Origin of the sequence: Algoriphagus sp. (assembly GCF_046296635.1) — a bacterium.
Taxonomy (GTDB): domain Bacteria; phylum Bacteroidota; class Bacteroidia; order Cytophagales; family Cyclobacteriaceae; genus Algoriphagus.
In genome coordinates, this window is sequence record NZ_JBKBKZ010000012.1 from 1 (window position 1) to 57,671 (window position 57,671).

At 41.2% G+C, this 57,671-nt stretch carries 50 protein-coding genes and 1 pseudogene (1 of these 51 running past the window's edge); 16 read left to right on the forward strand and 35 right to left on the reverse strand.

Annotation, left to right across the window (positions count from 1 at the left end):
• Nucleotides 1–141 precede the first annotated feature (141 nt).
• The 6 genes from ACK4HU_RS10460 to ACK4HU_RS10485 form a co-directional block, all read right to left on the reverse strand.
• A complete protein-coding gene (locus ACK4HU_RS10460; RefSeq protein ID WP_409806530.1) occupies nt 142–738 on the reverse strand; it encodes a DUF1080 domain-containing protein in 597 nt (198 codons plus the stop codon).
• Nucleotides 735–1,496, reverse strand: a complete 762-nt coding sequence (locus ACK4HU_RS10465; RefSeq protein WP_409806532.1) for a DUF1080 domain-containing protein — start codon at nt 1,494–1,496, stop codon at nt 735–737. The genes ACK4HU_RS10460 and ACK4HU_RS10465 overlap by 4 nt, the downstream gene beginning before the upstream one ends.
• A 5-nt stretch (nt 1,497–1,501) precedes the next feature.
• On the reverse strand, nt 1,502–2,854 hold the full coding sequence (locus ACK4HU_RS10470; protein WP_409806534.1) for a Gfo/Idh/MocA family protein: 1,353 nt from the start codon (nt 2,852–2,854) through the stop codon (nt 1,502–1,504).
• A gap of 115 nt (nt 2,855–2,969) precedes the next feature.
• Entirely contained in the window at nt 2,970–3,728 is a 759-nt protein-coding gene (locus ACK4HU_RS10475) for an ABC transporter substrate-binding protein (RefSeq protein WP_409806535.1), read from the reverse strand.
• Nucleotides 3,729–3,809: 81 nt separating this feature from the next.
• A complete protein-coding gene (locus tag ACK4HU_RS10480; RefSeq protein WP_409806536.1) occupies nt 3,810–4,886 on the reverse strand; it encodes a M42 family metallopeptidase in 1,077 nt (358 codons plus the stop codon).
• 181 nt (nt 4,887–5,067) lie between these two features.
• Nucleotides 5,068–6,651: an acyl-CoA carboxylase subunit beta gene (locus ACK4HU_RS10485; protein ID WP_409806538.1), complete on the reverse strand. Its 1,584-nt coding sequence runs from the start codon at nt 6,649–6,651 to the stop codon at nt 5,068–5,070.
• Nucleotides 6,652–6,816: 165 nt separating this feature from the next.
• Between ACK4HU_RS10485 and ACK4HU_RS10490 the strand changes: the two genes are divergently transcribed.
• The 9 genes from ACK4HU_RS10490 to ACK4HU_RS10530 all read left to right on the forward strand — a co-directional run bounded on the left by ACK4HU_RS10490 (nt 6,817) and on the right by ACK4HU_RS10530 (nt 14,377).
• Nucleotides 6,817–7,758, forward strand: a complete 942-nt coding sequence (locus tag ACK4HU_RS10490) for an exopolyphosphatase (protein ID WP_409806540.1) — start codon at nt 6,817–6,819, stop codon at nt 7,756–7,758.
• A 179-nt stretch (nt 7,759–7,937) separates the two neighbouring features.
• The gene (locus tag ACK4HU_RS10495; RefSeq protein WP_409806542.1) at nt 7,938–9,011 is read left to right on the forward strand and encodes an Ldh family oxidoreductase; all 1,074 of its coding nucleotides are present in this window, start codon (nt 7,938–7,940) and stop codon (nt 9,009–9,011) included.
• Between the two features lie 113 nt (nt 9,012–9,124).
• Entirely contained in the window at nt 9,125–9,367 is a 243-nt protein-coding gene (locus ACK4HU_RS10500; RefSeq protein ID WP_409806544.1) for a DUF433 domain-containing protein, read from the forward strand.
• Nucleotides 9,364–9,714: a DUF5615 family PIN-like protein gene (locus ACK4HU_RS10505; protein ID WP_409806545.1), complete on the forward strand. Its 351-nt coding sequence runs from the start codon at nt 9,364–9,366 to the stop codon at nt 9,712–9,714. Before ACK4HU_RS10500 ends, ACK4HU_RS10505 begins: the two co-directional genes overlap by 4 nt.
• A 105-nt stretch (nt 9,715–9,819) precedes the next feature.
• Nucleotides 9,820–10,035: a hypothetical protein gene (locus ACK4HU_RS10510; RefSeq protein WP_409806547.1), complete on the forward strand. Its 216-nt coding sequence runs from the start codon at nt 9,820–9,822 to the stop codon at nt 10,033–10,035.
• Nucleotides 10,035–10,493 carry a hypothetical protein gene (locus ACK4HU_RS10515; RefSeq protein ID WP_409806549.1) on the forward strand — a complete coding sequence of 153 codons (459 nt, stop codon included), beginning with the start codon at nt 10,035–10,037 and terminating at the stop codon, nt 10,491–10,493. Before ACK4HU_RS10510 ends, ACK4HU_RS10515 begins: the two co-directional genes overlap by 1 nt.
• Nucleotides 10,494–10,656: 163 nt before the next feature.
• The gene (locus tag ACK4HU_RS10520) at nt 10,657–12,024 is read left to right on the forward strand and encodes a Gfo/Idh/MocA family protein (RefSeq protein WP_409806551.1); all 1,368 of its coding nucleotides are present in this window, start codon (nt 10,657–10,659) and stop codon (nt 12,022–12,024) included.
• Nucleotides 12,025–12,434: 410 nt separating this feature from the next.
• The gene (locus ACK4HU_RS10525) at nt 12,435–13,592 is read left to right on the forward strand and encodes an ATP-binding protein (protein WP_409806553.1); all 1,158 of its coding nucleotides are present in this window, start codon (nt 12,435–12,437) and stop codon (nt 13,590–13,592) included.
• A gap of 86 nt (nt 13,593–13,678) precedes the next feature.
• A complete protein-coding gene (locus ACK4HU_RS10530) occupies nt 13,679–14,377 on the forward strand; it encodes a hypothetical protein (protein ID WP_409806554.1) in 699 nt (232 codons plus the stop codon).
• A gap of 275 nt (nt 14,378–14,652) precedes the next feature.
• On the opposite strand, the gene ACK4HU_RS10535 is transcribed toward ACK4HU_RS10530, so the two are convergent.
• The 12 genes from ACK4HU_RS10535 to ACK4HU_RS10590 all read right to left on the reverse strand — a co-directional run bounded on the left by ACK4HU_RS10535 (nt 14,653) and on the right by ACK4HU_RS10590 (nt 29,124).
• Nucleotides 14,653–15,816 carry a hypothetical protein gene (locus ACK4HU_RS10535; RefSeq protein WP_409806556.1) on the reverse strand — a complete coding sequence of 388 codons (1,164 nt, stop codon included), beginning with the start codon at nt 15,814–15,816 and terminating at the stop codon, nt 14,653–14,655.
• 75 nt (nt 15,817–15,891) lie between these two features.
• Entirely contained in the window at nt 15,892–17,040 is a 1,149-nt protein-coding gene (locus ACK4HU_RS10540; RefSeq protein ID WP_409806557.1) for a glycoside hydrolase family 5 protein, read from the reverse strand.
• Nucleotides 17,041–17,111: 71 nt separating this feature from the next.
• A complete protein-coding gene (locus ACK4HU_RS10545; RefSeq protein ID WP_409806559.1) occupies nt 17,112–20,249 on the reverse strand; it encodes an efflux RND transporter permease subunit in 3,138 nt (1,045 codons plus the stop codon).
• Entirely contained in the window at nt 20,246–23,290 is a 3,045-nt protein-coding gene (locus ACK4HU_RS10550) for an efflux RND transporter permease subunit (RefSeq protein WP_409806560.1), read from the reverse strand. The genes ACK4HU_RS10545 and ACK4HU_RS10550 overlap by 4 nt, the downstream gene beginning before the upstream one ends.
• A 3-nt stretch (nt 23,291–23,293) precedes the next feature.
• A complete protein-coding gene (locus tag ACK4HU_RS10555) occupies nt 23,294–24,367 on the reverse strand; it encodes an efflux RND transporter periplasmic adaptor subunit (protein ID WP_409806562.1) in 1,074 nt (357 codons plus the stop codon).
• A 172-nt stretch (nt 24,368–24,539) separates the two neighbouring features.
• Nucleotides 24,540–24,965, reverse strand: a complete 426-nt coding sequence (locus ACK4HU_RS10560; RefSeq protein ID WP_409806564.1) for a hypothetical protein — start codon at nt 24,963–24,965, stop codon at nt 24,540–24,542.
• Nucleotides 24,907–26,103 carry a 6-bladed beta-propeller gene (locus ACK4HU_RS10565; protein WP_409806565.1) on the reverse strand — a complete coding sequence of 399 codons (1,197 nt, stop codon included), beginning with the start codon at nt 26,101–26,103 and terminating at the stop codon, nt 24,907–24,909. Before ACK4HU_RS10565 ends, ACK4HU_RS10560 begins: the two co-directional genes overlap by 59 nt.
• Entirely contained in the window at nt 26,103–26,366 is a 264-nt protein-coding gene (locus ACK4HU_RS10570; RefSeq protein WP_409806567.1) for a hypothetical protein, read from the reverse strand. Before ACK4HU_RS10570 ends, ACK4HU_RS10565 begins: the two co-directional genes overlap by 1 nt.
• 149 nt (nt 26,367–26,515) lie before the next feature.
• Complete coding sequence (locus tag ACK4HU_RS10575) at nt 26,516–26,866, reverse strand: RlpA-like double-psi beta-barrel domain-containing protein (protein WP_409806569.1); 351 nt, start codon at nt 26,864–26,866, stop codon at nt 26,516–26,518.
• 67 nt (nt 26,867–26,933) lie between these two features.
• Nucleotides 26,934–27,623 (reverse strand): hypothetical protein, encoded by a 690-nt coding sequence (locus tag ACK4HU_RS10580; RefSeq protein ID WP_409806571.1) that lies wholly within the window; start codon nt 27,621–27,623, stop codon nt 26,934–26,936.
• A gap of 69 nt (nt 27,624–27,692) precedes the next feature.
• Complete coding sequence (locus ACK4HU_RS10585; protein WP_409806573.1) at nt 27,693–28,202, reverse strand: 6-bladed beta-propeller; 510 nt, start codon at nt 28,200–28,202, stop codon at nt 27,693–27,695.
• A 364-nt stretch (nt 28,203–28,566) separates the two neighbouring features.
• Nucleotides 28,567–29,124: a septal ring lytic transglycosylase RlpA family protein gene (locus ACK4HU_RS10590; protein ID WP_409806575.1), complete on the reverse strand. Its 558-nt coding sequence runs from the start codon at nt 29,122–29,124 to the stop codon at nt 28,567–28,569.
• 188 nt (nt 29,125–29,312) lie between these two features.
• Between ACK4HU_RS10590 and ACK4HU_RS10595 the strand changes: the two genes are divergently transcribed.
• Together ACK4HU_RS10595 and ACK4HU_RS10600 are read left to right on the forward strand one after the other, a co-directional pair.
• Nucleotides 29,313–30,548, forward strand: a complete 1,236-nt coding sequence (locus ACK4HU_RS10595; RefSeq protein WP_409806577.1) for an exonuclease SbcCD subunit D — start codon at nt 29,313–29,315, stop codon at nt 30,546–30,548.
• On the forward strand, nt 30,545–33,577 hold the full coding sequence (locus ACK4HU_RS10600; protein ID WP_409806579.1) for an SbcC/MukB-like Walker B domain-containing protein: 3,033 nt from the start codon (nt 30,545–30,547) through the stop codon (nt 33,575–33,577). The genes ACK4HU_RS10595 and ACK4HU_RS10600 overlap by 4 nt, the downstream gene beginning before the upstream one ends.
• A 505-nt stretch (nt 33,578–34,082) precedes the next feature.
• Here ACK4HU_RS10600 and ACK4HU_RS10605 read toward each other — a convergent pair.
• From ACK4HU_RS10605 to ACK4HU_RS10680, 16 genes and pseudogenes are all read right to left on the reverse strand, one after another.
• Complete coding sequence (locus tag ACK4HU_RS10605; protein WP_409806734.1) at nt 34,083–34,856, reverse strand: ATP-binding protein; 774 nt, start codon at nt 34,854–34,856, stop codon at nt 34,083–34,085.
• Nucleotides 34,836–35,279, reverse strand: a pseudogene (locus ACK4HU_RS10610) (AAA family ATPase); the annotation flags it as partial. The gene ACK4HU_RS10605 and the pseudogene ACK4HU_RS10610, both read right to left, overlap by 21 nt.
• 284 nt (nt 35,280–35,563) lie before the next feature.
• Nucleotides 35,564–36,175: an alpha/beta hydrolase gene (locus ACK4HU_RS10615; RefSeq protein WP_409806581.1), complete on the reverse strand. Its 612-nt coding sequence runs from the start codon at nt 36,173–36,175 to the stop codon at nt 35,564–35,566.
• Complete coding sequence (locus tag ACK4HU_RS10620) at nt 36,168–37,118, reverse strand: ring-cleaving dioxygenase (protein WP_409806582.1); 951 nt, start codon at nt 37,116–37,118, stop codon at nt 36,168–36,170. The genes ACK4HU_RS10615 and ACK4HU_RS10620 overlap by 8 nt, the downstream gene beginning before the upstream one ends.
• A gap of 55 nt (nt 37,119–37,173) precedes the next feature.
• Complete coding sequence (locus ACK4HU_RS10625; RefSeq protein WP_409806583.1) at nt 37,174–37,728, reverse strand: YceI family protein; 555 nt, start codon at nt 37,726–37,728, stop codon at nt 37,174–37,176.
• Nucleotides 37,729–37,807: 79 nt separating this feature from the next.
• On the reverse strand, nt 37,808–38,260 hold the full coding sequence (locus ACK4HU_RS10630; protein WP_409806585.1) for a MarR family winged helix-turn-helix transcriptional regulator: 453 nt from the start codon (nt 38,258–38,260) through the stop codon (nt 37,808–37,810).
• Nucleotides 38,261–38,556: 296 nt separating this feature from the next.
• A complete protein-coding gene (locus ACK4HU_RS10635; RefSeq protein WP_409806587.1) occupies nt 38,557–39,357 on the reverse strand; it encodes an alpha/beta fold hydrolase in 801 nt (266 codons plus the stop codon).
• A gap of 98 nt (nt 39,358–39,455) precedes the next feature.
• The gene (locus tag ACK4HU_RS10640; protein ID WP_409806589.1) at nt 39,456–41,048 is read right to left on the reverse strand and encodes an amidohydrolase family protein; all 1,593 of its coding nucleotides are present in this window, start codon (nt 41,046–41,048) and stop codon (nt 39,456–39,458) included.
• 132 nt (nt 41,049–41,180) lie between these two features.
• Nucleotides 41,181–41,996 carry an enoyl-ACP reductase gene (locus ACK4HU_RS10645; protein WP_409806591.1) on the reverse strand — a complete coding sequence of 272 codons (816 nt, stop codon included), beginning with the start codon at nt 41,994–41,996 and terminating at the stop codon, nt 41,181–41,183.
• A gap of 62 nt (nt 41,997–42,058) precedes the next feature.
• Complete coding sequence (gene recN, locus ACK4HU_RS10650) at nt 42,059–43,711, reverse strand: DNA repair protein RecN (RefSeq protein WP_409806593.1); 1,653 nt, start codon at nt 43,709–43,711, stop codon at nt 42,059–42,061.
• Between the two features lie 38 nt (nt 43,712–43,749).
• A complete protein-coding gene (locus ACK4HU_RS10655; protein ID WP_409806594.1) occupies nt 43,750–44,652 on the reverse strand; it encodes a DUF4835 family protein in 903 nt (300 codons plus the stop codon).
• 28 nt (nt 44,653–44,680) lie between these two features.
• A complete protein-coding gene (gene coaBC, locus ACK4HU_RS10660) occupies nt 44,681–45,889 on the reverse strand; it encodes a bifunctional phosphopantothenoylcysteine decarboxylase/phosphopantothenate--cysteine ligase CoaBC (protein ID WP_409806596.1) in 1,209 nt (402 codons plus the stop codon).
• A 5-nt stretch (nt 45,890–45,894) separates the two neighbouring features.
• A complete protein-coding gene (locus ACK4HU_RS10665) occupies nt 45,895–46,209 on the reverse strand; it encodes a DNA-directed RNA polymerase subunit omega (RefSeq protein WP_409806597.1) in 315 nt (104 codons plus the stop codon).
• 26 nt (nt 46,210–46,235) lie between these two features.
• On the reverse strand, nt 46,236–47,141 hold the full coding sequence (locus ACK4HU_RS10670; protein ID WP_409806599.1) for an outer membrane protein assembly factor BamD: 906 nt from the start codon (nt 47,139–47,141) through the stop codon (nt 46,236–46,238).
• Between the two features lie 64 nt (nt 47,142–47,205).
• Nucleotides 47,206–47,916 (reverse strand): T9SS type A sorting domain-containing protein, encoded by a 711-nt coding sequence (locus tag ACK4HU_RS10675; RefSeq protein WP_409806601.1) that lies wholly within the window; start codon nt 47,914–47,916, stop codon nt 47,206–47,208.
• 155 nt (nt 47,917–48,071) lie between these two features.
• A complete protein-coding gene (locus ACK4HU_RS10680) occupies nt 48,072–49,727 on the reverse strand; it encodes an OstA-like protein (protein WP_409806603.1) in 1,656 nt (551 codons plus the stop codon).
• A gap of 137 nt (nt 49,728–49,864) precedes the next feature.
• Here ACK4HU_RS10680 and tilS point away from each other — a divergent pair, with 137 nt between their 5' ends.
• From tilS to ACK4HU_RS10705, 5 genes are all read left to right on the forward strand, one after another.
• Entirely contained in the window at nt 49,865–51,187 is a 1,323-nt protein-coding gene (gene tilS / locus ACK4HU_RS10685) for a tRNA lysidine(34) synthetase TilS (protein ID WP_409806605.1), read from the forward strand.
• 3 nt (nt 51,188–51,190) lie between these two features.
• Nucleotides 51,191–51,706: a Crp/Fnr family transcriptional regulator gene (locus ACK4HU_RS10690; RefSeq protein ID WP_409806607.1), complete on the forward strand. Its 516-nt coding sequence runs from the start codon at nt 51,191–51,193 to the stop codon at nt 51,704–51,706.
• Nucleotides 51,707–51,850: 144 nt separating this feature from the next.
• Nucleotides 51,851–52,786 carry a malate dehydrogenase gene (mdh, locus tag ACK4HU_RS10695; protein ID WP_409806609.1) on the forward strand — a complete coding sequence of 312 codons (936 nt, stop codon included), beginning with the start codon at nt 51,851–51,853 and terminating at the stop codon, nt 52,784–52,786.
• Between the two features lie 102 nt (nt 52,787–52,888).
• Nucleotides 52,889–55,591 carry a hypothetical protein gene (locus tag ACK4HU_RS10700; RefSeq protein WP_409806611.1) on the forward strand — a complete coding sequence of 901 codons (2,703 nt, stop codon included), beginning with the start codon at nt 52,889–52,891 and terminating at the stop codon, nt 55,589–55,591.
• Between the two features lie 65 nt (nt 55,592–55,656).
• Nucleotides 55,657–57,312 (forward strand): mechanosensitive ion channel family protein, encoded by a 1,656-nt coding sequence (locus ACK4HU_RS10705; RefSeq protein WP_409806613.1) that lies wholly within the window; start codon nt 55,657–55,659, stop codon nt 57,310–57,312.
• A gap of 12 nt (nt 57,313–57,324) precedes the next feature.
• Here the strand turns inward: ACK4HU_RS10705 and ACK4HU_RS10710 are convergent, their stop codons facing one another.
• Nucleotides 57,325–57,671, reverse strand: partial view of a DUF4249 domain-containing protein gene (locus ACK4HU_RS10710; RefSeq protein WP_409806614.1) — the end only. It continues 826 nt past the right edge of the window; only the last 347 of its 1,173 coding nucleotides appear in the window; its start codon lies off the right edge, out of view — the gene reads right to left on this strand; it ends in the stop codon at nt 57,325–57,327.

The window sequence follows — 57,671 nt, forward strand, 5'->3', positions numbered from 1 at the left end:
TTTTTCTCCACAACAACACCCACACTCAAAAAAAATCTAGATACGCCCTAAGTCGCTGAATATGATTGGGAAAAATTCAAAAATAAAACAGCTCTGAAAGTTTATACTCCCAGAGCTGTTGAAATATGAGATTTAAAAACATTAAAGCTTCTTCAATACGATATTTTTCCAGTAGACTTTAATTCCTCCACCATCGTGAATTTGAAGTAAAACACCACCTTTTCCTTCACCGATTTTTGCATCAGAAAAATTGACCATCTCCACACCATTCAAATAAGAGGTTACATTATCGCCTTTGACAACGATTTTCATTTTGTTCCACTCTCCAAACTTCAAGGCTTTGTCTTTTTCTGGCTCAGGCTTAATTAGCCAACCTCTACCATAAGATTCATAAATCCCGCCGGTGTCACTGCCCGGAGGAGCAACCTCTACCTGCCAACCAGACACTTTTGTTCCATCAACTGTAGACCGAATGAATACACCACTGTTCCCATTGGCTTCTTGCTTGAACTCTAGGTCAATTTCAAAGTCCTCAAAATCCTTTTTCGTTCCCAAATAACCGTAACCTTTGTCCGGACCACTCTCAGAAACTAAAAGCCCCTCTTCGACATACCACTTTTCAGTGCCATATATTACCCATCCTTTTAGATTCTTTCCATTGAACAACTTTTTGGCTTTTTGGGCAAATGATGTTTGGGCCATAATTAACATCAGGCCAACAATAATTATCTTCTTCATAGAGGTCTTATTTTTATATTTTTAAACCATACAGGGTCGCCATGATCCTGTAGAGCAATCAGTCCTTTTTTTGCAATCTTATAATCTGGAAAATCATTCCACTTCCCTGAATTCCTTCTTGTAGTCCAATCCTCAGAATAGGGAACAAATTCAACTGTCTTCTTACCATTTAACCAATAACTAGAGCCAGACTCTGAAAAAATGATTTTTGAGGTATTCCATTCTCCGGCTGGTTTTACCACACCTTCATAATCCGGCACATACATCGCATAATCTCCAGCCAATGACTGCCAATCCTCTAATGGTTGCGCAAATCCCAACTGATCGATCACTTGATATTCTGGACCCGTATAATAAGGTGCCTTGTATTTTGGTCCTTCAACTACGTGATAGAACACCCCGCTATTACCACCGGGAGAGATCTTCCACGTAAATTCCATTTCAAACTCCTCAAATTCCATCGGCCCAAAGACAACATCCCCTCCAAAATCTTCCCCTCCAGTAGATCCAAGTCCTTTCATTGCACCATCTTCAATGATCCAATTAGGAGGTGTAGAATCACCGTTGAAAGCTCTCCAGCCTTCCATCGAAGTACCGTCAAAAAGAAGAAACCAACCTTCAGCTTTCTCTTCTTCCGAAAGTGAATTATCAGCAATTACCACTTCTTCGATCACCTCGGTGGTTTCAGTAGTTTCTTTTGGGCCACAAGCCCATGCTAGGGAGAGCAGAGCCATCCAAATTAGTTTTCTTTCCTTCATAGTATTTAAATCAATTTCATATTAACGGGATCCCACTTGATGAATTTATCCTGGAAGTAACTGTCATTACATAAAAGTGCAGGAGCTGCCGCTCTAAATCCAAAGATAGGATCTTCTACGACAGTCCCGCCAGTTCTGATTGCATTAAACCATTTGCCAAAGTGATCATAATGGGCACCTTTCCATGAGCGTTCTGCCATATAAGATGTCTCACGAGGAGGAAGGATTTTAGCTCTTTCTTCCTGACCAGAAGCTGCTCTAAGCTTTGCCTGCTCTTTCATAAACGGGTCATCGCTTTCAGCATTGTTATTCAGCTTCACGACCACTTCTTCCCATTTGACATCCATCGAACCTTTAGTGCCAACAATTCTCAAATAGGTTGTGCCACTTGTTCCATCTACGAAATTGCATCTGAGCGAAAGATTAAATCCAGGGTGTTCCGGTGATTCAGGATAATCAAACGTTCCCAGCAAAACATCCGGCACTTCTCTTCCATCTTTCCAATACCTCAGTCCACCCATAGAAGAGACTTTATTCGGCCCTTTGGAATTGGTGATAAAGTGCAAGCTGGAAAATAAATGCACAAAAAGGTCTCCAGACATTCCAGTTCCATAATCTAAGTAATTCCTCCAACGGAAAAACCGCAAAGGATCCCAATTTCTAGCCGTTGTATTTGAAATATATCGTTTCCAATCTACTGTTTTTTCATTCCCATCTGTTGGCACATTGTATTGCCAAGCACCTTCAGGCGAATGTCTCGCCCAAAATCCTTCCGCATAAACCAAATCCCCGATAACTCCTGCAGCAAGTAATTCTTTTGCTTTTTCATTTCCCAAGGAAGAAATTCCCTGAGAGCCCACAACCATAACTTTACCTGAATTTTTCCAGGCTTCAATAACTTCAGCGCCTTCTTTTACAGAATGAACCATCGGCTTCTCACAATAAACATGCTTTCCAGCATTTAAAGCATCAATGGAAATTTGCTTATGCCAAGAATCTGGTGTACCGATGATCACTGCATCTACGTCTGTTCTTTTCAGAATCTCCTTATGATCCTTTGTAGTGAAAAGATGATCTCCCCACTTTTGCTTTGCCGTGGCGAGTCGTCCATCATATAGATCGCAAACAGCAACCAGTGATACATTTACATGCTTCAAGGCAGAATTGGTATCCTCAGTCCCCATAATTCCGGCACCGATTAAGGCTAATCGGATCGGTTGATCTGCTGAGAATCCTTCAGTTCTTTTAAGGTATTCCTGATTGACGGTATTTGCTTCTGCCAAAAATGCCGGAGCAATTGCAGCAATGCCTGTTGTCAGGCCGAGCTTTTTTAGGAAGCTCCTTCGATTATTTTTCATGGAAATGAAAGAGGATTAATGTTAACGCTCAAAAGTTAATTGAATTTTTTAAGAAAGTACCTGATACAAAGCTTATTTTTTACAAGTGGAAATCCGTCTTAAAGATGCAATTCTGCTATAATCTTTTAAAATAGTCTGCTGCGTGGAGCAATCGACTTCCATACCAAGAGAAGAGCTCTCCGTCTACCAATTGAACTTTGGTATTTGGAAGAATATTTTCAAAAGTCTGAATATGTTTTTCCTTGAAAGGGAATGGCTCCGAGCTTAAGAGCAAATAATCTGGCGACAGATTGATAAGTATTTCCTCAGTAATATCTGGATATCTGGATTTTTCTGCCAAATTCTCAAAACCCGCCATAGAAAGCATTGAATCTATAAATGTATTCTTGCCAGCGGCCATTTTTGGGTTTTCCCAAATCAGGTAGATGCAACTACCTTTTTTGACTACAGGCTGCGCAAAGGACTTCTCGATTCGAGAAATGACCCCAGCCGCTTTGCCTTTTTTACCGGTTATTTCTCCCAAATCAAAAATCATCCGAAGGGAATCCTTCAAATCAAAAATGTCACTCATCCAAACTGGATACTTGGCTGCCAATTTTTCAATGCCTTCCTGATCATTTTCCTCTTTGTTGCCAATGATCAAATCTGGCTTTAAAGAATCGATCACGTCAAAGCGATAGTTTTTGGTGCCTCCTACAATCGTTTTTGACTTTCTTAAATGTGTAGGATGAACACAAAATTTTGTCACCCCTACGATCTTTTCTTCCAAACCCAAATCCACCAACAATTCAGTCTGAGACGGAACCAAAGAAATGATTCGCTCAGGGGGCTTTGGGAGGAAAATGCTACGATTTATATGATCGGTGAAATGCATAAAGGAAAAAGTTATTGGTTATTTGTTATTGAAAGAAACCTGGACTGAGGTTTCCTATTATAACTAATAACCAATCTACCATTAACTTATGTATCTAAAATCAAAACCGGGATCAAATTCCAATAAGAATTCATACATCAAATTGATCACTTGCTCAATGTCATCTTTGCTCACTGTCTCGACAGTAGTATGCATGTATTTCAAAGGCAGTGAAATCAAGGCGGACGGTACACCTTCGTTTGAGTAAGCAAATGCATCTGTATCTGTACCAGTTACCCGTGAAGCAGCCGCACGCTGGAATGGGATCGCTTTCTTCTTAGCAGTATCAATGATCAAGTCCAACAATTTCTTATGAACAGAAGCTCCATATGTCAGGACTGGCCCTTTACCAGCGGTTTGATCGCCACTTGTCACCTTATTATATAGAGGTGCTGTCGTGTCATGGCAAACATCGGTAATGATGGCCACATTAGGTTTAATTCGATGAGCAATCATTTCTGCACCGCGAAGCCCTATTTCCTCCTGTACCGCATTGACGATATACAAGCCAAATGGAAGTTGGATTCCCTCTTCTTTGATTTTTCGAGCTACTTGAGCGATCATGTAACCGCCGATTCGGTTGTCCAAGGCACGGCCGGACCAAAACTTTCCGTTAAGCTCAATCAGCTCATCTTTGAAAGTGATGACACAACCGACATGAATTCCCATCTCTTCCACTTCTGCTTTGGATCTGGCTCCGACATCGATGAAAATATTATCCAAAGTTGGTGCATCTTCTTTTCCTTCTTTTCTCACATGAATCGCCGGCCAGCCAAAAACACCTGGGATTATTCCTTTGTCCGTGTGAATATTCACCCGCTTGGAGGGCGCAATCATATGGTCAGATCCTCCATTTCGACGGACATAAATATAGCCATCGTCCTTGATGTAATTGACAAACCAGCTGATCTCATCAGCATGAGCCTCGATCACCACTTTGTATTCTGCCTTCGGGTTGATGACGCCAACTGCTGTTCCGTAATTATCTGTAAAATAGGTATCCACAAAAGGGCGGACATAATCCAACCAAATTTGCTGCCCTGAGGCTTCGAAGCCAGTTGGTGATGCGTTGTTGAGGTAGGTGGTGAGGAAGTGGAGTGAGGTGTTAGATTTATTCATTTAGTATCGTAAGTGAGTTATTGGTTATTAAGTTATTGGTTTGAGGCGCCAGTTTTCGCTTTTTGTAGATAGCTGATGTACCCTTTTAGCAGCCTTAAACAATTATCATGTAATACTCTAAATTCATTTAATTCTGCATCATTGATATATTTTTCATCGAAAGCAACTAATAACTAAATTCCTACAATGGAATATTCCCATGCTTCTTCCTAGGCAGCTTGTCCACTTTGTTTTCCAGCATTTTGAAAGCTTTGATCAGTTTGATTCGCGTATCTGAAGGCAAAATCACTTCATCAATAAATCCACGGTGCGCAGCTCGATATGGATTTGCAAACTTGGCTGTGTATTCATCGACTTTTTCTTGGAGCTTGGCTTCAGGATCGGAAGCTTCTGCGATTTCTTTTTTGAAAATAATCTCAGCAGCACCTTTTGCTCCCATAACTGCGATTTCAGCAGTAGGCCAGGCATAATTTAGATCTGCTCCGATGTGCTTGGAATTCATGACATCATACGCTCCTCCGTATGCTTTTCTAGTGATTACAGTAATTCGCGGAACTGTAGCCTCTGAGAATGCATAAAGCAACTTGGCTCCATTAGTGATGATCCCATTCCATTCCTGATCAGTTCCAGGCAAGAACCCAGGTACATCCACCAAAACCAGCAATGGCACATTGAAACTATCACAGAATCTAACAAAACGAGCTGCTTTCACCGAGGCGTGATTGTCCAAAACTCCAGCCATTGATTGCGGTTGGTTTCCTACAATTCCAATACTTCTGCCTGCTATCCTTGCAAAGCCAACTACAATATTGTCCGCATAGTTTTCATGAACTTCCAAAAATGACTCGTCGTCCACGATTCCCCTGACCACGTCTCGCATGTCATAAGGTTGATTTGGGTTTTCCGGAATAATCGAATCCAGCACTTTTCTGCCTTCATCTTTTTTCAGTTCATAAGGATAAACCGGAGCCTGATCTTCGCAATTTTGAGGAATGTAACTAAGCAATCGCTTGATGTGCCGAATCGCTTCCAGTTCGTTGGCACAAGCAAAATGTGTCACCCCCGATTTCGTGCTGTGCGTGGAAGCGCCCCCAAGTTCTTCAGCGGTTACAGTTTCTTGGGTCACCGTTTTTACCACATTCGGCCCTGTCACAAACATATAGGAGGTATTTTCCACCATCAAAATAAAGTCAGTGATCGCAGGAGAATAAACTGCCCCACCTGCGCATGGCCCCATGATCGCCGAGATTTGTGGAATCACACCGGAAGCCAAGGTATTTCTGTAAAATATATCAGCGTATCCACCCAAAGAATTCACTCCTTCCTGAATTCTCGCTCCACCTGAGTCATTCAATCCAATCAGAGGAGCCCCATTTTTCATGGCCATATCCATGATTTTACAGATTTTCTCCGCATGCGTTTCAGAAAGTGAGCCTCCAAAAACCGTAAAGTCCTGCGAAAAAACATAGACCAAACGCCCATTTATTTCGCCATATCCAGTAACTACCCCATCTCCCAAATAATGCTCTTTGTCCAGTCCAAAATCCTTGGAGCGATGCATTACAAACTTGTCGATTTCCTCAAAAGTCCCCTCATCCATTAAGAGATCAATGCGCTCACGAGCGGTCAATTTTCCTTTTTTATGCTGGGCCGCAATTCGGGCATCTCCTCCACCTTTTAAGGCTTCCGCATTTTTCTTTTGCAAAAGCTCAAGTTTTTCATTGTTTCCAGGAAGGGTGTAGATGGGTTTATTCAATTCTGCCATTTCTCAATTTTTTATTCTGACCAAATATAGCCCCTTGATTGGAATGGAAAATTGGAACATGCAAAAATTGAATCCTGAAAATGCTCAATTCTGTACTTCACGAAATCTTAACCTGATCATTTAAAAAACTTTCTATATTCGCCCATCGAAAATTTTTAGCAAAAAATGAGTACCCGAAAAGCTGCATTGATCGACATGGGAACCAATACATTTCACTTGTTATTGGTGGAAGTGAATGGACTTGGGTTTAGGACAATCTACAAGGAAAAAATTGCGGTTAAACTTGGTAAAGGTGGAATCAGCCAAAACCAACTTGCTCCTGAAGCTCAAAAAAGGGCTTTTCATACACTTAAACACTTCAAAAACCTGATCGACGGAGAAAACATCGATCAGGTTTTTGCTTTTGCTACCAGTGCGGTACGAAATGCCGAAAATGGCCCGGAATTCGTCGCAAAAGTTAAATCAGATCTTGGAATCCATATCAATGTGATTTCCGGTGAAGAAGAAGCCCAACTCATCTATGAGGGAATCAATCTTTCCGGTTCGCTCAATGGGCATACTAACCTGATGATGGACATTGGCGGCGGTTCGGTGGAATTCATCATCGGAACCTCCCAGGAAGTCTTCTGGAAAAAAAGCTTTGAAATTGGAGGACAACGACTTCTGGATGCTTTTCATTATCACGATCCAATCCTACCAGAAGAAGTAGAAAAACTGGAGGTTTATTGCCAGGAAAAACTCCAACCTCTAATCGAAGCGATTGAAAAATTCAAACCGACAGGTTTGGTTGGTGCATCAGGAACATTTGACACGCTTACTGATATTTATTTTGAGTCCATGCTTCAGTGCAAATTGACAGGTCAACATGTTTTTGAGCTGCCCACAGTGGATTTTGAGCAGATTTTTCAAATGCTGAAAACTAAAAACAGACAACAACGACTTAACATTCCTGGAATGATCCCCATGCGAGTGGATATGATTGTAGTTGCCAGCTGCCTGATTGAATTTATCCTTCGTTATGTTCCTGTTGAAGCCATAGTTTGTTCACATTATTCTTTGAAAGAGGGGGCCGTGGCACGGTTGATCGCTGGAAAAGTGACTGTTTAAGTTTTTTTAGCCACAAAGGCGGAAAGGCACAAAAACCAATTTCTCACAGATTTCTCAGATAACCGCAGATTTTTCTGAAAGCCTGAATTTTTTTTGAGTTAAGATTCCCATTTCAACCATTTTCATCTGCGCATCTGTGGCCTTTGAGCCTATCTTTGCGCCAGCAAATAATTCTTCCTATGCAAAATTTCTCCTACGAACAACTCTACAGATTTACTTTTGAAATGCTGATTAAAATCGGCTGCCCTGAGACTGATGCCAAGATCGGGACGGAAGTTCTTCTTTCGGCAGACCTTCGCGGGGTGGACAGCCATGGGGTTGCGCGGCTTTCCGGCTATGTGAGATTGTGGGAAAAGGGCAGAATTAATCCAACTCCAAATATCCATGTCAGCTACGAAACCCCTTCCACCGCAGTGGTGGATGGCGATAGTGGTTTGGGATTGGTCGTTGCTCCTTTTGCGATGAAAGTCGCTATCGAAAAAGCAAAAAATGTTGGAACAGGTTGGGTTTCGGTGAAAAACTCCAACCACTACGGAATCGCCGGCTATCATGCCATGATGGCTTTGGAACACGACATGATCGGGATATCCCTTACTAATGCAAGTCCTCTTGTCTCTCCGACATTTTCCAAAGAAAGACTTCTTGGCACCAACCCGATTTCAGTTGCCATTCCGGCAAAAGACCAACCGCCCTTTGTAGCAGATATGGCAACTACCACCGCGGCCAACGGTAAACTAGAAATTCTCCAACGAAAAGGGCTCGACACTCCAACTGGCTGGGTTCAGGACAAAGACGGAAGTCCAACAACCTCTGCGAATGGAGTAAAAGACGGTGGAGCTTTGCTTCCGCTGGGAGGCGATAAAGAACACGGCTCGCACAAAGGCTATGCACTTGGTGCTATTGTGGACATTTTCTCTGCTGTCCTATCAGGTGCAAATTATGGTCCTTGGGTTCCACCTTTTGTTGCTTTCTTGGATCCTTTGCCAAACTTAGTCGGGGAAGGAATCGGTCACTTTTTCGGCGCCATGCGTGTAGATGCTTTTCGTCCGGCAGATGAATTCAAGTCCCACATGGATAATTGGATTACTCGGTTTCGCTCAGCAACTCCCACTCCAGGAAACGAAAGAGTTTTAATTCCCGGTGATCCCGAGCGAGAATTGGAAGGCATCCGCAGAAATGAAGGAATTCCCCTGCTTGATCCTGTGGTGAAGGATCTGACGGAACTTGGGGAAAGGTTTGGGGTGATTTTATGATTTGGACAATCCTCCAAGGATGGACAAAACGATTTTCTCAGCTAGATCAACAGAATCTTATAAGTAATTGAACACATCAAAACCTATTCATAATATTTTCTGTATTTTAAACTATGGATTGGAAAAATCGAATAGTATCTGATAAAAATGTCCTGCTTGGAAAGCCAATAATCAATGGAACCCGCATTTCAGTTGAATTCATTCTGGAAAGATTAGCCGATGGTTGGTCAGAGTCTAAAGTTTTAGAATCTTACCCGCATTTGAAAAAGGAAGATTTACAGGCAGTATTTTCCTATTTAAATGATTTTGTAAAAGATGGATTGATGGTTGAAATTCGAAGCAAAGTTTCCGAATGAGTTTTTTAGCAAATGAAAATTTCCCTTGGCCAAGTGTTATTTTTTTGAGGGAAAATAAAATTGAAGTCACCTCAATCGCTGAAAAATTTCAAGGAATATCAGATAATGAAGTGATGAAGATTGCCATTTCTCAGAATCTGGTTATCCCTACGCATGATTCTGATTATGGAGAATTAATCTTCAAATATGGACTTAAACCAGAGTCAGGAGTTGTCTTTTTTAGACTGAATGAATTTGAGCCAAAAGATCCCCGAAAAATCCTTCTAGACTTAATCTCCAAAAAATTCTCTTTTGCAAATGCCCTAACTGTCATCGATAAAAACTCGATCAGACAACGGGCTTATTGAACTTGTTCTTTGAGGGGTTGAATACAGATTGCGAAAAAACTTGGTCACACATTAATTAGCTTCGACTTGTAAATCATATTGCCAACATTTCTAATTTAAGAGTACATGAGTGATTCTCCAAAAAAATACAAACTTGACCGAACCGCTTTTCAAGCCAGAAATGCATCCGAACAGGTAAACTATGGAAAGGAACACCAAAAACTGACTTGGCAGGAAAGAATGCGAATTCACCAATACCTCAATAGTATTGCCTATGGTTATGATTTGGACAATCCGCCCAGGATGGATAAAACATTTTTTCAGATCAAAAAAAGGGAGTAATGGGAAATATCTTTCAGGAAGATTTCAGGGATTTTTTGAATTCATTAAACGATCAAAGTGTCGAATACATCCTAGTGGGAGGCTTTTCAGTAATTATTCATGGGTATTCCAGAACAACCGGAGACATGGATATTTGGGTACGGAGAACTAAGGAGAACTATAGGAAAATCACTAATGCTTTCCTTCAATTTGGAATGCCTTTATTTGACATGAATGAAGACAATTTCCTAAACCATCCTGAATGGAATGTCTTTTCTTATGGACGATCCCCTGTGGCAATTGATATAATGACTGAAGTTAAAGGCTTGGATTTTGACTTGGCTTATGGAAAATCGAAAATCTATGATGATGGTGGATTGTTGGTCCGAACACTTCACAAAAATGACTTAATGGATGCGAAAAGTGCTTCACGAAGATCAAAAGACCTAGACGACTTGGAAAATCTGGAGAAGAGTTAAGTATTATCCCAAATCACGTTTTCTCTTTCCAAAATCAAGCTAATACCTTCCAACTTTTCAAACTTGCTACCTTCCAACTTTCTCCCTTCCATCCTATCCAGATTTGCATCTGTCCCCCCTTTTTGTAAATTGAAACTCGCATTATCCCTTAACCCAAAAACCTATGAATCAATTGAATCGACGTGACTTTTTGAAAGGCTCTTCTGCCATGATGACTTTGGCAAGTTTTGGGCTCTTTGGAATGGATTTCAAAGACCACGATGGCCCATATAAAGTTGCCCTGATCGGAACCGGGTGGTACGGAAAGTCGGATCTTTTCCGCCTGATCCAAGTGGCCGATGTGGAAGTAGTCGCACTCTGTGATGTGGACAAAAAACTCCTTACAGCTGCGGGCGAGCTTGTTTCCCAACGTCAAAAATCCAAAAAAGTCCCCGAGCTTTTCGAAGACTACCGCGAACTTCTCAAAAAACATAAGTGTGACCTTGTGCTCATCGGGTCGCCCGATCACTGGCATGCACTTCAGGCAATCGACGCATTAAAGTCAGGAGCTCATGTTTATTTGCAAAAGCCAATCTCAGTCGATGTAATTGAAGGGGAAGCAATTTTGGCCGCCGCTAGAAAATACAATCGAAAGTGCCAAATCGGCACCCAACGAAAAAGCACACCACATCTGATCGATGCTAAAAAGCAAATCATTGACACCGGAAAACTTGGGAAAATCAGTCACGCCGAAGTCTGCTGCTATTTCCACATGCGTGCCAACGGCAATCCACCTGTCGAGCCAGTTCCTGAATTCCTGAATTATGAGCTTTGGACTGGGCCTGCCCCAATGAGACCATACGATGGTCTTCCGCATATTCGCTGGTGGAGAACTTTCATGGAATATGGTAACGGCATCACCGGCGATATGTGTGTCCACATGCTGGACACCGTAAGATGGATGCTGGACCTTGGCTGGCCAAAACAAATCTCTTCCACCGGTGGAATCTACGTGCAAAAGGAAGGAAAATCCAACATCTCTGACACCCAAAGTGCAATATTTGAATTCGACGAACTCAATGTTGTCTGGCAACATCGCACATGGGGCAACGCTCCGGATCCGGAATACCCATGGTCTTTCAAACTCTTTGGAGAAAAAGGGATGCTGGCAGGAAGTACCATGCAGGCAGATTATATTCCTTATGATACCAAAGAAGAAAAAATCCACTTCGATTGCTTCTTTGAGCGGGAAAAGTATCCGGAGGATTTGACCGAGGAGCGAATTGAACTCAATGCTGCTCCAGCCACCCGAATCCACATGCAAGATTGGTTGGAATCCATTGACAAAGACACCTTACCAATTGCGGATGTAGAAGACGGCCATATCTCAACAGCTTCCTGTATTCTGGCCAATATATCGATGGAACTCGGAGGTCGAGCCATTCGCTACGATCCTAAAACCATGACCGTGCTTGATGATCCGGAAGCCACTGCAAAACTACGCAGACCTTATCGTGCTCCTTACGTTCACCCCGAGCCGAAAAACGTTTGATTGGAGTTTTCATTTTCAAAATTTATAAGAGGCTGTCTCAAAAAAGGGCTCCAGTGTCAGCCTGAGCGGAGTCAAAGGCCATTTCTAGGGAATGGGACAATATTTCGACTTCGCTCAATGTGACATTAAGCATTAATGAGACAGCCTCATTTTTCATGAATATCAGACATGTCAGGTTTTGAAAACCTGATATGTTTGGGCAATGATTTTTGAACAGTTTACAAAATCGCATCCCTGCATTTCTAAAAAAAAATTTTAGAAATGCAGGGATGATACCCGTAATTCTCTTTCTATATCGATGGAGTTTGCTTTTTTATTTAAAAGAAATAAAATCATTTTTTTATTGAATATCAATATTTTATAAATAATCTATCCCCGTAAATCTAAAATTTATTTTTAAATTTACGGGGATGATTAAGCGAAAAATAGAATCAGATTTGAATGAATCAATCAATCAGTTTCCTGTCACAGGACTGATTGGGCCAAGACAAGTAGGGAAAACCACTCTTGCCAAATCTGCTATTTATCAGTCTGAGTCGATTTATTTGGATTTGGAGAAAATCTCCGATCTCAACAGGCTAAATGATCCTGAATTTTTTTTCGAAGAAAATCAGGACAAAACCATCATTCTGGATGAAATCCACCATTTGCCAAACCTATTTCCATTGATCAGGGCCATGGTAGATATTCATAGAAAGCCTGGAAGGTTTGTCATCCTTGGTTCAGCGTCACCTGCTCTCCTTAGACAAAGTGCTGAAAGTTTGGCAGGAAGAATTTCCTATATCGAAATGATGCCGCTTTCTCTCTTAGAAATCGATCAAACTGAATCATGGGAAGAGCTATGGATTTTTGGAGGATTTCCTGAAGTATTTCTTTATTCCAATGCAAAATCCAAAAGCAATTGGTATCGAAATTTTGTCTCAAGTTATATCCATCGTGATTTGCCTCAATATGGACTACCTGCCGATTCCAAAGTAACTCGCCAATTCCTAATGATGATCGCCTCCTCAAACGGAGGAATTTTAAATTACTCCACTTTTGCAAAATCCCTAGGACTGAGCGTCCCAACCGTAAAAACCTATCTCAGCTTCTTTGTAGAAGCATTTCTAATTCGAGAATTATATCCTTGGGCAGTGAATCCAAAGAAAAGGTTGGTAAAGGCTCCCAAACTGTATTACAGAGATACAGGTATGATGCATTATCTATTAGGTATCTATAACAGGGATTCAGTTTTCGGAAATCTGATTTTGGGTTCATCCTGGGAGGCGTTTGTGATTGCACAAGTCTCCATGCTACTATACTCAGATGATGAAATGTTCTATTATAAGACTCATGACGGCGCGGAAATCGACCTGCTAATCCGAAGAAATAACCGATGGCTTGCCGCGGCAGAAATAAAATTCAGTTCGGCCCCGGTACTGACCAAAGGTACCTACATCGCTATGCAAGACCTCGGAATCGAACAACTGCATGTCATTGTACCAAAGGCCGAAAACTACCCTCTAGCTAAAAATGTCCGAGTAATTGGGCTTCGTGGATTTTTGCAATTTCTGGACAACACCAAGTAACCAAAATACTGAATTTACCTCAGTTCAACTTGATTTAAGTAACCACCTGAAGGTCAATTAACGTACAAAGAGTAACCATTTTGCCAATGAAAAAAATTTTAATCACCCTGTTTTTTCTGGTTTTTGGATTTGCTGCTAATGCACAGTTTTGGTCGGCTGGAGGCCATTTCAATGGTGGGTTTGCCCAAGGAAAATTAAAAAACGAGACCAATGGACTTTTCATTCCAACGATCTCAGGCATTTTCCTTCATGAAGCCCAAACTATCCCCATTCAATTTGGATTTGAATTGGGCTATGGAATTTATGGGAGCAAGTTGGAAAAGCGAACAGATTATTATCAAGGATTCAATGATGAACTTCGGCTAAGGCGCAATAACAATATTCTGACGGGAATGGCCGTGATGCGTTATCAAACCAATCCACTTGGGAAAATCAGGCATTTCATGGAAGCCAAATTTGGAGCCAACTACCTTTACACTCGTTTCCAAATACGAGATTCGATCGTTTCGGATGAAGTAATTGAGTCCGGCAAAGATCACCAAAGTTGGACTCTAGCATATAGTTTTGGGACAGGGATACAAATCCCCATTCCAAGCAATCCCGGACTCTTTCTGGAAATCAAAGGCAACTATCAAACCGGAAATTCCCTGCGCTTTCTTACAAAAGGAGACGTAACCTATGTACCAGAACCTGGAGGAGGAGGCACATTCGATTATCACTATCGACGAGCCCCAATGGAAAACCTTGTCTTTTCGGTTGGTCTAGTCTACATCGACCTTTTTTGAAATTTTTCAATGTGATCATCCCCTTCTTTGCCAGTAGATCAAAATGGCCTCGACTTCGCTCGGCCACCGGATTCCAGATTATTACAGGGAGGGGAGGAATATGCGGCTGCGCCGCATATTCCTCCCCTCTCCCAAAAACAAAATCAACGGACACCGAGCGAAGTCGAGGTGAAATTTTATCAAATTTGGTTACTGGCAGAATTACGGATATATATTTTTCAATGCTTCCGGCTATTGAACAAAACTAATTATGAAAACTGCCCTTTGATCGTCACCTACATTTTTACACGATATCGATAAAAAACATTGTAGTCTTTTTCTTCTTTGCTTTCGGGCTTGATGTAAATCACATCATTGGCGTCCATGTAATGAATTTGACCCTCGATAGGCAAATCTTCAATTGGGGTTTGGTTTCCTTTATCGTCAGACAGAATGTATTTTGATCTCCTAGTCCTCCTCAAAAGCTCGACATGCTCAGGGTTTTTAGCGTTATCGATACCCTGCGCCTTCATTGGCAAATACAAATCTCTCGGAACTTCAGTGTAGAAATGGATCAAAAACAAATTCCCACCAGCCTTCAAATCAAAAAAGTTGGGATAAAGCAATGGTTCATCTTCAGGATTAAAAACTAGCCCCCGCTTTCGTTTCGGGTGATTGATCAGTGTTTCACCTTTTGGCACTAACTCATTATTTACAAGCTGATAAAAGAACAATTGATCTCCAATTCTTGGTAAAACTGCAATTATCTTACTTTTAGAACCCACTGCTATAAAAGGATAAGCTGGTCCGACCCACTTCCCTTCTCTTCTCGGTTGCCATGAATCAGGATAAAGATTCAACTTTACGACCTTTCCTGAATTAACATCAACAATAAATCCGCTTGTTGACTTCTCATATAATCCTGAATTTTGTTGGTTTTTTGCCATCAACTCAGGGTTTACCGCATTAGGATCAGAGCCAATCAAAAGACTTTTTTCGTCGATCTTTAGAAATGAAACTCCATTTCTGGTTGGAGCAATTTCAAACGTATTCAAACCACCGGCAATTGGGTCAGAAACTCGTAGTTTTTTAAATGACAGGTCGAAAAAGTGAACCTTAGACTCTGCTGAAAACTCTTTGACAGCGATCTCATTTCCGGCAAAACCGATTTCCCAAGGAATGGCTACTTGATCGGGATCTACTCCTTTAAGTTTGGGCTGGGCCAGAATTCCCCCTTTTGCATCGGTTAAAAGTATCTCTTTGACATTTTTATCCTTGAACAAATACTGACCAGTTTGTTCATTCTTCCCTACCAGATACAATTCAAATAGTGATTCAACAACCAATGAATCAATCAGCTGAAATTGAACCGCTTTGGTCTCGGATGAAACCAGGTCGGATGAAGAATTGCAACTTCCCAGAACGATTAAAAAAGCTATTGCAAAAATCAATTTTCTCATAGTTATACTTTTAAATGATTAATCGTTCAGATCAGTCATTTATATGACAGGCAATATGAAAAAATTCGTTTTATTTCAAATCTGAGCTCTCAGCAACTCCAAAAATTTCCTGTCCAGCTTCTCTCCATACCAATCTTCATAATCCACATCTTTTCGCCCGGAATTCATTACTCCAAAAGCGCCTGAAAACTCCCATATCCCAAATCCAACTTCCATCTCTTTCAATACCTGAAGTACATCCCCAAACCAAGCCAAAAACACCTCATGAGGCGTTTGATTGTAGCAGCCACATTCCCCACAATGAACGCCAACTCCGCGATCAATCAGGTCCTTCCAGGGCTCATAGTATTGGCGGATGGTATCGATGTCAAGCATCTTTTCACCCTGTTGAAGCGGCCAATCAACGGGTGGCACAGCCGATGGATCTTTGTAAACCCAACTTGCTTTGTGATGTGATATCGGAAAAGGATGATATCCACGACAACTTTGAGACAAGTCCAAATAAGCCAATTCAGGAACAGCCATTCCTCCACCACCATTTCCATCTGCAATAACCAATCGGGATTTCTTCACAGATTTGATTCGGCCCAAAGCCGCTTTCGCCACGCGATGATAATCCACCACATCTACCGGTCCACCCGGACTATGTTGGTCATTTGGATTCTCCCGCTGAAAAGGTTCATTGACCAAGTCAAAGCTTAGTTTCTTAGATGAAATTCCCCGATATCGGTTCGCCCACATTTCCCAGTGCGCGCAAAATGCATCCAAGGCTTCCTGATCTTTCCACAGATTATAGGGCTCTTCAAAACCCGCATTGATACAAAATCCCGGTGCGCGATGTAGGTTTAAACTGACATGAAGCCCTTGTTTGATACTTTTCTCTACCAGTTGATCTACTTTTTCCAGTCTACTTTCATCAAAGTTCAGCACTTCATCCGGTCGGATTGGGCGAGTTCGATCAATATCCAAATAGCTTGGATACGACATTGGGATTCGGACAAAATCAAATCCCCAATCGGCGATCCACTTGAGATAATCCGGTTTCGTCGGTCTGCCTTGATCAGGATTATGGGAGAAAAAATCCAGGAGATTGAAGCCTTTCCATGCTGGAAGTTTATTTTTTGATTTCGCTTGCGCATAAGATGACAAGGGAACCAAACTTGCTCCAGCAGTCGCTAAAGCAGTTTTTTTCATAAAATCACGACGAGAATCAAAGGGGTTCATGGGCTTATAAAACTTAGTGGATTCCAAAAAATACCCACAATAAATTTTGGATCAACGACAAAATGTCGTTTTTACACCACTGGCTGAAGCAAAGGCTTTGCTTTTCTTTCCAATCTTTTCTTCCACATCAATACTGGAAGAACCCAAAAAACACCCACCATACTGAATATCAAACCTCCGATGGTGCCGATCGCAAGTGAAAACCAAAAGATCTCATTCTGTCCTTCAATCAGGAAGGGAACCAAGCCAAAGCAAGTCGAAAGAACAGTCAGCAAAATTGGAATTGCCTTGCCCGCCACAGATTTCAGAATGTTTCGGTTATAAACTCCGGTTTTACGGTTGTTGAAGTCATTTAGGATAAAAATCCCCGCATTCACCGCCAAGCCTCCAAGCATCACGAATGCGGCATAACCGCCTTGATCGAAGTAAAAATCAAACAGTGAAAAGATCAAAAATAATCCGATAAAACTGATCGGGATCAGGAAAATGATGTAAAACGGTTGCTTGAAATTCTCAAACAGGATCGTGCAAATAAAGAATATTCCCACCACCAAGAGACCTAAAAGCCCATATTCACGTTTGGCTTTGTCAGAATTCCAGCTCCAGGATTGCTTTTTAGCTTCGTAGCCGATAGGCATGATAGCCTTCATTTCCTTCAGCACTTCATCCAGGTATTCGTTACCAAACTTGCCCGAGCCCATGTATTCAAAAGAAACCACTCGAATGTATTGTCGGTCTTCTTTATGCAGCGCATTGGTCGTGTTTTCCAGATTCAGGGTACCGTAGTCTGAAATTTTCAAAATCTTATCTTCACCACTGAACAGTCCTTTTTGCTCCAAATCAAATTTGCTAAAGCGCTCTGATTGACGCTCTCGAAGCATCATGCCATAATTTTGATCTGCCAGTTCCAAATAGACCGATGGCCCTTGTGGTTTGGAAAGATCTTGAAGGGTATTGAGCACTTCAAACTGATTAGTCCCTCCCAACGCAATTTGATTTTGATCAAGTCGTAGCACATATTCCTGAGTTTTTTGCTCGTTATAGCCTAGTCGCTCGTTGGTATTGACATCAGGAATACGCTTATGCTGTCTGAGTTTTTCTGCCAAAACCTCCGACTGACGTTCCAGTTCGTCAAAATTATAGCCTTTCATTTCTACCCGGAAACTTGGAATTCCTTCTCCCCCTCCTCCTGTATAAAACCCTTGCCCCACACCGTAGATATTCCACTGTGCGCCACTCCAATCCGTAGATTTCACGGAGAGTTTTCCCTTCAGTTGATAAGGCAGAGCACCACGTTCATAGGCTTCCTTGAATGTAATCACGATTTGAGCATACTGCCCTGACCTAATGAAAGTCACAAACTGATCAACTCCCTCCACTCCTTTGAGGTAGGCTTCAAATTCCCGCATGATAAAGTCCATCTGATCCAACGTATTGCCGAAAGGAAGCCGCGCCGACACGTACAATCGAGTCTTTTCCGGCTCACGATAGGAGCTTTTCTCATAGACACCACGCACAAACATTCGAAGCGAACCACCAAGTGCTTTGTCCAAATAGGGCCTGATTTCTTCCTGGTAAAATGTATTCCCAACAGTCTTATTGTACCATTCCTGACCTTCCCATTTTGCAGGGAGAAAGAAAATCGGTGTCCCAAAAAGCAGCAGAACTGCAATCAAAAAAGTCTTTTTATACTTCGCTGTGAAGGCAATTCCCCTGTCATAGCGCAGCAGCCAATTCACCCTTTTTCTAAGTTTGGGAAGGGTAAGTTTCCTTCCCTTTTGAACAGACTCTTTGAATAAAACCTCATAAAATGCGGGAGTAAAAAAGAGTGCAACCAAGAGACTGACTCCCAACATCACTGAAACCACAATCGAAAACTCAGTCAAACTTCGACGATCTTCTTCCGGCAATAGCAACACCATCATCAAAGCAACCACCGTTGTCAAAGAAGCCGCAAGAAGTGCGACGAATACTTTCCGATTGCGATACTTATGCAGGTGATCCATCATGATGATGGCATTGTCGACGATCAATCCAAAGCTGATCGTCAATCCTGCAATCGTAATCATGTGAATGTCCACTTTCAAAAAATACAGCACCATCGCCGTCAAACTTAGATTGACCACAATTCCCAAAAACAGAATACTGAGATACCTCCAGTTGCGATTGATTAGGAAAATGAAGGTGATTAAAATCAATATTGACAAGCCTGAGCGCTTGTAGATTTTGTTCAATTCCTTCTCGAGAAACTCCGTATCGTCATTTTCCAAGCGCACTTGGAAACCCTGAGGGAGATTCGCCTTTGCAGATTCGATGGCTGACTTCAGTGTTTTAGCCAGTAAGACCTTATTTACTCCGTCCCGATTAATAACCGTCAAAGTCACTGAATTATTTCCGTTGATCCGGTAATAGTTGGTGGCTTCGCCTTCCTCCATAGTCACTTTGGCGATATCCCGCAACCGTACCTCCATGCCTCCTGCTTGGCGGATGTTGAGATTTTCAAGCTGATCGAGAGAATTCAGCTTGCGATCCAGCGTGACAAAAAGTGTTTCTCCCTTATTGTTATAGACCGTTCCAGGGTATTGTTGACCAAAAGCTTGGCCGATTTGGGAATTGAGCAGGCTTCTGGAAATGCCGAATGACTGCATCTTCTGTGCATCGAAGGTCACAAAAACCTGCAAGTCATTTGCACCGCGAATCTGAACTTCTTCCACCTCGGCAAATTGAGTCAAAGCAGGTTTTAGGACATCCTCAGCGATCTTTTTGATTTCAAAGGAAGCAAAAGGGCCATTGACACTGTATGTGAGAATCGGCGTTTTGAAATCATCTCGAGCCTGAGAAGTCTGAGTTACTATTGGATAGGAAAGCCGCTCATCCAGCTGAGGATAAACTTGTCGAATCAGAGCCAAGACCTCAAACTTTTTCATCTCCATATCCGCCTTCTTGTCAAAAGTTAGGGTTATGGATCCCCTGTCATAATTGGAGACTGACTTGATCTTTTTGAGTTCGGAGAGTTGGGAAAAAGCCCCTTCAAGCGGTGAAGTAGCTAGTTTTTCGATGATTTCGGGAGAAGACCGTGGGATTCCAAAACCGATCGTCAAGACAGGTTCGCGCTCTCGAGGATTCAAATCCACAGATAGCAATGGAACCACAGCAAAGCCCAAAATTCCTAAAACCACAAATGCAATCAATACCCGAAATGCCGTCATAGTTTTTCCTTTTTCCCCACCAAAGAATCAAAGAACCAATACATCAAGGGCACAAAATACAAGGCCGTAACCGTACCGATTGTCAAACCTCCAATCACCGCAAAAACCAAAGGTCGCTGCAAATCCGCACCCAATCCACCACTGAAGATGATCGGACTAAGTGCCAAAATCGTAGTAATTGAGGTCATCAAGATTGGTTTAAGGCGGATCTTTCCAGCCTGATGGATAGCTGTTTCCAAAAGCGTATTTCCAGTCAAACCTTGATTTTCAGCCAGCTCAACTTTCAATCGATTAATCGTATCGATCTTGAGAATAGCGTCATTGACCATGATCCCGAGCATCACGACAAGTCCAATAGCAGACATCACATTCAATGTGCCTCCAAAAATCAGAAGCACCAAAAATGCACCGCCAATTCCTAAAGGTAAGGTGAAAACTACAATCAGCGGCTGGACGAAACTCTCAAACTGTGCCGCCAAAATAAAGTAAAGCAGCAAAACAGAAATTCCCAAAATCCCAATCAATTGCCTGATATTCTCTCTATCCTGGAAGTATTGACCTTTGGTTTCCACTGCCAGATTTTTTTCCACACCCCATTTGATAAACTCTGAGACTTGGTCATGGGGATTTTCAGAAGTGATCAATGCACTTTGAAAAATTCCTCCCCGATCGGCAGTCACATATTTGTATTGGTCAGCGTACCGATAGTCGACAAATTCACGAAGCAAATAGGACGTACTGTCTGAGGCATAAACCCGCGTATTTCTCAGCAAATCCTCAAATCGATCCTGATTTTCTCTTAGACGAATTGGAGTCACCTCTCCAAATCGTCGAATATCAGTGATCGTGAATACTCCAAAAAGTCGAGACAATTGATCCTGAACATTCTGAATCGGAATCTTATACAAAGCCAACTTTTCTGCCAGCAAAGAAAAAACTACAGATGGTTCTTCCTGTAAGCCCGGTCCATGATCCCAACTTTCCGCCGGAAAATCTTCCAACCAAGGTTTCATCTTGGCAGCCTCGATCGGTTTCTTGGCCTTCAAATCTTTCCAACGCACCTCATAATAAGGTAAACTCGAGCTGAATAATTGATCAAAAGCATTTGGCGCATCGCCCAGCGTAAATGTGGCCAAAGGGTAATCCTTCTCCAATCGTTTTCTGAGGATTTCGAGTTGGGTATCCTTTTCATTTTCCGAAGGGAAAAGCAAATAAAGTAGTGACTTCTGAATGGAATTATCTCCATCAAAAAGCAAAAACTGCCGTACACCGATATCCGCTTCGGCCTGCGTATAATCTTTGACTTCCCGAATCAACCCAATCAATCGATCCCGATTTTGACCTGCGGAAATGGGCTCATTCCAGTCGATTTCAAGCGTAGCATCCGGTTTTTCTATTTCCGGCAATCCTTCAGTTTTGAGCAAAAGGCTCAGTCCCAAACCCAAAGGAATGATAATGAAGAATGCTAAAAGCGCAACTTTTTTTCTTCCAAAAACCCAATGGAATCCTTTTTCATAAACTCCTAAAGCCCACTTATACGCCTTGGGTTCGCCCTTGAGTGAATTCCTTTTTCCCACCCGGAAAATCAGCCAATACAACAGCGGCAGCAAGACAAAAGCTACCAAAAGTGAAACCGACAAAATGGCCGCTACTGCGACCGCCTGATCATAAAACAGAGCTCCCGAAATCCCACTCAGAAATACCAGCGGCACAAAAACAGCGAGTGTGGTAAGCACTGAACTGATTAGCGCACCCATTACTTCATTGGAGCCCTGCACGCAAGCTTCAAACAATGGAATCCCGGCTTCCCGCTTTCGGGTGATATTATCCAGCACAATGATGGCATTGTCTATCAGCATCCCAATCCCCAAAGCCAATCCGGAGAGCGAAATGATATTGATCGAAATATTGAAAAAGTAAAAAACCAGAAAACTGATCAGCAAAGAAGATGGCAAACTGATACCCATGATCAGCGGAATCCGATAATCTTTGATGAAAAGGAAAAGCACTCCAAAAGCGAAAATTCCACCGAACAGTAAGCTGGTTTGAAGGTTGGAAATCGCAGCATTCAATAAGCTGCTCTGATCTTGGGTGATCTCAAAGTCCACCTGAGGATAGTCCTCCCTGAAAAGTTCGAGTGACTTTTTCAACTCAGGAATCAACTCATTCATCTTGGCCGCGGCTTGCTTATGAACGGTGATTACGAGTCCTTCATTTTGCCCAAAAAGATGATAACCCAACATTTCCTGTGTTTCATATTGGGCATTGGCAACTCGTCCAAGTGGGACGATCGAACCCTTTGTTGAACGAATGGGCAGGGACTCAATGTCTTGAGGAGATTCCACCCGAGTAGCAAGTCGTAGGTAATAGCGAAACTGACCGTCTTTTACACTGATACCCGGAAGTTCGGCATTCCCTGATTTTATGGCTTCAATCAGATCTTTTTGTGTCATACCGAGTGCAGCCAAAGCATCGTCATTTGGTTTGACAGAAATGATGCGCTCTCTTTTCCCATTGATATCAACCAAGGAGACGCCGGGAAGCTGCTCGATGCGCTTCTTTAAGACATTCTCTGCAAGTAGACTGACTTCGACCTGATCCACATCTGCTTTTGGAATGACCTGCACTCGGGCCACAGGAATGTCAGATGTATTGATTCGGATGACCTCCGGTCGCGGCAGGTCATTAGGAAGGAAATTGGTCAGGCGGTCAATCTTTTCATTGACATCGATGTAGGCCAATTCCATTTTGGTCCCATAGTCAAAAGTCAATCGGACTGTCCCAATCTCAGAACCTGCCTTGCTTTCCATTTCCTCCAAGCCATTGAGTGTAATCAAACCCTCACGGATTTGCTGCAGAACGTTTTGTTCGATGGATTCTGGTGAAGCATTGGGATAAGTGACCTTGACCACGATCTGCGGCACATCGATAGGCGGCAAAAGCGAAATCGGCAACAGCCGAAAGACAATCACCGAAAACACCATCAAAGCCAAAAAAGACATCGTCACCGCGATCGGCCGCTCAAGCAAAAATCGGATCATGGCTTATTCTTTTACGAGTTGAACAGGTGCCTGATGAGCGAGCTGAAGGTTATTAGTGGTGATGACGGTACTATTTTCGGGTATTCCGTCGAGGATTTCTATTTCCTGCCCATTGTCTTTGCCCACTTCCACATAGTTCCACTTGGATTCCTTTCCATTTTCGACTGTGAAAACAACGGCTCTGCCGGAGCGATAAACCACTGCGTCTTTGGGCACGACCAAACTATTGCTTTGCGGAGCTCTGATTATCGCTCGGGCGTTCATGCCGGGAAGTAGATTTTTGACAGAATTCAAGGTAATCGAAACCTGCACCAAGCCATTTTCATCGACTTGGGGATTGATAGCGGATACTCGGCCTTCGATGGCATTTTGGGAATCAGAAATAGGATAAACCTCCGCACGCTGATTGGATGAAATCAGAGGAATGTCAGATTCCAATACATTCACCCGAAGCAAAAGTCGATCTGTGGAAAGTATCTCAGCAAACTCAGCATTCTTGGTAACCAAACTGCCTTGACGAAATTTGATATTAGCGATTTTACCCGAGATCGGTGCTCTGACTTCACAGCGGGAAAGGTTCAATTCAGCTTCTTTCAACTCTACTTCAGCCAAGGAAAGTCCGCTATCAACCCTAATTCGACTTTGAACCTTTTTGGCTACAGCAGAATCTGCCGATTCCAATGCAAGGTGAAATTGAGTTTTGAGAACATCCAATTCTGTTTGTGCTTTGATTACGGCGATTTTTGCCTTTTCCAGTGCAAACTCTGCTTCTCGGCGATCCAAAGTGGCAATAAGCTGTCCTTTCTGGACATACTGACCTTCCTGCACCTGAACTTTCTCGAGGTAGCCTTCACGCTCCACAAGTGCTTTGACCTCGCTTTGGGCCTCCAGTTTCCCGATGGCATTGATCAGGTAATCGAAGCTTTTACGCTCTGCAGTTGCGGTCCGGACTTCGGTAGCAGCCACTTCGTTTCGGAAATTTTCAGAAGGGATTTCTTGAGAACTTTCCTCGGCTTTGGTACAAGAGGCAAGCAAAAGGGTGAGAATCCCTAATCGAATCGTAGAAAAAACATTCATTGGTTAATGATTTCAAAGTAGAGGAACTAAGATATGAGAAAAAATCAGAGTTATCTATTTGTGGTCTTTAAAATTTCTTATTTTTTCACATTTCAAACTCCTGCTCTAAAAATTAAATTTAAAAAAAACAAAAAATAATATATTAATAACAAAAAAAAGTCAAAACAAAAAATCAATAAATAATATCTTCTAATTTTACCAAGGAAATCTCATTTTCATCATTTTTATTTATAACAAAATTTAAATTTGTTAAATTACTCTGGCTTTTATAAACAACTGTATTTGTAATAAAATAAGACAGTCGCATTATCAATTCATCATCAAAAATTACAAGCCTTATATCCATGTCGCTTAAAGAATTAAATTTTTCAATTTTCGCTAATTCTTCGTCTAAACAAGCCAAACAAACATTTGACACAAAATAATAATATCCCGGATTCAAATCAATAAAGGTGAATTTTTGACCATTTTTCTCTAACCTTAAATCAATTAATTTAGAAATATCAATATCACTTAATCTTTGGATTGAGGAATTATTTCTACAACTTACTAAAATCAACACCAAAGAACAAAAGAACAGGATTTGATTCTTTTTCATAAAATCTAATAACATCTCTAATTGTTTCATTTTTTAAACTTTTATCATTGATTTGACCCTTTAGGTCTAAATCTTTTAAATCATTTAAAATCTTCTCAGAAATATGCATAACAAATTTTTCATTATCGCTTCCAATAATTTTACCAGCAATTCCAAACTCAAATTTAAAATTCAGACCAATGTAAGAAATCGATTTAGCTGATGGAATAGAAATGAAACTCGAAACAGTTCCAGACCCCTTCAATGACTCCAGAAATAAAACATCATCTGTTGATAATATTTTTTTAAACCCAGTGAAGGAATTCTCCTCAACCGCAAGACTCATAGCTCGATTTGGGCTTGATATAAACTTTTCCATAAAATCATTATCAACACCTCGTCCATCAATCAATATTTCAAATGATAGTTCTAAACTATCGCCTTTAAATTTATAAACTTGATTAGAGAAATTCTGAGTCATAAATAAATTTTCACCATTTCCTGACATATAACTATCAACTACAAGTGAATTATTTCTTCTTTCAGATTCAATAAATAAAAATTGATTCTCCCTTATTGAGAAGCTACTATCCCATTTAACAATATTAAAGTTATTCTCACTATCAAAAGCATCTCTTAAATGAGAAATCCAACCACTATTAACAGGACTTAATTCATACATGTAATTATTATTAGTAGGAATAATTTGTAAAAGTTTCCCTGACAGATCATATTTAAATACAAATCGTGAAGGGCTAGTCAACAAATAGAGAAAATTATCCATAAACCCGAAGTCTGAGATTCCTGAATATTTTCCCGGACCGTCTCCAAAATCTGAAATTTTACTTATTATTTTACCAGATTTATCAAAAATAAAGATTGATTTTTGAAGTTTACTTAATATAAGTATTCTTGTTTCATTAATTTTAATTTTATCAATAGCTGCAATGAAGAAATCTGGTCTGGATTCCAATACAACATACTCAAGGTCTTTTCCAAAATCACTGAACTCTATTTCTTTCTTTGGATCTAGTGAAATAACCTTAAAATCTTTAGATTTTGGAATAATTTCATTTTCACTCCTTTCAGCGCAAGAAATTATATTTATACCTAGGAACAAAAGTATTGTTCCTAGGTAGAAATCAACTAGTCTATTCATTATCTTTTTACCGCGACAAATTTTTGCGCCCCTTCATCACAAGATGATAAAGCAAACCCACATTCATAATTAATTCCAACAAGGGTAGCTTTTGCCGAACCTCCACCCAGACCAATGCCTGAACCGCTTATAGAAACTTCAAGATCTACTTCAACCGTGTACTCATAAAGTGGGGTTGCTTGCATGGATGCAAGAATTCTAGCATCTGCTAGATTTACAAATCCCAAAAATCCACTCAAAATAAGAAATGTTAATTTTTTCATAAAACATTAATTTAGATTCCTCTTTCACACCATGCAGGGCGAGGTCACATTCCCTAAAAAATCTAGACTTCGGCGCCGATCTTAATCTTTCGGATCCAACTTAATTATCAAAAAAAAAAAAACAAGTGTAGTTTTCAGAAATCTTGAAATTAGTTTTTAACTAACTGAAAATCAGTAGGAAAAATTTTAATGTAGTTAAGTGAAATACGCACTAAATTCAGATTTAACTCTCTTTTTAATACTACAATCCCCTGATAATAAGGTCTAATCCTAAGCCCAGGATGCTCTTTGTCTGCATAGTACTCCACCAGTTTTTCAAGTTGACCGAGATCCACTGCCTCAATTCGCACCTTTGCCAATCCATCTTGGATCATTTCAATTCGAGTTGCCGCCGCTCTAGACAAATCGATCTGACGCTTCGAGTAAATAGGTAATCGGTCATTGATTCGAACGACTACCGCTAAGCCATTTTTCTGGCTTATAACTAGATTAAAGCACATAAATAAACCTTCAAAGGTTTGCTGCCTTTTTTAATCAAACCTTATTAAAATTCCTTCCAATGTCAAACTATTTCAAAATAAAGACCAACAAAACTGGCTGCTCAAAATCCTCTACAGATTCCAGGAATTTTTTAACCTTAGTGAATTCCCTCCCACTTCCCTCCATCTTTTGGAAGAATTCTTCATAATTTTTACGATTAATACTTCCCAAACTTATAAAAGAAACACACTGTTGATCGTCACATGCCAAAGGGAAGCCATAGAACATCAAATCCTCAAAATCGAATTCTACTCCTGTACCAGAAATAACCTCTCCTGTCAATTTATTATAATAAACACGAAGATCGGGCCCGCCAAACCGATCAAATTCCATTCCCATCCAAGTTGGAGTAACAAAATGAAGCCCAAAACCATAGAATTTCCCATCTTCTTTTCTATCAGAAATAAAATCGAGACCAATGTCTTTTAAATCCTTTTCTAACAATCCTTTGGACTCAAGATCAACCTGAAGAATCGGGAAAATTTTATTACTTCCAATATCTATTTGAAGAAGTTCATTTGAAAATCTTGGAAAGAAAGTTAAAACTCCTCCATTTTCTCTGATTACATCCCGAGGAACAAAATCTGAAAGCTTATTATCGATTTTGGGGTATTTATAAGTGTTTTGGATGATAAAATTACTGTCCAGTAAAAAAAGATCGCTAGCACCAGACTTCCCCAAATGCTCATTCCCATCAATAATACTTAAGAAAAGCAATTGATTTTCTGAAATTACCTTAAAAGAATGTGCTCTCAGCGGAAGTCTCTTTTCAAAAAGAAAATCTCCTTAAAAACTGAAAGACAGGACTTTTGCCAAAGAATTATCATAAATCAGGATTCTTCGATTCGCTTCATCCAAATCAAACTCAGAAATTATCTTCATTTCTCCAGGCCCTTCCCCGGTAGGATAAAATAAGCCTACTTGCTCTCCTGTGAATAAATCAAAAATCTGCAGCGAGTTGAAGGTGTTCTGATCTAAAATAAAAACCAAGGAATCTGAAAGAAGGATTTTATCAATATTGCCGACCACGCCACCTTCCCAATTCTTCAAACTCAACATGCGGTAATCCTTCATTAAATCTGAAAGCTTAATCTTCGCATCTATTTGACTTTGGTCGAGATTCAATACAACAGGATCACCTTCAGAAAAGATAAATTCGGTACTCAAAGAGTCAGAACCTACAAAACTGAGAAATTTGCTGTTTCCTGTTTCTGTAACTTCATTTTTCTGTCTTTTACATGCTGAAAACAAAAACAGGGTGGCAATCAATACCACCCCAAACTTAAGTCTATTCATAAATTATTTAGTACATCTTTCAGGTAAACACCATTCATTACCATCTATACATTTACTAAAGGTGCCTGGATAAGTAGCCGACTCCTCAAAAAAAAAAAAAGCTAACTGTTTCTGTTATAGTGCATGTCAATGTTTGCGATTTCCACCACCAAGCATTTGCATCTTGGGCGAAACCTAAGGTCATGGCTAGACCAAAAACGAATACAAAAATCTTTTTCATGTTTATAAATTTTATAGTCAAAACTATATAAAACCAACCCTTGGTTCTATCGAAAAATAAAGAACCTGCGCGCCGACCTTGATCTTTCGTTAGTCAAACTATCCCGCCAGATTCAAAAAAGCAAGTGAGAAAAAAAAAACGAAATTAGTTTTTAACTAACTGAAAATCAGCTGTAAAAATTTTATTATAATCAGGGGTGTAACGTACCAAATTCAGATTTAACTCTCGTTTTAGTAATGAAATTCCCTGATAATAAGGTCTTATCCTTAATCCTGGATGCTCTTTGTCGGCATAGTATTCCACCAGTTTTTCAAGTTGACCGAGATCCACTGCCTCGATCCGGACTTTTGCCAGACCATCCTGAATCATTTCCAGACGAGTTGCCGCTGCTCGAGACAAATCAATCTGACGCTTCGAGTAAATAGGTAAACGGTCATTAATACGGACGACTACAGATAAGTCATTTTTCTGATTGATTACACGGACTACTGTGCCCAGTGGTAATCGCTTATGTGCTGCGGTCAGACTATCAATCGAAAAAATCTCCCCGTTAGCAGTTCTTTTGCCATGGAATCGCTTGCCATAATAGCTCGCCGTTCCCTCTTGAATCAGCAATGAATCGACCTGCGCTTCCGCCAAAGTAGCCCAAAGCCCAAAAAGAAAAACCAAAAGGACACGAATTTTCACTGCCGAATCTACCATTTCCGCCCGATTTACCAATAAGAATGCCAATTCCTGTCAAGCTGCTAAGTTCTCTTGCAGGATGCGGACTTGAAGCTTATCTTAGTACATATTGTTTAGTCAGCAGCCGAAAGTCTATAATTTGGAATTAAAAAAACCAACTTTTATTCCCTATTCTGCAAACTGCCACTGTAAACTGCCTACTCCAAATGATGAAAATCCTCCACACCGCCGACTGGCACCTCGGAAAGCGACTTCAGGAATATTCCCGCATCGAAGAACAAAAGCTCGTACTGGATGAAATCTGCCAGATTGCCGATCAGCAAGATGTCGATCTCGTGCTCCTGGCAGGAGATATTTTCGATACGTTCAACCCCACTCACGAAGCCGTCGAATTGCTTTATAAAACACTTCGAAGACTTTCTAAAAACGGGACTCGCCCAATTGTTGCCATTTCGGGCAATCACGACAGCACGCAGTTTGTCGAAGCGCCGGATCCCTTGGCGAGGGAATTGGGAATCTTTTTTTACAGTCGTTACGACACCATTATTCCTATTGGCAAACTCGATTCGGGGGTGGAAATCACCCGTTCGGAAAGTGGCTTTCTCGAGCTGAAATTGCCACAATTTAATTTTCCCATCCGCTTGATTTTGGCACCATATGCTAATGAAGTCAGTTTGCGAACTCATCTTGGAGAAGAAGATCGGGAAGCGGAATTCAGGAACTTGCTGGCTAAAAACTGGCAAAATATGGGAGACCGGTACTGTGATAAATTTGGAGTCAACCTTTTTATGGGCCACTTCTTTTTTATTAAAGAAGGCACACCGATACCCATCGGTGCCGAACCAGAATCCGAGCGTCCGATTCTCCATGTTGGAGGCACACAGGCACTTTTTACGGATCATTTACCAGCACAAATCCAATACGCGGCTTTGGGTCACTTGCATCGCTATCATGCAGTCGCCCATCTCAAGATTCCGGTAGTCTATTCAAGTTCCCCGCTTGCTTACTCTTTCAGCGAAGCGGATCAGGAGAAAAAAGTCGTGATCATAGAAGCCGAGCCAGCCAAACCTGTAAACTATCAACCAATCGGCCTAACTCAAGGCAGACCTTTATGTCGAGTCAAGTTTGACGAACTCGCCAAAGCACTTCAATGGCTGGAAGAAAACCCCTATTGCTTTGTCGAAATGACCTACGAAACGGAGCATTCAATCGACGCCCCCACTCGAAAAGCAATCTTAAAAGCTCACGACGGAATCGTAAATCTGATTCCTCAAATCAAAAAACCACTTGACCAGCTTAACTACAGCCTGCAGGTCGAGGATCTAGGCAAGGACATGGTCACACTTTTTCAGCTTTTCTACAAAAGTGAAAAAGGCCAGGAACCCAATGAAGAACTGTTGGGCATTTTTAAAGAAGTCATCAGCCAAAACGACCACCTATGATCCCTGTACGACTGGAAATTCAAGGCCTATATTCCTATCGAGAAAAGCAAATTGTGGAGTTTGACCAACTCACAGGTGCAGGGCTTTTCGGGATTTTTGGAGCGGTGGGAAGTGGGAAGTCCTCGATTTTGGAAGCTATTCTTTTGGCGCTGTATGGCAGTACAGAGCGGCTTTCTGACCGGGGAGAAAAAAACTCCATGCTGAATCTCCAAAGCGATCAGGTCCTGATCAATTTTGAATTCCGTGCCGGAAAAAACAACGCTCAAACCTATTTGGCCCGCTATTGTGCCAAGCGAAATCCCAAGAACTTTGAGGATGTAAAACCTGCCGAACATACTTTTTATGAAAGAGTTGGAGAAACTTGGGAGGCATTAAGCCAGCGCGGCGATGAAATCGTCGGTATGCAAAAAGGGCATTTCAAGCAGACGGTAATTATCCCTCAGGGAAAATTCAGGGAATTCATCGACCTCACTCCCGGCCCACGGGCAGAGATGATGAAGGAGCTTTTTGGCCTGGAACGATTTGATCTTTCAGGCAAAACCGGTTCGTTGCTCAAAGTCGTTCGGGAGGAAAAAATCCGACTGGAGACACAACTTTCCGCACTGGAATCTTTCACCAAAGAAAACTTGGAGGAAAAAGAAGATCAGTTTTCAAAACTGAAAGCCAACTTAACCCAAGCCGAGGAACTCGTCAAAGCTGTCGATACAGCATATCGGGCAAAAGAAGTAATGCGAACAAAGCACCAAGAACTTCTCAAATATCAAGCAATAAAAACTGAGCTTTTGGAGAAAAAGCCAGCCATCGAATCCAAAAGGCAACTTCATCAGGAATTTATTACGGCTAAGACCCATCTCAAACCCACTTGGGAAAAGCGAAACGATGCCAGAGTCGAGTTGGAAAAGTACACTGTAAGTGTCGAGGATTGCATTAGGTTCAAGGACCGATTTGAAAAAGAAGTCGCTGAACTCGAAAAAGAAGAAGTGATCTTGAAGGAGAAAACCCAGCAAAGACCACAGCGGGAAGCGAAAATCCGTGATCTAAAAAAAGTGCTGGAATTGCAGGTTTTACGTCAAAATCTAAATGCCGCTCGGCATCTACTCGATACTCTTCAGCCTTCCATTGAAGAGAAAAAGAAAGTGCAAAAATCCTTGAAACTTCGAATTCAGCAGTTGGAAGAGGAAATTGAAAAGATGCCTTCGATGGACAGTTCACTATTGGCAGAATTGAAATCCGCAGAGCGGGATTGGAAAACATGGGAAATCCAGCTCAAGAAACTTACCGATGAATTGGAGCAATTGAATCAGGCTTCTTCTGTAATTAATCAAGAATCCGATCAACTTCTTCGGACAGTTCCTCAGGAATTGGAGACGCTCGAAAACTGGCTTCAATCCCAAAAGAATAAGCTAACTGCACTTGAATCAGAACGGGATACACTGATTCAAAAGCAGGGACTTGCAGCGCATGTTCATCTCCTGCATGATGAAGAAGCTTGTCCGCTTTGCGGAGCCTTGGAGCATCCGGATCCTTTGCTAGCAGAAAGCGAAGTCAATCGATTGAATGACAAAAACAAGGAAATTTCAAGTGGAAAAGCACTTCTAGAACAAATCACCAATTCCATTCAACGAAAGAATGTATTAGCAATCCACCAAGAAAACAACCTCAAAAATACCCAATCCAAGAAATCTGAAATTGACCAGCTTACACTTCAAATAGCCAGTTTGAAATCAAGATTAGCAAGTCTGGCAATTGAAACGCAGGAGTCGCTTTCAAACCAAATCCAGCAAATCTCTGATTCAGGTAAGGCACTTGAAAAGCTACAACTTGACTTCAAAACCCTGCGAAAAAACTATGATACAGAGCAGGATGCGATCGAAAAAGCCGAAGTTGATCTGAATCAGTCACGACTGAAAGTAGAATCTGTCAAAACCGGAATCAGAACCAAAGAGGAGGAAATTAAGGATCCTGTTTTCTGTGATGGATTTTATGAGAAGGACAGGGAAACTATTCTTCAGACCATTCAAAAAGTCGAAAAAGACATCGAAGAGGCCATTCAGCTATTAGAAGGAAAGCAAAAACACCTGCGAGAGAAGCGTGGAGAACAAACGAAAAATCTGGCTGATTTAGATACATTTTCGCGCTTGAAAAAAGAGACGGGAGAAAAACTCATCAAGCTACAAGCGAGTTTTGAGCAAAAGAAAACTGAGTTTGGGTTTACTGATGAAGCAGCGCTAATCCGACTTTTTGAGCAATCGCTCGATGCGGAAAAGGTTCTGAAGGAAATCACTCAGTTTGACCAGGATTTGGCTGTGACACAAAGCAGAATCCAGGAATTGGAAGAAAATCCGGCGGTAAGCCTTTTTGAGGAAGAGTCCTTTTTGAAGCTTTCAGCGAAGCTGCAACTCCTGAAATCTGAAGCTGAAAATCTTCAAAATCAGTTTATCCTCCTCGGTCAGGAAATCAAGGAAGCCCAAAAGAATCTTGCTGAAAAGACCCAACTGGAAGCTGTCTTTTCAAAACTCCAAAATCGGGAAAGCTATCTCCGGGAGTTGGACGTATTATTCCGCGGAAGCGGTTTTGTCAAGTATGTCAGCTCGATCTACCTCAAGGAACTCTGCAATACCGCCAATGTGCGATTTATGAAACTGAGCAAAAACAGCCTTAGCTTGGAGATCGACGATGATAATACATTTTGGGTGATCGACTATCTGAATGGAGGAAAACGGCGCCTGCTCAAGACGCTTTCAGGAGGTCAGACTTTCCAGGCTTCACTTTGTCTTGCTTTGGCTTTGGCAGAAAAAGTAAAAGCACTCAACCAAGCCGATCAGAGCTTTTTCTTCCTCGATGAAGGCTTTGGTGCCCTAGATCGAAATGCGCTTCGAGTCGTCTTTGAAACGCTCAAATCGCTACGTCACGAAAACCGAATCGTTGGCATCATCAGCCATGTGGAAGAGCTGCAGCAGGAGGTCGGAGTCTACGCCCAAATCGAACTCGACCCAGAAAAAGGTTCGCAGGTGAGTTATTCGTTTTAAGAAAGGATCGCCACAAAGGCAGTAAGGCGCGAAGAAAGTACTGCTATTCATTTGGCTCAAATTGGTTCAAGTTTTCAAACTTGGACCCACAATTATGCAGTCTTTAGATTTACCTCCTCTGGTAGGGAGGCTGCTGTTTAATGATTAATTCTTTATTGAAGCAGTCTGAAGACTGCATTATTCTAAGCACAAGTCGAAAGACTTGCGCTAGTATGGAGTGTTTAAAAAATCCGTGAAAATCTGTGTCTTTTTCTGCGAAAAACTTGCCTGACGGCAGTCAGGTCTGCGGGAAAAAGCTCCAATAAAAGTCCCAAGTGAATCCTGTTTTCAATAAGACCCTATAAAAATCCTCTATTGTGCCTTCGCGACTTAGTGGCGAAAAAAAGCCATTGAGTAATTTTACTCAGTACATTGAGTAAATTTCTGAAAAGTGATTTTATCAATTGATTTACAGTAGGTTACAAAATAATTATTAAGCAAAAAAGACAGCCAAACTGACTGTCTTTTAGGTGTATAGATCCAGGACATTCATCTGAAGGAAGTCTTCCCAAGGTATGCCTCCAGTGCCGATCAGGAGAGATTTTTCCGGATAATGAGCCTTAACGAACGCATTCATGCCGCTCAATCCACCAACTTTTGAAGTCTTCACTTCCAAGGCAATGATGCGCTTTTTGTATTCGACTATGAAATCCACCTCATAATTTGCTTCTCGCCAATAATAGATGGAGATCTTCTTGTCTTTGAAGGCTTGATTGATCAGGTGCGCCCCGACTGCTGACTCCACCCAACGACCCCAAGCTTTGTGATCCGCCTGAAGTGTCTCGAAGGTCTCATTCGAAATCCCGGACATGATGGAGGTATTATGCACCATAAATTTGGGACTGGATGAGCGCTTCCGAACCAAATTAGGACTGTACTTCTGTAGTCCACCCAGGAGACCAGCTTCATTGAGTAGCTCGAGATAATTAGACAGCGTAGTGGTATTGCCGGCATCTGCCAGCTGCCCCATGACTTTGGTGAAGCTGAGCACCTGTCCGGAATAAGCTGAGCCAATCTCGAAAAGCCGCTTCATCAATGCAGGCTTATCCACACGAGTCAGCATTAGAATATCCCTTGAAATGCTGGTCTCCAAAAGAGAGTCCCTGACATAGCTTTTCCAGCGGTCTTCGTCATCTTTGAGTGTAATCGCACCGGGATATCCTCCATACCAGATGTATTCGGCAGGAGTCAGTCCGAATGCTTCTTTCATTTCAGCGTATGACCAATGCCCCAAATACATCGCCTCGAATCTCCCCGCCAAGGACTCCGTCAATCCCTGCTGCAACATCAACCGCGAGGAACCAAGCAAAATTACACGAATATCTCGCTCTTCCCTGGTGTCCCGATCCCACTCCGCTTTGACTTGCTCGCTCCAATTATCAATCTTTTGGACCTCATCAATGACCAAGAGCTAAGGCATCTCAGGCGAAAGCTGCTGCTTTGCACGGGCATTTTCCCATTGCTGAGCTATCCACACCTGATCACTTGCCGGGACAGCGTCAGCAGCAACAAGTGAATGCGGGCTGTCCATATCTCGGATCACCTGACGCACAAGAGTAGTTTTTCCCACCTGGCGTGGTCCATAAATTACCTGTATAAACCTGCGAGGTTCATTCTGGAGTCGATTTTGAATCTGGATTTTTTCAGCTCTTTGGTAAGCCATGACTATTTTACTCAATATACTGAGTAAATTTACTCAATGTATTGAGTAAATTTCAAATAAACAGTCCATTTTATTTATATTCAGTGAGTTATGAAATAATTTTTTAAGCTAGAAACCCACTTAAACTGACCTAAATTGAAATTAGAGTTCGGTGAACTTTAAATAAAGAGACAAAAAAATACCCCGACACTTGCCGGGGACTTTTCAAACTAAATAGACCTTACAAGAAATCTAACCTGCCTGAGCAGACAGGCATGGCGCCGAAGCGACACACTGTGAAATGATCATATAAAAATCCTTTGGTTTACCCAGTTTATTTCTTCTTCCCTGATCGTGTGATCCGGGTCATCAAATAATTCTATTGTCACGTCTGCTCCCATTTTGCGAAGCAAATCCGCTGATTCTTTAATCCTTTTGGCAGGAACGTGAAAGTCACGATCACTGCTACCGATGAAAATTGGAGTCCCTTGAAAATCCCCGGAATAATTTTCAGGCTTAATCTGCTTTCCGATTAATCCTCCAGTAAAAGCTACAACACCGCCAAACTTTTGAGCACTGCGCGCTGAAAATTCAAGGGTGAGACACGCTCCCTGAGAAAACCCAAGCAAAACTGTGTTCTCGGCCTTAATTCCTGCGGCTTCAATTTCATTCCACGTTTCTTTCAAAATACTGAGCGAATTCTCCAATGCAACTTTGTTGCTTTCGACTGGTGCCATAAAACCAAACGGATACCAGCTGTTTGAGTTCGCCTGAGGCGCCAAAATTGCATAATCGGTCAAATCAAGACTAGAAACTAGCGAAAGGATACTATCAGCGGTTGCTCCGCGTCCATGGATCATAATGAGTGCTTTTTTGGCTTCCACGAGAGGAAGTCCTGCTCTTTTGATATCAGACATAGGATTCAATGTCTAGTTTGACAGGTGTCAGATTCTTTTCGATTTTTTCTCGGCTAGGTTCTGCCCAATCAGGTAGCTTGATTAACTCACCCAAATGCGCTTCCTCCTCATCGATTGCAAAACCAGGTCCATCTGTAGCTATTTCAAATAAAACGCCTCCCGGCTCCCGGAAGTATATGGATTTGAAATAGTTTCTGTCTTTGACCTCAGTGACTTGGTAACCGTTTCGCATCAAGATCTCTTGAATCTGAAGCTGAGTAGTCGTATTCGCGGTGCGGAAAGCAATGTGATGAACCGTTCCTGCAGATTGCTGACCACGATTTCCAGTTCGGTCGATGACGATGTCTACAATATCTCCTGGCTTGCCAGCTGTGCCATATCGGAAACGCTCGCCCTCTTGACCGATAAATCGATAATCCATGTGTTGGGTAAGTAACTTTTCCGTTAATTCCTTAGCTCGCAAATTAAGCGTAGCACCATAGAATCCTTTGACAGAATGCTCAGAAGGGATGTGCCCATAGGTCCAGCCTGGTCGATCATCTTGATCATTGGCCACCAATTCAATTCCCATGCTGTCATGATCTTCGAATCGAATGAGCTTTTCACCAAAGCGGGTTTGAATATCAGAGACAGCAATTCCGAATTTTTTCAATCGCTCAATCCAATAGTCCAGCGAATCTTTTCCAATAGAAAAAGCTGTATAGGTCAATTCACCAGCTCCTTTGGTGCCTTTTCGCGCTCCTGTAAACGGGAAAGTGGTGAATACCGTGCCTGGTCTACCCAATTCATCTCCGAAGTAGAAGTGGTAGACATCGGGTGAATCAAAGTTGATCGTCTTCTTCACCAGCCTCAAACCAAGAATACCAGAGTAGAAATCAATATTTTTTTGCGGATTTCCGGCGATCGCTGTGATGTGATGTATGCCGGTGATTAATGGTGTCATGAGTTTTCCTTTCGTTTTGGAGTGAAAAAAAGCTGCCCGAAGGCAGCTCTGAAAATTATGCTGTTGCCTCCGCTGGCTCGTTGACCAATTGTTTTACCAATTGAACACTTAAATGTAATCTTACCTGATCACTTACTACAACATTTCCGGCTTCAGTTACGGCTGACCAAGTCAAACCAAATTCTTTACGGCTGATTTTTCCCTCGATTTCAAAACCTGCTTTGGTTTGTCCATAAGGATCGCCTGCCACACCACCAAAGTCAACGTCTAGGGTCACCTCTTTCTTGTTTCCGCGGATAGTAAGTTCACCTACCAGCTTATAGTCAGTACCATTTTTAGCTACTTTTCCTGCGAAAATCAAGTTGGGATGATTTGCAGCATCAAAGAAATCAGCTGATTTTAAATGATTGTCACGGTCAGACTGATTGGTGTCGATGCTGTCGATTTCCGCTGAAAAATTCACACTTGCTCCTTCGAAATCATCTGATTTTGACTCCGCTGACCCTTCAAAACTTTTGAAATAGCCTGTGACAGTTGAGATGACCAAATGCTTTACTTTGAAAGAAACTTCAGAGTGTGTTGGGTCAATTATCCATTTTGCAGTACTCATAATTTGTTTGTTTAAGTTATAGTTTGTTGGAATTGTTTTAACATTTATTGTATAGACATTTATTTTTTCAAAATTTTTTTTACCCTCTCAATTTATCAAGGAGATCATTCAAGGTGTTAACCTCTACAAGGGATAGGTGCAAGGAATTTCGATTATTTTCCTCAACCAAAACTTCTAACTGACCAAGAAGTTCTAAACCTTTTTCAGTTATTAGCACATCAACTTGACGTCTGTCACTAGGACATTCTTCCCGCTTCACGAGATCTTTCAGTTTCAATTTATCAACAAGCCTCGAAGCATTTGACATTTTGTTGAGCATGCGATCCTGAATTGAGGAAACTGTGGTAGGCGTACCATTTTGCCCTCTCAGGATTCTCAACACATTATATTGCTCCGGAGACAGATCGTGTGGCTTGAAAAGCGAACTTTGAGAAGTCACCATATAGCTATGCGTGTAAAGGAGGTTTACGACCAACTTATTATAAGGGTCTTTAAATTCCTTTTGCTGAATAGCGTCTTCTATCTTTCCCATATTAATTACAGATGAATTAAATGTATATACATTTAAATGTATGAAAAAGTTTCGAATCTTGCTCTTTTTTTGAAAAAAAATGTGAAACGGGAAGGAAACTTAAAATTATATGAATTTCAATTATTCTGCCAGTAGGCGAATTTTCATAGATTATCGACTGGAAGCCTGCCTGCGGTAGGCAGGACCAGAGACAAAAGAGGGCCTGAATCTTAGCGTTTGAACCTATTTTTTATAAATTGTTTTATCTACTGCCAAAGAAGCGGATAATCACATAAAATTAAATTGAAGTTCTTAGGTTACTTAACTATTTCAAGCCAATCACCAATCAATCGATTGATTTGGTCAGGTTTTTCAATACAACTGCTATGACCCGCACCGGGAATGATGTGAAGTTTTGCTTTGGCTATACCCATCTGGATATATTTTGCTTTTTCAGGTTTGGTAGCCACATCCTCATCTCCGACAATAATCATAGTAGGACATGTGATTTTGGATAATTCATCCTCCACACCTTTTCTATAGATCACTCCCTCTACCGGGCCTGTAATACTTTTCTTATTGGAGGAAAGCTCCTTTTTCCAATGTTTAATCAATGCCGCGTTTGATGGATTCGAAAGCCAGCTTTCTGCAAACATAATGTGCATCACTTTAGAGGCTACGGGTGGTATGATTCCTAGCCATTTCACAATTCCATTTAGCGTTTTGTATTGAGGTAGATTTTCGACTGGTTCAGCATTGGCTGAAGTCTCCAGCAAAATGAGACTTTTGATTAATTCTGGGTAACGGGCTGCAAGTCTGATTCCTACAAATCCTCCCATGGATAACCCTGCAAAATGGACCGGGCTATCACAAAGCTCCTGGATTAATGCGGCCGCATCTTCCGCTATTGTATCCATATCAAATGGAGCCTTCACTTCACTTTGTCCCTGCCCTCTGTGATCATAGGCAATCACTCGATAATTTCTGCTTAAGAAATCTACCTGATCCCGAAACATGCGGTGAGTCCACAACAAACCGTGTGAGAGGATTATTGTCTCTTTCCCAGCTCCTTTTTCTTCATAAAAAAGATTCACTCCATTTACCTCAATAATGGGCATAAGTATGATTGGTTTTGGAATTGGAAAATAACTGAAAAAGAAAGGAAGTGAACTCTACCCTCCCCTTCTATTTGGTATCCTTAAAATAATGAATCGATTTATTCCCAATCCAATCCTGGCTGGGTAATTCGTGCATTTTCTCTGGCTTTATGCTCGTCTACAATTTTGCGGACATCCTCAAGCAGTTTCTTTGCATCATAGACAATGCCGTCCTTCACAGTGTACTTAACGCCTCCGACTCTCACAGGTTCATTATTGTCATTAATGCGAATTGTACCAGTGCCATAAAGAACTTTTAAATTTTGAAGCGGATTTTCTTCCAAAATTACAAAATCAGCCAACTTCCCCACCTCAACAGTTCCAATTTCCTTATCCATTCCCAAGGCCTCCGCACCATACATAGTCGCTGATCGAATCACTTCCAAAGGATGAAAACCCGCCTCTCGGAGCAATTCCAGTTCCCGGATGTATGCAAATCCGTATAGCTGATAGATGAATCCAGAATCTGAACCGGCAGTCACCCGTCCTCCACGGTTTTTGTATTCATTCACAAAAGTCATCCAGAGATTGTAGTTCTTTTTCCATTGCACCTCTTCCTCAGTGGTCCAGTCAAACCAATAAGAACCATGGGATTGTCTGCTTGGAGCGTAAAACTTCCAAAGTGATGGCAAAGTGTAAACCGCATGCCATTCTTGGGTTCGAGCTCGCATCAGATCACGGTTGGCTTCATAAATATTGAAGGTAGGATCAAGGGTAAAGTCAAGCTCCAATAATTCATTCATGACCTTGTTCCAGTGCTCAGAATAAGGTGGGGCTGATTGGTTCCAAAGTTTACCTGCCTCAGCAAATCGGTGTTGCTCGTTTTGATAATTGTAATCCAATCTAAAATCCTGAATCGTACGATCCTGAAAAAGCGCCTCAGGTAATCCATACCAATGTTCCATTCCCGTCAATCCCGCTCGAGCAGAGTTCAATACATTCCATCTCGCCACGTCCAACTGCTGATGATGCATAACGGATCGAAGACCAATCCTTTTATTTTCGGAAATTGCCGCTTCCATCACTTCAGGTTTTGCTCCAAAAAACTTTATTCCGTCAGCTCCTTTGGCTTTGTTGGAATTGACCCATGCTTTTGCTTGCTCAGCATTCGTGATTGGGCTTTCTGAACCCTGTCCAAAAGAGGTGAAAGCAAGAATTCTCGGAGCCGTGATTTCATTGGCTAAGGATTTCTTTTTTTGGTCTAATACCCAACTCAGTCCATTGCCTGCAGAAGGGTCTTTGATCGTTGTAATTCCATGTGCCATCCATAGTTTGTAAACATATTCAGCTGGAGTACCCTGTCCCGTACCACCAATATGACCATGACTATCTACAAATCCCGGGAGCAGGTAATGTCCCTCCAAATCCAAAACCTTAGTGTTTGCGTCTGCTTTAGGCCTTCTGTTTTCGCTAATCGGAAGTCCGGGGTAACCTACAGTTTGAATTTGAGTGATACGATTTTTCTCCACCACGATGTCTACCGGGCCGACGGGAGGTGCACCGGTACCATCTACCAAAATCACCCCGCGGAGAATCAATTTGGTATAAGGACCCTCACCCTCTGTTCTTGCAGGTGCAGGCATGATTTGGGAAAAAGTGTGAAAGGCCAAAGCAAGGGCAGTAAAGGCCGTGAGTAAAATTTTCTTAAGCATAGATTGGATGGCTAGATTTAGATCAATAAGATAGAATAAATTGGATTAGGAAAAAACGGGATTTGGACAGTTGGTGCACCAAAAAAAAGCCCGACTGAGATCAATCGGGCCTTTAGTTGGAGGTTAGTGGTTTTATAAATCTTTAAACTTTTCCATGATATCCTCGGAAATGCCGGTGAAGGAATAGCCACCGTCATGAAAGAGATTTTGCATAGTCACCATTCTTGTCAAATCGGAGAACATAGTCACGATGTAATCAGCACAAGCTTCAGCAGAAGCATTACCAAGCGGGGAGAGTGCCTCTGCAAAATTGTAAAAGGAATCAAATCCTCCGATTCCTGAACCTGCTGTTGTTTTAGTCGGAGACTGAGAAATAGTATTTACTCGGACTTTTTTCAACTTGCCATATCGATAACCGTATCCTCTCGCTATACTTTCCAGCAAAGCTTTGGCGTCAGCCATATCCGTATAAAAAGGAAAAACACGCTGGGCAGCAATGTAAGAAAGGCCGACAATCGATCCCCACTCTTTCATCACGTCCATCTTTTCTGCTACCTGCATCATCTTGTGAAAAGAAAGCGAGGAAACATCGTAAGATTTCATTGCCCAATCATAATTCAAATCTCCATAGCTACGGCCTTTGCGGATATTAGGAGACATTCCGATAGAATGTAAAAGAAAATCAAAGTTGGACCCCAAAAATTCTTTTGCTTCAGCATATAGCTTTTCGATGTCTTCTACTACCGTGGCATCCGCAGGGACAACAATGGTGTTGCATTCTTCCGCAAGTTCTTTAATAGCACCCATCCGCATAGCTATTGGGGCATTGGTGAGGACAAAGCGGCCTCCTTGGTCTTTTACTTTTAGGGCAGTTTTCCAGGCAATTGAATTTTCATCCAGGGCTCCTGTGATGATTCCAACTTTTCCTTTTAGCAAATTTTCTGGCATATGGCGTTTGGATTGATTTCAAAAATTTGAGTAAAAATAGAGAAATTTTGGGATTACCCTGATCAATTCAACAATAGCTCCTTGGCACTCTCCAAAGCAGAAGCAGAAGGATTGGAACCAGCGATCATTTTGGCAAGCTCAGAAACCCGGTCTTCGGGACTGAGGAGCCTGATTTTACTGACTGTTTTTTCTGTCGAATTGTCTTTATAGACGAAGTAATGCAGTTCCCCTTTCGCAGCTACTTGAGGAAGGTGCGTAATACAAATCACCTGATGTCGAGAAGCTATTTCCTTCATCATTCGAACCATCTGCAGTGCCACTTCACCTGAAATACCTGAGTCAATTTCGTCAAAAATCAAAGTCGGTAAGGCCATTTTATCTGCCATCAAAAACTTTATAGCGAACAGTAATCGTGAAAATTCTCCTCCAGATGCCACTTTTTTCATGGGTTGTAATGTACCGCCTTTATTTGCAGAGAATAATATTTCTACTTCATCCAAACCAGTAGGAGACGGAGAAATTTGCTTGTGTTCAAATTGGATTCGTGCATTTTCCATTCCAAGTCCCGCTAGAAGTTTCTGAAGCTCTTTTCCAAATTGCACAAAACAGGATTTGCGTTTTTCTGTCAGTGATTGCCCGGACTCTGCCATGGAAACTTGTGCCTCTTTCAGATTTTTTTCAGCCACCAATAGGCTTTCATCCAAGTTTTGAAACTGAAAAACTTTATCTGCAAGCTCACTTTCAATCTTTATCAATTCCTCCACAGTATTCGCTCCGTGCTTTTTCTGCAGTTGGTAAATTTTACTCAATCGATCTCGTATCTGATCCAATTTACCAAAGTCAATTTCTACTTTGCTTTCTTCATCTACGAGTGACTCAGTCAAATCTTTTACCTCAATAAAAACACTCTGAAATCGTTCTTTCAATTCAGAAAATTTATGAGCCAAGCGCTCCAGGCTTTGCATTCCATGTTGGATCTGCCCCAATCCCTGAATTATCCCAAACTGCTCTTCTTGAAAAAGAGCAAGCATCTCGTTGATTTTCACCTTGATTTCTTCAGCATTCTCCAGCACCTCCTGCGTGGATTCTAACTCCTCTTGTTCACCAGCCAGCAATGAAATCGTACTTAATTCATCCAGTTGGAACTGATTGAAATCAGCTTCTTTTTGCATTTCAAAGGCCTTCTGCTTTAACTCTTCGTATTGTTTTTTCGCTTTTCGGAAAGCTTTAAATTTCTCCTGAAACGCTACAAGGTCTAATCCTGTCTGAGCAAATGCGTCAACTAAACTGAGTTGGTAACCTCCTTCTCCAAGTTGAAGGGTGTCATGCTGAGAATGGACATCCATAAGTTTTGACCCAAGTACTTTCAGAAAATCGAGTAGAACAGGCGTGTCATTGACAAAAGAACGTGATTTCCCATTTGGGCTGATTTCTCTTCGGATGATGCAGCTTTCCTCAAAATCCAATTGTTCCTGCTCAAAAAAATCTTTTAGCCCATATTCCGAAATATCAAAAACACCTTCGACAACACATTTTTTATCTTCGTGAAGTAGCACCTTAGAATCTGAGCGATTACCAAGAAGTAGCCCCACAGCTCCAAGCATAATGGACTTTCCAGCGCCGGTTTCACCGGTTATCATGCTAAGTCCCTTACTGGGCTGCATGTGTAACAGGTCTATGAGTGCGTAATTGGAAATACTAAGTGATTTGAGCATATGCTGGAAAAGCTTAAGGCAAAGCTAAAAAAACCATCTTAGCTTTTTAAGAGCTCGTTGTACTTTCTGGCGTTATTAGGATCCACTTGCAAGAGTAATTTGACGGCTTCATCCCTGATTTCAAAAGGTGCACTTTTTAGGACTTTGGAAATCTCATCGGACTTTGCATCCACAAATGTGATAGTGAAAATCCCATTTGGTTGAAGCTTGTTCGCCTCTGCCACCAATCGGATTGCTTCAAGTATATTTTTATAGGCTGTTTCAGGGTTTAGTTGGATCAAATCCATACCCTGTCTATGATACAAATAATAGGCATCACGAATAGGTCCATAAATCGTGGAAACATAGATATCATTAATCAACCAATAGCGACTTCTCCGGTCTCCCTGAGTTTGTACCCAACCTGGCCTGCCGGAATTCTGAGCATTATTTACTATATCATTTGCCACCTCAAAATAAGGATTCCCTCCACGACTGGAAAAAGTATCATAATCAATCCCGAGGGCGATATGTGCATAAAATGCTAAAAGTGAACTGATGTTATTCAAAAATGTAAATCGATTGAATTCCAAAGGCTGAGATTCCAAATATTCGAAGTTCCAACTTCGGTCTGCATAATTAAGAATCAAAGACTCATAGTTGGTCCCATAGACGGGACGAACCACTTGAACCTGAACAGTCGCATTGTAAAAGCCAATTTGAGGGACATCATTTATGGTGATCAAAAGATTCCCTTTGATTCGCTCCTCCGGGCGGTATTCATCATTTGACCAAGAGCGGCCGTTAAGAAACTGCTCGAAATTGGTCTTCATCTGGTTGAAAATATCCGTATTCTGGATTCGGGATCGATCACTATTGATAATTACGGTGAAGTTTAATTCTTGGGCATGCGCTGTTTGCAACAAAAAGTAAAAGAATACCAGAAGTTTCAACTTAGTCATGTCTCTAAAATAGCTAAAATTCAACAGCTCAAATCCAAACCGGGACCTTTTTGATTTCTTCTAAAATCAACTCGGCCACTTTTACTTTTGAAATAAGTCCAGAATCAGCAAATCTACCGTCCCGATGAAAAATCTTTACTCGATTTGTGTCATGCTGAAATCCTGCCCCAACTTCATTGGCTGAATTTAGAACGATCAAATCAAAGTTTTTCTTATCCAATTTAGCTTTAGCGTGCAGTTCTTCTTTTTCAGTTTCCAATGCAAAACCTATATGGATCTGTTCTTGCTTTTTAAGCTTCCCCAATTCAAAAGCAATGTCCACATTTTTTTTAAGCAAAATGGACATTTCGGACTCGCTCTTTTTAATCTTTTCTTTCGCTATTTCAGCAGGAGCATAATCTGCTACAGCTGCCGCAAATACACAAAAATCCATCATATAATGAAGGTTTCTGGCGGCTTCGAACATTTCAGTGGCTGATTCCACCCGAGTCTGGTGAAAAGCTTCGGGATCAAGGGGAATGGAAATAGGTCCCGAAACCAAAAAAACTTCAGCCCCGCTGGATTTGAAGGCATTTGCTATTGCTAAACCCATTTTTCCTGAGGAATGATTGCTGATATACCTGACGGGATCAATCGGTTCCTGAGTAGGTCCTAGTGTAATTAGAACTTTCTTTCCAAGAAAATCTGACTTAATGCTGAAAAATTTTTCAACCTGCGATAAAATATGCTCCGGCTCCATCATTCTTCCCTGGCCAGAAAGTCCGCTGGCAAGTTCGCCGCTTTCTGCATCCAATAGGATATTTCCAAAGGATTGAACCTTTCGAAGGTTTTCTCGAACTGCAGGATGTTGATACATATCCAAATCCATGGCTGGAGCAAGCATTACCGGACAACGTGCTGAGAGATAAGTTGCTGAGAGGAGATTATCACAATGTCCATTTGCGAATTTTGCAAGGGTATTGGCACTCAAAGGGGCCACAATAAAAAGATCTGCCCAAAGCCCAAGTTCTACGTGGTTGTTCCAAGCCCCAGTTTTAGTATCGAAAAAATCTGACAAGACCAGACGCTTGGATAGGGTGGCTAAAGTAAGGGGGGTAATAAAATCAAGAGCTGAAGCACTCATAATGATTTGCACTTCAGCTCCGGACTTAATAAGCAAGCGAGTCAGATGAGCAGACTTATACGCAGCAATGCTGCCAGTCACTCCAAGTAGAATCCGCTTACCTTGAAGGTTCATAGCGATTACTCAGCTCCCTCTTCTGCGGGAAATCTGTAATACACTTTTCCTTCCATAAATTCTTCCATTGCCATGGTTGATGGTTTTGGCATACGCTCGTAAAACTTAGAGATTTCGATTTGCTCTTTGTTTTCAAACACTTCTTCCAGATTATCTACAGTAGAAGCAAACTCAGAAAGTTTGTTATTCAACTCTTCCTTAAGGTTGGTGGAGATTTGCTTGGCCCGAAGACCAACGATATGAAGGGAATCGTAGATATTCCCTGTCTTATCAGCCACTTTATCAAGGTCACGAGTTACAATAGATGGGTTAACAGCCATATTATTTTTAGTTATAAATTTCTGATTTAATTATTTTTCTCCTTTGATAATGCCTCAGAGAGTGCTTTAGCTTCTTCTGCTGCAAGTCTTTCGGCATATTCTTTTTTGAGCTTTGTGTGTGACTCAAGCTCCTTCCGGGTACTGGCTTCGAAATCTTTCACTTTACCTGAAAAGGCACTACTCGGATATTTACGATAGAATGAATTTGCGAACGAAAGTGCATCTTTTAACCTATCCTCCTTTTTGTCAAATGCTGAGTTTCTAGCGTAACCAAAACCAACCTCAACCAATTTGTAGCTAAGTTCTTCATTGCGCTTACTTTCAGGATAATCTTTTACGAAATTCTGAAAATTAACAATGCATGCTCGATAGAAATCTCCTGGAAATAGACCATCTTTCAATTTGTAATACAGTTGAGCTTCACTGTAGGCTTTGTCTTCAAACCTACCCTCGAGGTCAATCAACATTTCCATGGCTCGCTCGTAGCTGGCTGATTCCGGAAATCTGGTAACAAATTGCTGAATGGCTGCTACTGCCTCCTGACTGCTTTGCTGATCCAGATTGTAATTCGGGGCATCTAGATATAATGAATAAGCGTGAAGAAAGAGTGCTTCTTCTGCCAGAGGACTACGGTTATAAGTTCTGAAAAATGAGTTGAAATAACCTGCTGCCTCGATGTAACGCTTGATTTTAAAGTGACTGTTGGCATGATTGTATTCTGCCATTTCGGCTTTTTCAGAGCCTTTAATTACTGGAAGCACCTTCTCATAGAGAATGATCGCTTTACCATACTCCCCTTCTTGGTAATACTTGTTTGCACCATTGTATAGTTCTTCCCAGTTAGTGCTTTTTTCCAACTTGGAAAAAGGGCCACAGGAAGCGACAAATATCAGAATAAATAGAAATTGGAAGGATTTTGACAACATGCTCATTTTCAAGACCGCAAATATACGGGTAAATTGTTCGTATTCAAATGCCTGAAGTATTTAGGATTTCTTACTTCTTAACTTGTAGTTTCTTGGTTACTACATTTTTGTTGTCTACAAAAAGGGTATAGAAGTAGACGCCTGGTTGGAAATCCGTCACATTAATCACTAAGGAATTGCGATCTGGATCCAGTTCATATTCAGCTATTGGGTTTCCAATAAAGCTGTTTATACTGATTTTAGCTTTTGCTTTTGGATTAACTAATTCATAATCCAATTGGGCTATTCTGTTACTTGGATTGGGATAGATTCCACTTAATTTGATGTCTTTGTGGGTGAAATCAGGGGTAGAACCCGAAGCCACTTCATACCTAGCCTCAACGACAAAGTTTTCCCGAATATTTTCTACGTTAACAAAAAATAAGTCAAAGCTTCCTCGTGTTTCAGCGATCCCCATTTCAAATTCCATGTATAGGTCAGTGAAAATCTCCCCTGGAGCCAGTTTTATAGAAATCTTGGAAAGATCTTTTTTAGGATCAAAACATTGATCATTGAGGCAAACTTTCACTTTTTGAGAGGAGCCAACACTCCCCCTTAAATTTTTGAGAAAATAAGTTCTGTTCTGATTGGATTCATTTTGAAGAATGATGGTTTTGCGCTGTGAAGATCCTATTTCTCCTGCAAAATCAAGCACCTCACTCAAAACACGCACCTGCTGAGCACCAACCATAAGTGGCGCAAAAAACAACAGCCATGTTAAAAACTTGAATAAGGATTTCATGTAAAGCTTTAATCAATAGTCCTGAGATTGGTTTTTCTAAAATTTAATATACGTACAAAAATACTTTTTTGATTAGCAATACAATAAATTTCAGGGTTAATTGTTGTTAACCTTTCGAAAAAATTAAATGGTCCTTTTGCTAAGTTCAGAACTTCCTATTTCATCGCTGGAATCAACTGCTTTTTAATTGGGACTAAACCCGATTTTCCAAGTTTTTCCTGTATCTGAGCATCAGTTGGCATCTCAAGTTTTACATCAGGATCGTTAAATAAATTTTTTGCATCTAGATCAATTTCTACTGGTTTTCTCCAGGCATCTATTGCTTGCTTATCGGGCTTTTCTTCGATTCTCCAGTTAAAACCATCCAGTCGAGAAATCTTTTCATCGATTTTTTGAACGGGCGTAAACTTCCCATCAGGTCTGATTCCAAAATTTGCTTTTCGTATCGCCCCTTCCTCAAAAGTAAGTTTAATATTGGCACTCAAAATCCTGTTGATCCCTTGTGTAAGGGTATCTGCTTCCAAGGCAAAATACAGTGATTCCCCGTTCCCCTCTATGAAAAGTTTTTCCATTTGACCATCGAGGAAATATCCTGTCATTTCCCTCCCTTTCATTTGGTTAAAATTGAGTAATGTATCAGACATAATTGCGAAGGCTTTGTCCTTCATATAAACCCGATCCAATTCTTCGTTCACTATGAAAAACACCATTGAATCGGCAGAAATCTGGCTTTTTTGGTTCCACATCACAGGATCCTGAAACAACCGAATCGATGAGTCCGAATAATTATAAACCAATGAATCAGCTATCCCCGCAAGGTCTGTTTTAGTCAATTTAATAGATTTGAATGCAAGGAGGAATTTAGCGGTGTCAGCTTCACTATCCTGAGAAATCAAGGTGTCTGCGGTCATGAATAGGGTGTCTTTTTCAAAGTATTTCCTCACTAGCGCATTGCCATGTACTAGGCTGTATTTTCGCTCTTCCCAATATTCTCCATTATCACCATACACTTCGACCTGACGTTCCTTGTTCAGAACCCTAACATCGTCTTTTCCTTTGTAGTAAGCTTTTCCTTCGTCGTAGAACAATTCCATAGCTTTTATCCTACTTTCTTCTGTCTCCACTATGCCATCAAAAAACCGAAACTGCTTCTGTTGGGTATCGTAGAAGCTTCCTTTTTGAGCATCCAATTTGTAACCTTCTTTTGAAACAATATTGGTCAGATCCTTGGTTTCGGAAGTTTTGGGAATTGTCAAATAGACCAGATTATCCGTCTTCATGGTATAGTCCGGATTGACCAAGACTACATTCTGGCGGAAGGTAATTCGCTCCACATTTACCTCATATACTCCACGTTCGCTGGTAAGGACATTGGTAGAGTCCACCACTTTGCCATTGTTGAAATAGGTCGCTACGTTGGTCTCTCTATTGTAGTCGAGGTAATCAGTATAAAGCGTTGTGGTTTGATTGGTAAAAACAACCTTGTTTCGAAGTTTTGCGACTTTGGTATTGCCATCATATTCAGCATAGGTGCTGGTTGTGGTAATCGGGTCCTCAGTATCCTGAATTCGTACCCTACCGAAAAGCTGAGCTCTGTTTTCTGTTCTGAAAAAATATGCTGAATCACAGTAGATCAACGAGTTTTGATGCTTCATCTGTACATTGCCCAACAAACGATCAAAGCCGTTGGCTCCTCTCAGCAGATCCGCCTTGATAATCTCCAAGGTTGACGACTCCTGGGCAAAGCTTTGCCCCCAAATGGAGCAAATAAGGAAAACAAAGAATGAAGTATGGAGAAAACGGATATTCATAAGTAATCGGATGTCGGCAAAAATAGTAGAAAGCACGGTAAAACTTTATCAATGGCTAGTGGAAGGCATCGATTTTGATCTTTCTTAACACGACTTTTCTCTTCCATTTTTCTCGAAGAAAATCTTATTTTTGATCAATGCTCGATGCCTTCCAATCTCACTTAGTCACTAAAAACCTTCTCAATCATCAATCTACTTACCTGCTCGCATGCAGTGGAGGTATGGATAGCATGTGCCTAGGCAATCTATTGATTCGATTGGGCATCACTTTCCAAGTCGTCCATATTAATTTCCAACTTCGAGGCCTCGAAAGTGAAGGTGATCAAGAGTTTATTCAATCTTGGGCCAAAGAACTTGAAATCCCAATCCACATCAAACGAGCCGATACGAAGGATTTTGCGCAGCAAAAGGGAATCTCAATACAAATGGCAGCAAGAGAAATCCGATATGCCTTTTTTGAGGAAATCAGATCCCAACACCAGCTAGACGGAATAATTTTAGCACATCATGAAGATGATCAACTGGAAACGATTTTTCTGAATCTACTTAGAGGGACAGGGATCGAAGGTGTCTACGGAATGGCAGATAGAAAAGGTTGGTTGATTCGCCCACTTTTACCCTTTTCCAGAGCTGAGATACATGAATACATGAGGACAAATCAGCTGACCTGGAGAGAAGATAGTTCCAATGAGAAATCCGATTACAAAAGAAATAACCTCAGAATCAACGGACTTCCAGCTATATACGGACTCGAGCCGGATGCCCGAAAAAATCTAATTACGAGTTTCCAAAGGTTGAAAGATACAGGAAGAGCATTTACCGGGCTTTTTGAAAACTGGAAAAAAACTAACATCAGGGAAGATTCAGGTTATCAATTCCTTCCATTTTCAGCTATTCAATCTCAACCCGGGGCCTCTACTTTGCTTTACTTTTGGCTGCGTCCATACGGATTCAATTCTGACCAAGCTCAATCAATCGCAGAGGGATTAGTAAAGCCAAAGATTGGTGCTACATTCAAAAGTGCGAACTATCTGATCCATTTCGATCGAGAAGAACTTGTGCTATCAAAAATCACTGAGGAATTTTCACCTATTGTTATTTCAGAAGAAGAAGAACAGAAGCTAATACTCCCTGAAGGAGAGTACCAATTGACTATCAGGGATTTTAACAAGGAGTTGGACAAAAATCCTCTCCATGCGCAATTGGATGCATCAAGATTGAAATTTCCGCTAGAAATAAGGACCTGGCAAGAAGGGGATAAATTCATTCCTCTAGGAATGAACACTTCAAAAAAAATCTCTGACTTCCTTATTGATATAAAAATTCCATTAGCTAAGAAACAAGACATAAAAGTCTTAGTTTCAGGCAAAGAAATCGCATGGGTAGTGGGACTCAGAATTGCTGACTGGGCTAAATGTACCCCTGCAACTCAACGTATTCTGTATTTCAAAAAAATCTGATCCATGATAAATCCATTTTCAAAAACTTATGATGAGGATCAACTGGTTATGTTTGATTTTATGCAGGGAATCAAATTTTTTGAGCGACTCAGGCAAAAGGAACTCGCGCGCTTTATTCCTGCCATGCACCATCGTAAATATTTATGTAATGAGGTAGTTTTCTTCAGTAAGGATCCGAGTCAGGCATTATATCTCATTAAGAAAGGGAAGGTAAATCTGACGATTGACATTAAAGATAACTTTGAAACTATCATGGAAGTAAATCCCGGAGAGGCTTTTGGAGAAAATTCTCTTTTGGAAAATGCAAAGCGGACTTATACCGCACTGGTTACCACAGATGAGGCTGAACTGATTGTGATCCCACATTTTGCGATTCAGGAGATTTTTGACAGCAACCCAAAGATCAAAGCCAAAATGATGACCTCCTTGGCGGAATATTATAATGGAAATAATCAGAGGCTCTTCGGCTCTTATCGGGAATCATTTGGATTTTTCAGTCTCCGACAAATGTTTGAGTAAACAATTCATCACACCCTCTTTTCATTTATCAAAAATCCTGAGAGCCGGCTAAAGTATTCCTACTCTAGCTTCGATTCCTAGTGGTTGTTTAATATCTTAGCGGCGCTTTTAAGCCAGTATTCATTTATAAAATCAATAAAAATCATGAGCAAAGTAACCGTAGTAGGTGCAGGCAACGTAGGTGCAACCTGTGCCGATGTTTTAGCTTATCGCGAAATAGCTGAAGAAATTGTTTTAGTTGACATAAAGGAGGGCATCGCTGAAGGCAAAGCCCTGGACATCTGGCAAAAAGCCCCGATCAATCAATATGACAGCCGCACCATAGGCAGCACAAACGACTACAGCAAAACAGCAAATTCAGACGTCATAGTAATCACTTCCGGTCTTCCTCGCAAGCCAGGAATGACTCGTGATGACCTGATTGAGACGAATGCGGGTATAGTGAAGTCTGTGACTGAAAACGTGGTCAAACACTCTCCAAACGCAATCATTATCATGGTTTCCAACCCCTTGGATGTCATGACCTATCAGGCTCACCTTACCTCTGGATTCAGCAGAAATAAAGTGATAGGAATGGCTGGAATCCTTGATACGGCTAGATACCGGGCTTTCCTGGCAGAGGAACTCAATGTGTCCGGAAAAGAGATTCAGGCTATTTTGATGGGGGGCCATGGGGATACAATGGTTCCACTTCCCAGATATACCACAGTTGCCGGTATTCCAGTTACAGAATTGATTTCAAAAGAAAAGCTGGATGCCATTATTGAGCGCACCAAATTTGGTGGTGGAGAATTGGTCAAGCTGATGGGTACTTCTGCTTGGTATGCACCAGGATCGGCTGCGGCCCAAATGGTAGAGGCTATATTAAAAAATCAGCGTAGAGTATTCCCTGTTTGCATCAAGTTGGACGGCGAGTATGGAATCGACGATTGCTACTTAGGTGTACCGGTGATTTTGGGGAAAAATGGTGTTGAAAAAGTGCTCGAACTTGACCTCAATGCCGAGGAAAAAGCCTTGCTTGAAACTTCTAGAGGCCATGTGAAGGAAGTAATGAATGTCTTGGATAATCTGGCCAAGTAATTAAATTAACTATATAATAAGACCTAAGATTCTCCACTGAAAAACGGGGGTTCTTAGGTCTATTTTTTGTATAATGCCATCCAAATCATCCCTAGGACCTTAGTGAAAATCTGGAAAAGTCTTTTAATCCTAGCTTTAATATTCCTCGTCTCCTGGGGAGGGTTTTGGCTTTACCAGAATTATTTTTCGTCCAGAAAAATTAACAGCCTTCAACTTATTCACCCTGATGCGGTTTTTGTTTTTGAAACATACCAAGCTGATCAGACTTGGAATGAATTGGTCAAGCAACCCATATGGGATATTCTTTCCAAATTTCCTGCTTTTGCCAAAACTTCAGAAAATTTAGTCAGCCTTGATAGTCTCGCCGGATCAAATGGTGAAATCTCCCGGATTCTCCGGGGAAAACAAGTGACAGTCAGCTATCATGCATCTGGTATAGAAAGCTTTGAATTATTGTTTACTGTCAATTTCAAAGCCAAATCTCCATTGGATTTTCTGGAAGAAATCAAAAGCCGTGCACCCCATACTATTCGGATTCAAACTCGTAAATACAGTGACATAGAGATTTATGAGTTTTTTGGAAAAGACAACTCCCGCAAATGGACTGTAACCGTACTAGGAAATATTTTGCTCGCATCTGCCTCTTCCTTTATTGTTGAGGAAGCCATTAGACTTTATATCAGTGCTGACCGAAATTCACTGGCCTCCAAATTAGAAACTCATCTTGACCAGAAATCAGATATGGGGCGACTGATTTTTTCAGCTAATGGAGTTTCAAAACTTTTGGATGGCATCAGCGCCGACAGAGAAAATTTTGCCAGCAAGGAACTTGCATTGAATGAATCTCTCTTTGCATTAAACCTAACTTTTGAAGATGGCCAAATAAGCTTCAAAGGGCCTGCAATTCTCGAACAGCAAATAAATTTCACGCCTTCTCTTCGGGCAAATTATCCCGAGATTCAAAAATTAATCTCAAATAGGACTCAGGCTATTACACAAATCAATCTTGACGGAATTTTTGAGACTCAAAAACTTCAAAATGCAGCATTTTCACCAAAATCAACCATAAGTGGGGAAATTCAGAACCGCCTCACAGACCGTGGATTTCTGGACAACTTTTCTGGGGAGTTTTACTATTTAGACTTAGAAAACCTTGGTAATCAAATCAAAAACCAAGTGGTATTGGCAAAAATCCTAGATCCTGCACAGACGCTTGCATTTTTGAAGGAATTCAGAAATAATTCCGATTTGAATCAATCTGACTACTATCGGGATTCGGAAATTCTATTCTTTCCCGAAGAGGAATTCCCTGCCCACCTATTTGGGGGGAAATTCATCGGCTTCCCCCAGACCCATATCAGTATGATTGGTGATATACTCATAATGGCCAATACAGTACCTGGAATGAAAATGATTTTGGATGATTTCGCATTAGGAAATACTTGGGCTAAAGCACCGGATTACTCACCTGGGCATAGAGCGATCAATCCAGCTGCCGGGTATTCGAAAACTTTTCTCTTAGATAAAATCTGGGGAAAATGGGAAAAAAACACAAATCCTGCATGGAGCCCCTTTTTGCAAATCTATTCTTCAGTTTTTAAAACCTTCCCTTACTTAAGTTTTAGAATTAATCAAATCGGAGGCATACCCGAAGCTAGTTTGGTCCTTCCATATAATGTCACAGGTCAAGCTCCAACAATTAAAAATTCTGGCTTGAGCTTGACTCCTTCCAAAACCATAACCCTATCGGATAATATTACCTACGGACCGAAAGTCATCTTGAACTTTAATGACAAAACAGAGGACATTGTCGTCCAAGACGCCAATCATATACTTCATTTAATTAATTCCAGCGGAGAAAATGTTTATTCAGTGAAACTGTCTGGCCCAGTGGTTTCTGAGGCATTTCAAATTGATTTTTTGAAAAATGGTAAGCTTCAATTACTTCTTGCGACAGCAGAACACGTCTATGCAATTGACCGTTTGGGAAATCCGCTTGCTGGTTTCCCTGTTTCATTAAATGAACGGATCACCCATCTAAGCTTGGTAGACTATGATAATACACGGGAATACCGATATTTTTTAGCAACCGAATCTGGAAATCTTTGGCTCCTAGATCGATCAGGAAAAGAACTAGATGGATGGAACCCATTGAAGTTAGGTGAAAGGATGACCCAAGCTCCAAGACATATCCGAGTCCCTGGAAAGGGTGATTATATGGTAGCTCAATCATTGGAAGGAAAGATACATTTCTTTAATCGGCGAGGAGAAAAGCAAGCTGGCTCACCTCTTAGTCTTGGGAATAGTTTTATCGCCCCAATAAATGTGACTACTGGGAGCGGTGGAAACACCCTAAAAATATCGGCAATTTCTCAAGCGGGAGAATTGATCCATGCGAGTTTTGGAGGTGAAATCACCTATAGGACTCAGCTAATCAAAGCTGACAGAGATACCAAATTTGAATTATTGGCAGACCAATCAGGCCACTCTGAGGTGATATTGTCAAGACAATATTCAAAAACACTCATCCTTGATGAACAAGAAAAAGAATTATTTACGCTGCCGTTGGCAGGAGACAATCTGAGGTTTTCCTATTTTGATTTTGGAGCAGACAGAAGAATTCTTGCTGTTTCAGATATAGAACAGGGGTTTGGATATTTATACGACCTTAGAGGTAGGATGCTTACTACCACACCTTTGGAAAGCGAGGGGCCTATCCATATTAGCCACCAGCCGACTCGTAATCGATATAATATCCGGACTGTCAGTGGTAGTCGAATCATGGAATATCTGATGCCAGACTAAACTCCTAACTTGGCTTGACCCACAGGAATAAGTAACTTGCAGCTTCTAATCCAATAAAATTACTGATGATTAAAAGGCTTTTTCTTTCACCTCTTTTGCTTTTGCTTTTTATACATCTAGCTTATCCACAGCTTATTACGGATAAAATAGAGCTTGTAGAATTAGAAGAAGGGATCAACCTTACCTCACCATATCACACGACACTTACTTTTTTTTACAACTTGGAAAGAGGCCACTTCTTTCCTGATCGAGCTGCTAAAACATTTGACTTAAAAAGTGTAAAAGGGGATGCTGAAGATCTTACTGTGAAACTTCAGCAGATTTTTGAGGGTAAAGGAATAGTCATCCGCACTAGTGAAGTCCCTAATGACCCAGATTTTGCAGATTCTACTCTAAATTCGGAGCAGAAATTCTACTTTGACCGGATAAAACTCCCAGCAATTTTTTTAGAAAAAAAAGGTAATCAATGGAAATTTTCTGCCTTTTCGGTGTCTCAAATTGAGAACCTACACCGAGAAACGTATCCTTACGGAACAGATCGACTTCTGAATATCCTACCAAAAATAGGAACCAGAGAATATCTAGGACTTCAACTTTGGCAATTAGTCGGAATTACTTTTCTGATTTTCCTGACATTTCTGGCTCATTTAGTATTCACTTTTCTTGTTGATAAAGGCCTGATTTATGGCCTGGACCGACTAGGATATGGCTACATCGGAGAAAACTACCTGCTTCCAGTTGCCAAAATCACCAGTATTTACTTAATAGTTCTGTTGCTTTCGTTTCTGATCAGGATTTTGCAATTGCCAGTGGAGATTTATGCCTGGATTATTCCAGTCTTTGATACATTGAAGCCTTTTTTGATCACGGTGATTTTCTATAAAATCGTCGATGTGGTAGCCGCATATTTTGCCAGTCTTGCAGCAAAAACAGAATCCACCTTAGATGATCAATTGGTACCATTGATTAGAAAAACGCTCAAAGGATTGGTGATTTTGGTGGGTACATTATTCGTGCTCAGAGATGGATTAAATTTTGATATCATTCCGTTTTTGACTGGGATTTCTATTGGAGGCGTGGCAATTGCTTTGGCCGCTCAGGATACAATCAAAAACTTTTTTGGCTCTATCATGATCTTCATTGATAAGCCTTTTCAGGTGGGTGATTGGGTGACTTCCGGTGAAATAGATGGAACTGTCGAAGAGGTTGGATTCAGATCTACCCGAATCCGAACGTTCAGAAATTCGGTCATGTATGTCCCCAATGGAAAAATCGCCGATGCCGTAGTGGATAATCATGGACTAAGACAGTACCGAAGGTTTTTCACAACCCTGACCATCACTTATGACACTCCGCCAGAATTGATCGAAGCCTTTGTTAAAGGCCTACATGAGATTGTTTTGGCACATCCAAATACCAGAAAAGATTACTTCAACATCTTTTTCAATAACCTGTCTGCTTATAGCCAGGATGTGATGTTCTACATTTTCTTCGAAGTGCCGACTTGGCCTGAAGAACTCAAATCTAGACATGAAATCTTGATCCAAATCGTCAAATTGGCCAATGTTTTGGGAGTTCGATTTGCTTTCCCCACTCAGACACTTCATATGGATTCTTTTCCTGAAAAAACCGGTCTCACGCCTTCTTATCCTGGAGAGCAAGAATATACAGCACGCCTGGGAAACTTTGTTCGATCAGAATTAGGTCAGAAAAACTCCTAACGGCTTCAGTTTTCAGTCATTTTCCCAGAAATCAGGAACGATAGGAGATGCATAAAGGGTACAGTCTGCGCATCTTCGATCCACCGGAAAATATCCAATGATGGTGGTACCCTCCATCAGCTCCCGGCCAGGTAGTACGCCCCCACTTCCAAAGACCGCTTGATAAGCAGGAATTAATACTAGATCTTCCCCAATCACACAATTATTAAATTGTGGATCTCTATAACCCCATGGAGACACATCCGAAAGATTGATATAGATCCTTTTCTGCTTGATCACACCCATACTGATTTGACCTACCACGGGAGTTGCGGGATTATCCAGAGATCTAATATTACCTGTAATCTGAGAAGGTAGGG

Coding starts and splice junctions, on each gene's coding strand:
- ACK4HU_RS10460 (WP_409806530.1), bottom strand. CDS start 738: ATGAAGAAGATAATTATTGTTGGCCTGATGTTAATTATGGCCCAAACA.
- ACK4HU_RS10465 (WP_409806532.1), bottom strand. CDS start 1,496: ATGAAGGAAAGAAAACTAATTTGGATGGCTCTGCTCTCCCTAGCATGG.
- ACK4HU_RS10470 (WP_409806534.1), bottom strand. CDS start 2,854: ATGAAAAATAATCGAAGGAGCTTCCTAAAAAAGCTCGGCCTGACAACA.
- ACK4HU_RS10475 (WP_409806535.1), bottom strand. CDS start 3,728: ATGCATTTCACCGATCATATAAATCGTAGCATTTTCCTCCCAAAGCCC.
- ACK4HU_RS10480 (WP_409806536.1), bottom strand. CDS start 4,886: ATGAATAAATCTAACACCTCACTCCACTTCCTCACCACCTACCTCAAC.
- ACK4HU_RS10485 (WP_409806538.1), bottom strand. CDS start 6,651: ATGGCAGAATTGAATAAACCCATCTACACCCTTCCTGGAAACAATGAA.
- ACK4HU_RS10490 (WP_409806540.1), top strand. CDS start 6,817: ATGAGTACCCGAAAAGCTGCATTGATCGACATGGGAACCAATACATTT.
- ACK4HU_RS10495 (WP_409806542.1), top strand. CDS start 7,938: ATGCAAAATTTCTCCTACGAACAACTCTACAGATTTACTTTTGAAATG.
- ACK4HU_RS10500 (WP_409806544.1), top strand. CDS start 9,125: ATGGATTGGAAAAATCGAATAGTATCTGATAAAAATGTCCTGCTTGGA.
- ACK4HU_RS10505 (WP_409806545.1), top strand. CDS start 9,364: ATGAGTTTTTTAGCAAATGAAAATTTCCCTTGGCCAAGTGTTATTTTT.
- ACK4HU_RS10510 (WP_409806547.1), top strand. CDS start 9,820: ATGAGTGATTCTCCAAAAAAATACAAACTTGACCGAACCGCTTTTCAA.
- ACK4HU_RS10515 (WP_409806549.1), top strand. CDS start 10,035: ATGGGAAATATCTTTCAGGAAGATTTCAGGGATTTTTTGAATTCATTA.
- ACK4HU_RS10520 (WP_409806551.1), top strand. CDS start 10,657: ATGAATCAATTGAATCGACGTGACTTTTTGAAAGGCTCTTCTGCCATG.
- ACK4HU_RS10525 (WP_409806553.1), top strand. CDS start 12,435: ATGATTAAGCGAAAAATAGAATCAGATTTGAATGAATCAATCAATCAG.
- ACK4HU_RS10530 (WP_409806554.1), top strand. CDS start 13,679: ATGAAAAAAATTTTAATCACCCTGTTTTTTCTGGTTTTTGGATTTGCT.
- ACK4HU_RS10535 (WP_409806556.1), bottom strand. CDS start 15,816: ATGAGAAAATTGATTTTTGCAATAGCTTTTTTAATCGTTCTGGGAAGT.
- ACK4HU_RS10540 (WP_409806557.1), bottom strand. CDS start 17,040: ATGAACCCCTTTGATTCTCGTCGTGATTTTATGAAAAAAACTGCTTTA.
- ACK4HU_RS10545 (WP_409806559.1), bottom strand. CDS start 20,249: ATGACGGCATTTCGGGTATTGATTGCATTTGTGGTTTTAGGAATTTTG.
- ACK4HU_RS10550 (WP_409806560.1), bottom strand. CDS start 23,290: ATGATCCGATTTTTGCTTGAGCGGCCGATCGCGGTGACGATGTCTTTT.
- ACK4HU_RS10555 (WP_409806562.1), bottom strand. CDS start 24,367: ATGAATGTTTTTTCTACGATTCGATTAGGGATTCTCACCCTTTTGCTT.
- ACK4HU_RS10560 (WP_409806564.1), bottom strand. CDS start 24,965: ATGAAAAAGAATCAAATCCTGTTCTTTTGTTCTTTGGTGTTGATTTTA.
- ACK4HU_RS10565 (WP_409806565.1), bottom strand. CDS start 26,103: ATGAATAGACTAGTTGATTTCTACCTAGGAACAATACTTTTGTTCCTA.
- ACK4HU_RS10570 (WP_409806567.1), bottom strand. CDS start 26,366: ATGAAAAAATTAACATTTCTTATTTTGAGTGGATTTTTGGGATTTGTA.
- ACK4HU_RS10575 (WP_409806569.1), bottom strand. CDS start 26,866: ATGTGCTTTAATCTAGTTATAAGCCAGAAAAATGGCTTAGCGGTAGTC.
- ACK4HU_RS10585 (WP_409806573.1), bottom strand. CDS start 28,202: ATGAATAGACTTAAGTTTGGGGTGGTATTGATTGCCACCCTGTTTTTG.
- ACK4HU_RS10590 (WP_409806575.1), bottom strand. CDS start 29,124: ATGGTAGATTCGGCAGTGAAAATTCGTGTCCTTTTGGTTTTTCTTTTT.
- ACK4HU_RS10595 (WP_409806577.1), top strand. CDS start 29,313: ATGATGAAAATCCTCCACACCGCCGACTGGCACCTCGGAAAGCGACTT.
- ACK4HU_RS10600 (WP_409806579.1), top strand. CDS start 30,545: ATGATCCCTGTACGACTGGAAATTCAAGGCCTATATTCCTATCGAGAA.
- ACK4HU_RS10605 (WP_409806734.1), bottom strand. CDS start 34,856: ATGTATTTGGGGCATTGGTCATACGCTGAAATGAAAGAAGCATTCGGA.
- ACK4HU_RS10615 (WP_409806581.1), bottom strand. CDS start 36,175: ATGTCTGATATCAAAAGAGCAGGACTTCCTCTCGTGGAAGCCAAAAAA.
- ACK4HU_RS10620 (WP_409806582.1), bottom strand. CDS start 37,118: ATGACACCATTAATCACCGGCATACATCACATCACAGCGATCGCCGGA.
- ACK4HU_RS10625 (WP_409806583.1), bottom strand. CDS start 37,728: ATGAGTACTGCAAAATGGATAATTGACCCAACACACTCTGAAGTTTCT.
- ACK4HU_RS10630 (WP_409806585.1), bottom strand. CDS start 38,260: ATGGGAAAGATAGAAGACGCTATTCAGCAAAAGGAATTTAAAGACCCT.
- ACK4HU_RS10635 (WP_409806587.1), bottom strand. CDS start 39,357: ATGCCCATTATTGAGGTAAATGGAGTGAATCTTTTTTATGAAGAAAAA.
- ACK4HU_RS10640 (WP_409806589.1), bottom strand. CDS start 41,048: ATGCTTAAGAAAATTTTACTCACGGCCTTTACTGCCCTTGCTTTGGCC.
- ACK4HU_RS10645 (WP_409806591.1), bottom strand. CDS start 41,996: ATGCCAGAAAATTTGCTAAAAGGAAAAGTTGGAATCATCACAGGAGCC.
- recN (WP_409806593.1), bottom strand. CDS start 43,711: ATGCTCAAATCACTTAGTATTTCCAATTACGCACTCATAGACCTGTTA.
- ACK4HU_RS10655 (WP_409806594.1), bottom strand. CDS start 44,652: ATGACTAAGTTGAAACTTCTGGTATTCTTTTACTTTTTGTTGCAAACA.
- coaBC (WP_409806596.1), bottom strand. CDS start 45,889: ATGAACCTTCAAGGTAAGCGGATTCTACTTGGAGTGACTGGCAGCATT.
- ACK4HU_RS10665 (WP_409806597.1), bottom strand. CDS start 46,209: ATGGCTGTTAACCCATCTATTGTAACTCGTGACCTTGATAAAGTGGCT.
- ACK4HU_RS10670 (WP_409806599.1), bottom strand. CDS start 47,141: ATGAGCATGTTGTCAAAATCCTTCCAATTTCTATTTATTCTGATATTT.
- ACK4HU_RS10675 (WP_409806601.1), bottom strand. CDS start 47,916: ATGAAATCCTTATTCAAGTTTTTAACATGGCTGTTGTTTTTTGCGCCA.
- ACK4HU_RS10680 (WP_409806603.1), bottom strand. CDS start 49,727: ATGAATATCCGTTTTCTCCATACTTCATTCTTTGTTTTCCTTATTTGC.
- tilS (WP_409806605.1), top strand. CDS start 49,865: ATGCTCGATGCCTTCCAATCTCACTTAGTCACTAAAAACCTTCTCAAT.
- ACK4HU_RS10690 (WP_409806607.1), top strand. CDS start 51,191: ATGATAAATCCATTTTCAAAAACTTATGATGAGGATCAACTGGTTATG.
- mdh (WP_409806609.1), top strand. CDS start 51,851: ATGAGCAAAGTAACCGTAGTAGGTGCAGGCAACGTAGGTGCAACCTGT.
- ACK4HU_RS10705 (WP_409806613.1), top strand. CDS start 55,657: ATGATTAAAAGGCTTTTTCTTTCACCTCTTTTGCTTTTGCTTTTTATA.